Genomic DNA, 56,079 nt, shown 5'->3' on the forward strand with positions numbered 1-56,079 from the left:
CTACCACGCGCCAAGGGAGATCGAGAAAATCGCGGAAGCAGCTTAATAAAAGTGTCCGCTACGACTTGACCAGAACACACTACAGCTTAGCGTAGAAAAAAAACTGGGCGCTTAACGCGAGTTAAGCTTTAGGATGGGTTAACGGTCGATAGCAGCTCACAAAATAATTTATTACGTAGACAGCCTCACCACCTTATACAAGAATGGTACATAGAAAAACAATTGCAGCATTTATTTTTAACTGCGGCCGGGCGCGCCGATTTGAGAGTAGCCATGCGGTTTTCTTCCAAGGCCCCCTACTATTTGTTATCCAAGCGGCTATACAGCGCTGCAGAGTTACTACTCGGGGGGCTACTGTTACTGATAGTAGGCAGCGGGCTGCCTTCACTGATGGCTACTCCAATGCACTGGACAGTGGCCTATGGTTTGTACGCCTGCATCAGTGTATTAACGCTGCTTTTCTGGCCCTATGGGCAACTGGGGTGGGCAAACCGCGTCACCATGGCGAGAGCAACCTTTGTGGCCATTGTTGCAGGTGGACTGGTAGCGGATGCTTTCATCGCCGCACGCTGGCAGTGGTTGGCAGTTGCAGTTATCGCTCTAGTACTAGATGGCCTAGATGGCTGGATTGCTAGACGCACCCACAGCTATTCCTCATTTGGCGCACGCTTTGATATGGAGCTTGATGCTCTACTGATTACCTTGCTCTGCGTAGGGCTGCTAAGGCTCGAACCGTTAGGTGCATGGGTATTAATGATTGGTGGGATGCGCTACCTGTTTGTGGCGGCCAGTTGGCCTTTCCCATGGTTAAGCAGGCCTCTGTTTGCAAGTTTTCGCCGCAAAGCTGTGTGCGTTTGGCAAGTGGTTGCGTTGCTGCTCGCCTTAACACCTCTTTCTTCCCCTTTGACGGCCCACTTACTCGCGCTTAGTGCACTGCTGGCACTGGCCTACTCGTTTGGGTTTGATGTCTGGTGGCTTTACCAAAAAACAAAACAAAGCAAGACACCCTAGTACTCTAATCTTAAGGACTAGAATCTTAAGGACTAGAATCTTAAGGACTGGAATCTCAAGGACTGGAACCACTTAGCCAGGCTTTCTGGCGGGTATGCATCGGAGCTTTATTACGAAACTACCACCAACTGCCTCTGCGATGAGCTTTATAGCCCGTATGTTGCGAAAGTGTTAGGGCTCCTGTGCTCTGGTGAGAGCACAGGGTTGATGTGCCAAATCTTGGCTCATATTTGGATCACCACATCATCATAGTCAAACCGGACCTTCGGCAACTCTGAGCTTCTATCGCTTGGACTTCTATGCCCCAACGCCACAATAACTGAAGCCTCAAGCCCCTGCTCTGGCAACTGCAAAGCTTGGTCGTAGGCTCGGTGATCAAAACCTGTCATGGGGCAGCTATCGATTTTCAGCATGGCAGCTGCCGTCAGCAATGTACCCAATGCGATATAGCATTGCTGGTGGGCCCACTCCCGTTTCTGCGCCGCTGATTTAGTCGCCAATGCCTGCTGCATATGCTCGGCGTAGCCTGAAACATCCTCATAAGGCGTACCTCGGACCTTCATCAGCTGCTTCACATAACGCTCAACCGTTTGGTGGTCGATATTCGAATGAGCTGCAAATATGACCAGATGTGAGCAGTCCACTACTTTTTGCTGCCCAAATGAGTGCGGCAACAGCTCCTGTCGCACAGCTGTGGATTCAATGACAATCATTTTGTAGGGCTGCAAGCCATAGGAAGAAGCACTTTTACGCGCTGCATCAACCAGCGACTCCACAACTTGATTGCTCAGTTTTTCAGAAGAAAATTCACGGACGGCATAACGCCAATCCAAAGCGGCATGTATATCCATTGGTCAACTCCTCTAAGATGTTGAAAACGATTTAGGCTTCGTTTGGAGTGACCACTCTATGAAATTGCATAAGACGATTAAACGTACAGAATAGAACTATATAATTTCCCATTGAGAAACAATCAATACGCCTCTACTCCCAATACGGTCTGTCACCTAAATGTTGGTCGAGATGATCCAGCAACATCCTGACTTTCATTGGCTGCTTACGCCCTGGGGGGAAAAGCGCGTAAACGGTATAGTCTTTCGGTGGAAAACCCTGAAGTAAGGGAACCAGCGATCCATTTTCTATATCCGGTTGGACTAAAAAGCGCGGCAGCAAAGCTATTCCCATGCCCCGTAACACGCTTTGACGGATCGCCAGGCTACTATCGACTCGTAAATTACCGTTCACTACTACCTCCTCGCCACCCAGTTCCCAAACTTTGGGCCGATCATGAAGTGTGAACATCAGGCAGTTGTGGCGAGCAAGATCAACAGGGGTACGAATTTCTGGTGCACGCTCTAAATATTGCGGTGAGGCACAAACAATGTTTCTGGATTTTCTGAGAGGTCTAGCCATCAAGCTTGAGTCCGAGAGCGCGGCGCGCACTCGAATCGCGATATCAACGCCATGCTCCACAAGATCAATCATGCGATCACTGAGTTGCAGCTCAACATCGATTTCGGGGTAGCGATTCAGAAAGCTGTCGATGGCATCAGCAATATGAGTCACACCAAACGTCATCGGCACATTGACTCGAATCGTTCCTCGAGGCTCCGCTTGTACCCCTCGAGCTTCCAACTCAGCATCATCCAACTCATCCAGCAGTGCCTGAATTCGCTTTAAAAAACCTCGACCAGCATCAGTAAGGCTCATTCGGCGAGTCGTACGGTTAATTAAGCGGGTATCGATATCCCGCTCCAGAAAGGCAATGTGCTTACTGACCGTTGCGGCGGTAATGTCGAGATCATCTGCCGCCTTAGTGAAGCTGCCCAGTTCCGCGACACGTCGGAAAATCCTCATGGAAACTAGCTTGTCAGTGGCCACCCTGCCCCCCAAGATGTTTACCAATTTGGAATGAGTATTACGCGCCCCGCACCAGCTATCAATCGGGCTAACACCAGCAAACTAACGCTACGTCAGCTGGCCAGCGAAGTGGCGTCATTTATCTGGATGACGCACGATATACAGTGCCATGATCTGAGATAGTCCAGCCTACGAAACACCGGCTTATTTTATTGGCTCCGATCATAACTCTTCGTGCTGCACCCTAGAAACGTTGAGTTAATTGGCTGTGCCCGCCAGCAGTCACCTGAGACAGTTTAAATTCAGCGGTGCTCGACCTCGCTCAGGAAACTCTCCAAAATGGCACGGCTTTGGGCCAGTTTCACCATCTTCTGGTCAGCAATATCCATTTGTTCGCGTAAGACATTGCGTAGCTCATCACAGGGTTCGAAGACAGGAACCTCCCCCCTCACGCAGGGTAAGAACTGCTGGATAGTCGCAAGGGTCATGCCTGCCGAACCAAGCAGCTTGATCCGCTCTACAGTGCGCACCTCATCCAGAGCGTAATCACGATACCCATTCACGCCACGCTCCGGCTTCAGCAAGCCTACCTCTTCATAGTAACGCAGCATACGAATACTCACGCTGGTGCGCTTTGACAGTTCACCTATTTTCATTTCACCCTCTTGACTCTTACAGTGCTGTAAGGGCTTAGAGTAGTGACTCCTCAATGTGAATTCAATCAGGAGTCAATATCATGTCTACTAACGTCAGCAATGTTCAGGCCCGAATCAATGGGCAACCAGCCTCTCTTTCAGAGTTAACTCCCCTGGCCTTTGCTGGTTTTGCACATTTCACGGCAATGCAGGTACGAGACGGCAAAGTCAAAGGGTTAGACCTTCACTTAGACCGCCTACGAAACGCTTCAATGGACTTTTTTGGCAAAGCGCTTCCCGATGAAAAACTCTTGTCCTACATTAGAACAAGCATTGATGAAGGTCCAAAAAACCAGTCACTGACAGTCATAGTCTTTTCCCGCAATGGCGAGTTTTCGGCGGCCAGTATGAATGGGGAGCTAGCAGTGCTCGTCCGCACAGGCGCCCCCTCTCATGGACCCATGGGCCCATTGAGACTAGGCACGGTGGTGCACGAGAGGCCACTAGCCACCATCAAACATGTTGGTGAATCCGGTAAAACCTTCTATCTGCATCAAGCCGTACGCCAGGGCTTCGACGATGCAGCTTTTATAGACAGCCACGGGAATCTGAGCGAAGCAACGATATGGAACCTTGTCTTTTGGGACGGAGAAGCGGTTATCTGGCCACAGGCCGAGATACTACAGGGCACCATGATGAGCATCGTCCAACGTCAACTGGATCGCCTTGGGATTCCCCAGCGCCATGAGGCAATTACCATCGAGCGGCTTCGAGAACTGTCCGGCGCGGCAGTGATGAACTCATGGACACCGGGGATCTCCGTCACTGCCATTGGCTCAACGGATTTTGCAGAAGCAACACCGTTCATCAATTTGCTCCATAAAGCCTACCAGGCTGAACCCGCCAATTTCTTTTAAGGCCGCTCGTTTACTATTTGCGCAACGACGGATGGCAACTCTTCCATATGGTCGATCGCGTCTTTAACCGACCACAAGTTCCTCCGTCCTGCGTGAAACTAATGCTCGACACCAAGCCGCCGCTCCAAAAGCCCAGTAATTACCTGTTCATTCAATACTTTCGAACCCAACCATGATCCATAATGAAATCAAAACCGAGCATGCTACGGTAAGAAGCAACTGTTTTGGCAATGGGGGCGCTGCTATATTAGCGACTATCGATAGTCCATTTCACATTCATTTCAACGCCCCAATTAACATAGAGCCTTAGCACAGTGGCTCAGGCGTCAGCTAAAACGTCCGAGCCTGGTAATAAATGCCCGTACCTTCTTCACAGTATTGCTTAAGGCTCAGCAGGAAGATCGCCCAGTTATAGTTGCAGAAACGGTAGAACTCGGTCACTTCACGCCAATCGGTATGCTTGAGAGTGACCGCCGTTTTGTCTCCTCGTTGTTCGAGCTCGAAACTGACGCTGGTCCCAATCCACTCTGGGTCTGAATCGATACATTGCCAAGTCATCTTATTGTTAGGCACCAGCTCCACGATCGTCATCTTTGTCGGGTGCTCATCCCCAAACCGGAACTCGTTGACCGCATCCAGTTGAGCAATGAACGTTAAGTCTTGGGTCCACACATCAGCTAACCCACGAGCCGTGGTCAATACTTCGTAAACCTTTGATGGTAAAGTGTTGATGTATTGAATATGTTCAATGCGTGCCATCAGTATCACTCCTTAACAAAGGGCTGCCGCCTTCCAGCAAGCTTTTGAGGCTGGAAAGAATGACTGGCCAGCCGACGCTGATGCCTTGTAGTACCTTGCTGTTCTCCTCGAATTGATCGTGAATCAGCGTCAAGCGTACTTGGTCCATATACTCGGCGATTTCAAACGTCACCCGCGAAGGCTTTTCAGGTGTCGTCAGATCAACTTTTTCACCCTCGTATCCTGGCATTTCGTCATCGTTTTCGGGAATAAAGGTATAGGACAAGCGATGCGGCGGATCTGATTCCAGTACCTCGCCGCGCCAATCCAATGACCCATCGGCTTTGACGTGCCTAACCGAAGCTCCTACTGTCCACTCCGACGTAATCTGTCGCCCACCCCAGTATTGGCGGGTAAACTCCCCTTCCGTCAACGCTTTCCACAGCTGCTCGGGCGTGGTGTTAATGTAAATGACGTAGGAAAAATCGGGCTTACTCATTGTTATGGTCCTCAAGCCTCTGTTTGAGATTGTCCACGGCCTTGATCCGCTGATGGGTGAACTTACTGACCCACCGTTGGTGGATCTGCTGAATTGGTTCGGCGTTGAGATAGTGCAGTTTTTCCCTTCCTCGCCACGCCGTAACCACCAGCCCCGCTTCTTCAAGTAGCACCAAGTGCCTGGTAACCCCCTGACGACTCATAGAGAGGCGTTCGCACAGTTCATTGAGAGCCTGCCCATTATTCTCAAACAGGCTATCCAGAAGCTGGCGTCGCGAAGGGTCAGCGAGAGCCTTAAAAACAAGATTCAGATTAGTTGTCATAAAACCATTATGCAACAAAATAGTTGCATTTCAAATTTTAGTGCTCATGGTCGCCGATGACCCTCACATGTCGAAGACTAGCAACCGATAGAAACGCCAGAGCCATGATGGCTACCCCCCCCACCGTGGCCGCAGCATTCATTCCTTGAGTAAACGCAGACTGTGCCTGCTCAAGTAACTCTAAGGGGACTCGTTCAGCGATGGACGTTGTTGCCCACAAACTTTCTCCAAGGGCACGGGAGATGTCGTCAGGCACCCCGTCAGGAATCGCACTGGCAATTTGCACGCGATACAACAGGGTCGCCAAGCTGCCCAGAAGCGCTACGCCTAGTGCCACACCCAACTCTTGAACCATCTCAGACATTGATGACGCAGACCCCGCTTTTTCCGGCGGAGCAGTTCCTACCACCAAGTCTGTCCCAAGCGCGGCGATGGTGCCCAGCCCCAGGTACACCAGCGAAAAACCGATCACGACCTGGAGTACCTGAACGGAGAGCGGGTCTACTTGAGCCAGTAAACCGCAACCGATGCTTGAGAGCATAAGCGCTGCAGCAATAACAAATGCCGGCCGAATGCGTCGCGCAAACAGAGGGGCAAATATACCGGCAAGCACCATCATCAATGCTGGAGGCCCCATCCATAGCCCAGCTATCAGTGGCGTGTAGCCCGCCACTAGCTGAAGGTATTGGGTGACTAGGAGCATCATTCCCGCAACACCAACCAATCCTACCAAAAGGATGACAAGCGCGACGGTAAAGGTCTTACTGGAAAACAACTGAAGGTCGAGCAGAGGGTCAGGCAGTATTTTCTGTCGGTGAATAAAGCACATCGTTCCCGATATCCCGATACTCAACGTGAGCAGCACCAGTGGCGTCACCCCCGCCTTAGAGAACTCCTTGATGCCATAGATGCTTGGCAGAATCGCCATCAGCAACAATAGAACGCTCAAAAGATCCAAACGACCAGCGTGTGGATCGCGGTACTCTGGCAACAGCAACGGAGCTGCCACCAATAGAACAGCGACGATGGGGACAGCGATCAGAAAAGCGGCCCCCCACCAAAATGGTTCTAACAACAAACCACCAACCACCGGCCCCAAGGCCATGCCCAGAGCAAACATTGTCGCCCAGATACCAATTGCAAGAGCGCGCTGACGCAGGTCAAAAAACATATTGCTAATCAGGGCCAGCGTAGAAGGCATCAGGGTTGCCCCGGCAATACCCAGAGCAGCCCGCGCCACAATTAGCCACTCGGCATTCGGTGCATAGGCAGCAAATACCGAGGCGACGGCGAACGCAAAGGCCCCAATCATCAGCAGCCGACGTCGGCCAACCCGGTCACCTAACGTGCCCATCGTGATTAGAAAACCAGCTATCATGAAGCCGTAGGCATCCATGATCCATAGCGCCTGGGTACTACTCGGCTGCAGTTCTACTGCCAATGCTGGTAGCGCCAAGTAGAGAATAGTAACGTCGAGCCCTAGCAGTATGGTGGGCAGTGCCAATACAGCAAGCCCAGCCCACTCCTTGAGGCCAGCCTTGTTATCCGGCCGTTCAGAGCCTATATCAGGGCAAAAAGGGGTGTTCACATCGCATTGGTATGACATATCGCCTCCAACTTCATGGTGGAAGCAGGCATTCTCAGACACACTTTATAGGGTTACAATATAGCTAATTATCCTATTACTAAAGGTAATAGCATGGCGCAACATAGGCTTGAGCGAACACAGAGTGATCTCACTGAGTTCATTCTTCGGCATCGTCGTAAATTGACGCCAGCGGACGTTGATCTTCCAACTAGCGGTCGAAGACGTACACCAGGCCTAAGGCGAGAAGAAGTGGCAGCACTTGCCGGGGTAGGGCTGACTTGGTACACATGGTTTGAGCAAGGCCGTGACATTAAGGTCTCCGAACGTTTCCTTCTCAATATCGCCCGAGCCCTCAAGCTGGATGATGCCGAGTGCTGTCACCTCTTTCTTTTGGCACATCGGCGCGCACCACCTGTAGAGGCTTATCAAGAGCAGGCTATTTCTCCTCAGATCCAGTCTCTGATGGATGAACTCTCTCGCCCCAGCTACGTTATGAACCTGCGTTGGGATGTGGTTGGGTGGAACACTCAGGCCGATAAGCTACTTCAGTTCAGCACACGTGAAACGCCTGAGCGTAATTTGTTAAAGATGGTGTTTACTGCTCCCGACCTGCGCCGACGACTCCCCGCTTGGCAGCACGATGCATCCCACATGCTGGCATTATTCCGTTGTGATCTGGCTGTCGCCCCTGAAGATCCGGTCATGCAAGCTCTGATCGAGGAACTATGCCAGTTATCGCCGGACTTTAGGCGCTGGTGGGAAGCATCAAATATGGACGGGTACAAACGTGGAATTAGCAGCCTACTTGATATAGATGGCGTGCAACATACATACACCCATGAGGTACTTACCGTTGATGAGCACCGTCACCTGAGAATGGTCGTCTACTTCGACGCAGTCGAATGAGGCTCGCCACCTGCTGATTGGCAAGAAGAATTCGTTCGTTCGACGCTGATAAACCACTTAGGATGCATGTCTTCAAAATCCGTTCGAATATTAGATGGCAAGTAACTTGCTGAATCCAGCACAACGGCTTGTCCATCAACGCGCTTAAAAACCACCCAGTGCCAGAAGCTCTTGCCCTCTTCCTGGTAGTGTTTAATAGACAACAGGGCTAAATCAGGCAGTTCGCTCCACGACTCAAAAGCGATTTCCTCTACTGACGTCTCTGCCCCTGCGTTATTAAGCAGGCGCCTTACATACTGGGTATCCGACCAGAGCCCCTCATCTGCCGCATAGATTCCCATATCATTTGCAGTAGCTTTCATCTCTGAATAGGTCTTCCCCAGAATGTTCGCGACTGCAGCAATTCCACACCCTGTGGCTTCTTCCTGGATAACGGGCGTCAGCATCTGTTTACCTTCTGAGCAACAACAGTGTAAATATGCCACTGCCTGGACTTTCCAAGCAGTGGCTTACCTTCCATATCATGCGCAATCATATTTATTACTTTAAGCTCATCATTAAAAAATATGCTTGGATATCAAGGGTGGATAAGTATCAACATTCAGTGATTTTTCAAGATATGTTTGCTCACTCATTCTAAAGCCTCAATGCTTTCGCCACTCCAACCTACCACACTATTAACCGCCCCCTAAGCTGGCTTCCTCATCTAGAGGTAGGTGTTTTAACCTGCTCAATTTGCTGGCCAATATAGCTTAAGCCGCGCGGGGCAGAAATGCGGAAGAAACGCTCGACCACCTCTGCGTTGGTCGCGGGCGTTATCAAGGAAACCGCTATAAATATCGGTAGATTGATCATCAGCCCCCAGAAACCTGCGTGAATGCCCAACGGATGTGGCCACAGCGTGGTGAACACCACAGTGACTAGAAAGCCTGCCACGATACCTGCCATTACACCTAAGCGTGAAGCTCTCGGCCAGAAGAACATACCGATAAACGCAGGCAGTACCTGTGAAGCAAACCCCAACCCCACCAGTAGAATCATCACCAAACTTCCCGGCTCAGCAATAGCCAGCGGTGCCACCACTAAAAACATGACCGGTAGAATAAGCAACCGCGCTAACTTTCCGGTCACGCCATCTGAAAGCTTTAACACGGGTTGAAGAACATCTTTGCTAAGCGACAGTGATATCGAATGAATAAACGGCTCACTGGAGGACATTGACGCCGCCAGAGTACCCGCTCCCAGTAACCCGACCAGCACCACGGGTAAATGCTGCATGGCGTACTCAAGGGCAACTGTATCTGCTCGAGCCAATTCAGGTAGCGAGAAAATGCCGATAAAGCCCACCACCACCATGGGCAAAATTACGACGTAATAAGTAGGCAACCAAGTGGCACTGCGGCGAATAGTTCGCGCCGAGGATGCACTCATCCACTGGGTCCATACCGGCGGCATAAACGAAAACATTGAAACGATGATCGAAGTCGTCCAGAAGCTAAAGCTCATATCGCCACCCGCACCGGGCAAGGTAAGGAACTCGCCGTGATCGGCTTGAATACGCTCAAACACACCCGCAAAACTCAAACCACCGGTAGCGCTCTGGACTGCCCAAAGGCCAACGGCCCACGCGACGATCAGCATTAATACGCCCTGAAAGGCGTTGGTGCGGCCGATTGCTCGCTGGCCACTGGCATAGAGATAAACCGCAATACAGCCAAGCACCAGAAACACACCTAGCCAGATCGGGATAACCCCACCGCTCATTACAAACAAGATATACGCCGAGCCAATGGTTTGTAGCACCGCATAGGCTACCGAGCCGATCGCCATGACCAGAGCTGCCAAGGCGCCCAGCGTGGGGCTTTGATAGCGATCTGCAATGGCGCTTGCCTGGGTTACATGACCAAACTGCTCACCAAACTGCCATACCTTAGGCCCAAAGTACCACGCTACCAACGCTAAGTAAGCAAGATAGATCGCCACATAAAACACGGCCACCCCCTTGGAGTAAGCCCAACCGGGGGCGCCCATAAAGGTGTAAGCACTTACACTGCCAGCTGCAATCAGCAGGTAGAGCGTCACAGGCCCCATGCTACGCCCTGCTACCCCCCACTCTTCCAGGCTGTTCATTGAGCGGCCTGCCCTGGCGCGGAGGCCAATGACCATGGCAACGGCGACATAGGTCAACGTAATCAGCAGTGGCCAGGGGCTACTCATGGTCATCTCTCTCCACAATATGGTTACCGATTAACATCACCACCACGCAGGCAAAAATCACTAGATAGCTCCACACCACCATCAATGGCAGCCCCATTACCAAGGTTGTTCGGTTTACTAACCCAATTACCGGCCATGTGCCTGCTGCCACCAGCGCCACAAACGCAATCAACAACCTCCACCCTGCCCGAGAAGTAGGCAGCACCAATAAACGTCGCATATGTATGTCCCCCTTGGTATTTATCGATGATTGGTATTTATCGACGATTAGTATTTATCGACGACTGCTATTCCCCCCCTCTTTATGCAATGACGGCTTTATCACACGGGGGCGCTGGCCAGCGTATTGGCAACTCTAAACGTGCCTCTAGCTGTCGTGCTAGCTTCAGCACAAAATGATCCGCAAAGCGCGGGCCAATTAATTGCACGCCGATTGGCATATTGTCCTTGCTGAAACCCGCATTCAGCGAGATTGCAGGCTGCTCACCCATATTCCACGGCACTGTGTAGGCAATATGTTCAAACGGCTGACGAGGATCATTGATCGGTGATGGCCACTCCGCTGGAAAGGCGATATTCGGCGTAGTGGGCGAAATCACCGCATCGACCGTATCAAATACGGCTTCCGTGGCACGTCGCATATCCATGGTTTGTTGGAAACCTTGCACCACATCTACACCGCTTAAGCGCGCGCCGCCATCTGCCCAGGCCAAAATGGCAGGTAGTACCTGCTCGCGCTCTTTAGCAGAGAGCTTTAACAGCTCGCTCCACTGCCGGGCCTGCCAGAAGTGATCCATCCCATCCAACATTGCGCGGGTAAGCACTGGTGCCATCGGCACCAGCGTTGCCCCAGCGGCTTCTAACTGCTTTGCGGCCTGCTCAACGTGGCGGTGAATCTCATTATCCAGCGGTAATCCGCAGCCCGCCTCCATCATCACCCCCACTCGCAAACCTTTAATGTCTAGCGCTAGGTTCATCCAATCAATATCTTCTGGCGGCAGACGCATGGCATCGCGCCGGTCAGTGCGTGCAAGCGTAATCATCATTAGCGCGGCATCTTCGACACTCCGTGTCATTGGCCCTGCGCAACGCCCCACATAGTAAGGGTCAATAGGCACGCGGCCCAACGTTGGCTTGAAGCCGACAACTCCACACCACGCTGCTGGCAAACGTACTGAGCCACCAATATCGGTACCCACATGCAGTGGCCCAAACCCAGCCGCCGCTGCTGCACCAGCGCCGGAACTGGAACCACCGGTATTACAGGCTAGATTCCATGGGTTGCGGGTTAAACCATGAAACGACGAGAGCCCAGATGAGAGCATGCCAAAGTCAGGACAGGTGGTTTTCGCCAGTAGCAGGGCATTGTCTTCCGCTAAACGTGCCGCCGGAGGTGCATCTTCGGCAGCAGCCTGTGTGCCCAACCCAGTTCCCCGCGGTACCGGCATCCCTTTGGTGGCAATCAACTCTTTAAGGGTTATTGGAACACCATCCAAAGCACCGCGGGGCTCACCGTTTATCCAGCGCTGAGTAGATGCTTCAGCAGCCTGAATGAAAACATCAGGCTGATAGGCATACAGCGCGTTAATGTGTGGTTCCCACTTACCTATATGCTCAACCAGGGCGGTGGCTACCTCACTTGGCGAGAACGTATGGGCTCGGTAGCCTTCAAGTAGCTGGGTGGCAGTTAGTTGGTGTAGTTCAGGCATCACATCACCTTTAAGGCTGTTGTTATAAGGCTGAAGTAATCAGTGGCGCTATCAATAGCCTCAGCATGAACTCACACCGTGTCTTCCGCTATTGCAATATTGACCTCAGCGTGTCCACAATTTGTGTGCACCCCACTCACTCAAGATCCTTCAGGAGGATGGGAGCTACATTGTTTGTAGAGCACTCGCCAGTAGCGAAAGGCACGCCTCAGTCGCAAAACTGCGCTGGCGATGACGATAAACACAGAGATCAACCCGTGCTGCTTCAAGCTCTAAAGGAGATAAGGGAGTGCTAATTAATTCACCTAACTGACATTCACGGGTTACTGCCATCGGCGGTAATACCAGAACACCTGCACCGTTAATGGCGAGTGCTTTTTGGGTTTCTAGTGAAGCGGTTTTGAAGGTAGGTACCAGAACCACTCCGGCCCGGTGAGCGGCACGCTCCAGCGCTTGGCGCACGCCATAGGATTCATGAGGTAGGATCAGGCGATGCTGTGCCAAGGTGTAAAGACTCACCTCAGAGGCAGTTGCCAGTGGATGGCCTGGGGCCATCACGGCATGATGGTACAGCTCGGCACTGGCGAAAGGTACAATGTCATCATGGCGGGGCATAAAGAAGGACAGGCCAATATCCGCATCGCCACGGCGTAGCGCTTCCACCATTTGGCTTGCGCTAGCGATCTCAATATCAAAGCTCAAGAGGGGGTAGCGTTGCCCCATCTTAGCTAATGCAGGTGCTAGCAGGCCTGCAACAACGCCTTCCGCCACTTGCAAACTTACCCGGCCAGTGCGCAAACCTTTGAGGTCGGCAATATGCTCCTGTACTCGCTCCAGGTCACGTAGGGTCCGTTGAGCCTGGGCGGCCAATAGCTCCCCTGCCGCTGTCAGGCTAATACCGTTAGGGCCACGCTCAATTAGCGGTGCACCAAGCTGATGCTCCAGCAAGTCGATCTGGCGGCTAATCGCCGTGGGGGCAATATGTAGCTGGGCGGCGGCTTGGCGCAGCGAACGGCAGCGAGCAACCGTATCGAAGTAGCGTAAAGCACGACCACTGATCATAAGCTAGCCACCATATCTGTCGCAAAACCTCCACTCAAATGTGAGTTCACATTTGAGTAAATAAGAAGGCCCCAGCCCTCTAACGAGCCAGGGCGGCGAGACGGATAGATATCAGATGGACACAGGCTTCATTTGTTTGGCCAGTTCATCGTCCAACTCATTAGCCCGCTTGGCTGCAGGCCTGCTTTCCGTGCGCGCTATGTATTGCTTGAATACCTCGTTTGGCGGGATATTGTTCTGCATCGTTTCCCACCAGAGATAACTGCTAACCAAGATATCCGCAGCAGTAAACTGGTCGCCGCAGATATAAGCGTTTTCACTGAGCGCTTTTTCAAGTGTATTGATACTATCTTCCAACTGACCACAGCCAACAGCCTGCGCATTACTGCTATCTATTTTCCAGCCATAAGACTTTGCGCTGGTAGCCATTTCGAACGGGCCAGCCATAAAAAACAACCAACGGTAGTAGGCTCCGCGCTCGGGGGAGTGTGGAGGTGGTGACAGCTTTTTATCTGGAAACTGGTCGGCCAAGTACGCGCAGATAGCCGCAACTTCGGTCACTATAGTATTACCATGCTTGATGGCTGGTACCTTCCCCATGGGATTAATCGCCAAGTAGCCTGCTGTTTTCATCTCCGGGCCATACTCCATGGCTTCCACTGTGTAGGGAATGCCTACTTCTTCCAACAACCAGCGTACAACACGCCCGCGGGACATAGGGTGAGTGTAAAACGTTAATTCTGACATGCCGAGCTCCTTCTTCCGTCAAGTTTTCAGGTGATATTAAGCACTGCTATGTCAGGTTAGTTTGTTAATAGGTGAGAATCCGTCCTAAATAAACGCAACAATGCACTTTTTCTGCAAAACTTTAGAAACAACGTCTAAGGGAAGGTGGCAATGGCAAGTCCAACAACACGCGTGCTTGCTGTACTTGAGTTATTGCAAGCGAATGGACAAATGGGCGGCGCAGAACTGGCAGAGCGCCTGGGCGTAGATCGGCGTACGATACGGCGTTACATTACCGCGCTGGAAGATATAGGTGTTCCGATATTAACCGAACAGGGGCGCTACGGTGGCTATCGTTTGGTTGCGGGCTTCAAGCTACCACCGATGATGTTCACCGATGAAGAGACTCTCGCCGTCTCTTTGGGCTTATTGGCCGCCAGTCAACTGGGCTTAGCGAATGCCGCACCCGCGATTGCCAGCGTACAGTCAAAACTGGAACGGGTGATGCCAGAGAACCTGAAAAGACGTGTGCGTAGTGTCAGTGATACCACCCAGGTGATTTTACCCAGGCGTGAACCTAACCTTGATAATCGTGCGCTTGAAACGCTGACCACCGCGACACAAGCCGCGCGAACCGTGGGGCTGACCTACCACTCCCCACAGCATGACACCGTTGACCGTAAGGTCGACCCCTACGGGCTAGTATTCCAACAAGGCCGGTGGTACGTCGCTGGTTTTTGCCATCTGCGCGGCTCCATGCGCTCATTCCGATTGGACCGAATCAGCAGTGTTCATCTGTTAGATGACACTTTTATACGCCCCTCCAACTTCGATGCAGCGCTATTTTTAAGCGAAAGCCTTATGTCCTGGAGTACGACTTATGAAGTCTCTCTGATACTGCACACCGACCATGACGCGGTTGCGTACTTTGAGAACCAGTCGTTCTGTAAAAACCAGTTCCAACAGGTTGAAGGAGGGCTACTGCTAAATACCCGCACCGATAGCTTTGAGTGGTTTGCTTTTTGGCTGGTACAGCTCCCCTTTCGATTTACCATTCTCAAACCAGATGGCCTCAAAGAAGCACTACGCGAGCGCGCCAACCATTTACTCGCAAGTTGCGAGTGCTCTTCAGCACATCCAATAGCCCCCTCTGATAAACACAGCGTTAACTGCTAGCTAAACGGTTGCCCCCAAGTATCACGATGCAGCAACTCATCCAGCGGTAACCGGGCACGCCAGCCCTTGGCTTCCAGCTCCGGCTGGTCTAAAAACTCGCTGACATAGCCAAGACAGAGATACGCCAGCGGATAGACACCTTCAGGCAAGTTCAACACCGTGCTTAACTGAGCGGGATCGAGAATACTGACCCAGCCAACGCCAATACCTTCTGCTCTTGCCGCCAGCCAAAGGTTTTGCACCGCCAAACAAGTGCTGAATAGGTCGGTGTCCACCATGCTATTGCGCCCCAGCACATGGGGTCCACCTCGATTACGATCACAGGTAATACAGAGATTAAGAGGGCTCTCCAAAATCCCTTGCAGCTTAAGCCCTTGATAAAGGTCTTTCCGATCGCCTGTAAAACGCTCGGCAGCTTTATCATTTTCTTGATCGAACAGCGCTAAGACCGATGTTCGAACCTCTCTGCTTTCAATGACAATAAAATCCCACGGCTGCATAAACCCCACCGAAGGCGCGTGATGGGCCGCCTGTAAAAGGCGGGCAAGCACATCATGGGGAATCCGGTCGGGCAGAAATTGCGAGCGTACATCCCGCCGCTCGTGTATGGCGCGGTAAAGCCCACGCCGTTCGGCATCGGAAAAACAGTGGTTCGAGGTGGTCATTACGCTAATTGGGCCTTTTGTCGATCAGTTCTAGGGTTTGTGAAGAGTCTACATGCGATCAACCTAGCCGCCATCGCAGCGGGGCACTCTGGCACAGAACTCCCTCATCGTCCCAGTCGTCCCACCCCGTAAAGGGGATCGGTTGCTCAGTATTCAAGCTATGCAGGCGCACAGACCATGCCTCTTTACACCTCTCTAAGTGGCCCATGATCGCGGCTTCCTCTTGGTAGCGAATACCGCCACCTTGAATACCGTAGCTTACCTGAGGGGCCAGCACGTCAAAGCCCACGTAGTATAACGAAGAGTGAATCGGCCAAAGCCATTGGACCATATTGCCTGCTCGACCAAAGGGCTGAAACGTCTTTTCAGGTGAGCCTGTAGTTACTGACAATACTGCTCGCTTGCCGCGATAGTACCCCTTATCGTAACGCATGCGGCTTGAGTAACGCCCACCATACACGAGCACACGATCAAACCAGCCTTTCAGAATGGCGGGCTGGCCGTGCCACCACAAAGGGAACTGAAAGATCACTAAATCAGCCCACTCCAGCCTTGCCAACTCACGTTGAACATCCAGCGGTAATGAGCCTTGCTCATAATGCGCCCGCTGCTCGTTGAGAGGATAGAAGTAGTTCGCATCCATGGCTTGATGTACATAGCATTCAGGGCGCTCCACTGGGTCAAACTGCTCAGTATAGAGATCGTCCACCTCTACTGAGTGGCCTGCAGCCACTAGCTGATTGACCGCGACATCCACCAAGCCCCCATTAAACGACTTGCGTTCTGGATGGGCCAAGACGATTAACACATTCATGCTACGTCTCCCCTGTTGATAGGTTTAACGACAGACTAACCTGTTCATATACGATCAAACATTGACTAAAAATGAGAACCTAGCTTGCATGAATGAACAGCAGATAAGGTGGGATGACTTACAAATCGTGCTAGCAATTACCCAGGCTGGCTCTTTGTCCGGCGCCAGCCGAACGTTAAGTATCAGCCATGCCACCGTATTTAGGCGCTTAAGCGAGATGGAGCGGCGATTGGGCGTCACCCTTTTCGAGCGCAACCGCAGTGGTTATACGCCAACCCTGGCAGGCGAAGATCTGGCGGCAGTAGCTATGCGCGTACAGCGCGAAATTAACGGTGCTGAACGACGCATTATAGGCCAGGATTTAAAACTCACCGGTAGCCTTAGGATCACAACGACTGACACGCTTTTCGCGGGACTTCTCTCGCCACTGTTCATACAGTTTCGCCAGCAATATCCAGACATTACACTGGAGGTAGTTATTTCCAATCAGCTTCAAAGCCTATCGCGTCGGGAGGCCGACATCGCTATTCGGCCTACTCTCAAGCCTCCCGAAACCCTTGTAGGCCGAAAAATAATGGAGATTACTCAAGCGATTTATGGCGCAACGCAACATTGGAAAAACATGCCAGTGCTAATGGAACCAGCATCGCTACCAAGCAAAGACTGGGTAGGTCCAGATGCCCACATGGGCGACACACTGCTTGATAAGTGGATGATGGGTAAAAGTGCCGCTTACCGAGTAGACAGCATGCTAGGAATGCAGCAGGCAGTGCGCGATGGAGCAGGTATTGCAGTGCTACCGTGCTATCTCGGAGATGCTGATAAAGCATTAATAAGGTTAAGCGACCCGATTGAAGCGCTCACCACACAGCTATGGCTACTCACCCACCCTGACTTACGCTACGTAGCAAGAGTGCGAGCTTTTATGGAGGCGATAACGGAAGGGGTTCGTGGCCAAAGGCCCTAGCTCAATGCATGGAAAATGCCTCTCACCATTGCTATTTCACTGAATCGGAACCGTAATTGCTGACCGATCCATCAAGGCATTTGAAAATTTCTAATTTCTTCACTTAACCACTGCTTAAATGCCATAACGCGCGGATTTTCAACTTCAGCCGGATGCGATACTAGGTAGTAGGCAAATTCATGGCGACGCCAAGGCATAATCGCATGGACTTTTCTATCCAGCAGAAACTGGTTAGCAATGGAGCGTCGACCTATACAAAGCCCAAGCCCAGCAGCGCAAGCTGTTAAGGTCAGACTGCTGTCAGAGAACTGTACTTTCTGTAGTGATGTATGCGGTTCAACACCTGCTTCGCGAAACCAGGGCTGCCATGTATTCCATGGTTCTGACGGGTGAATACTGCTGTCTTCCAGTAACAGCTGAGTTTGCAATAAACTTTCAGGGCGAACATCGCTGAGGCTACTTATCAACATTGTAGGAGCAAGTACAGCCACGCTATCGCCCATCAGTTGCTCAGCATGAAGGCTTGGATAGTTACCTGTGCCAAAACGGATTCCAATATCAGCTTGGTTATCGCGAAAGCTCAATAACTCACTTTCACCACGTAGTTTTAGCTGCAGGCCAGGGTAAAGAGTTTTTAAATTAGCTAGCCGAGGGATCAGCCAATGGTGGATAAATGAGTGAGGGGCAGATAGCGTCAGAGGGCCGTCTATCCCCTGTTGCCTAAGCTCTTTAGTTGCTTGTTCGATTTGGGTAAAGATAGTAGATAACCGACCGTAGTAACGACGACCAGACTCCGTCAGGATTACGCCACGTGGCAGGCGTATAAACAACAAAATATCGAGCCTGCCCTCTAGCTCTTTTATACGATGGCTGACGGCTGCTGGTGTCAGGCTAAGCTCCTGGGCAGCAGATGCGAAGCTGCCTAATCGTGCAGCGGCCTCAAAGGCACGAAGGGTGTTTAAAGGAGGAAAAGTGATTCTACTCATGGCTAAATTCCAGTAACCCTATGGGTGACAATAAAGCAGTTTCCATTATTATTTCTAAGGTCACAATGATGCTTTCTGGTAAATAATTCCTTTAGGAGCAGAGCATCATGAGTGAGCAGTTATACCGACTAGCGGCGTTTTCGACAGATCCAACGAAAGGCAACCCAGCAGGCGTTTGGATTGGCGATGCACTGCCGGATAATAAGACAATGCAGAGTATCGCCGCAGAAGTGGGTTACTCGGAAACCGCATTTATCGCCCCAGCGAGCGGCGAAATTAGAACCATTCGTTACTATAGCCCGCTAGTAGAAATCAACTTTTGTGGTCATGCCACGATTGCTAGCGCCGTCATGCTGGGGCGCCTAAGTGGTATCGGCACTTATCAGTTGGATACATTAGTAGGCCGCGTACCAGTGAAAGTTCACTCGGTTGATGGCCAGATCCAGGCTGCACTCACCTCGGTTGAGCCTGCACATAAACCTATTACTGAACAACTTGTTGAAGAAGTGCTCGCGCTACTACAGTGGCCATCTGATGCACTGGATCTCACTATTCCTCCAGCCCTAGCCTACGGCGGAGTCTGGCATCTTATTTTGGCGGTCAACTCCCAGTATCGACTGAGCCAACTTGATTACGATTTTGAAAAACTGAAGTCGTGGATGTCGAGAGAGGGGGTAACAACACTCCAGCTTATATTCCGCGAAAGTGATGGCCTTTTTCACTCACGCAATCCTTTCCCAGTGGGCGGTGTTGTGGAAGATCCTGCCACGGGCGCTGCAGCGGCCGCGCTGGGCGGTTATTTACGCGATGCCAAGTTAATGGATATACCTGGGAAATTCCTGATCAAACAGGGTGAAACGATGGGACGAGTAAGTCTGCTCCAGGTTGAAGTACCCGAGCAAGGAGGAGTTATAGTAGCTGGCACAGCTGTAGAGATTATTTGATTGCCTACCATGTTGCTCAGAAGAGTTGCTCAGAAGAAATGATTTAAACTCTGCCTTGATGGGTTAAATAACCTTCTGAGCAACAACGGCGTAAACATGCCAATGCTTGGACTTCCCAAGCAGTGTCGTACCATCTGTATTGTGCTCAACAATATCTATGACCTTAAACTCATCATTAAACAGCGCTTGGATATCAGCATAGGAGTGTATCGTTAAATCTCCTCTTCCCATTTTTGCCCAGGTGTCATCTGGCCCCATAAAATGGCCACAAAATACACCACCCTTTTGCAGTGAATTTGTGAGGCGCTGCCAAGCGCCAGCAAATAGCGCCGGATCACAAAAAAACAGGCTGGAGCATGCATTCACTAGCGTAGTTTGAGGATATTCAAACTGCTCAAAGCTGCATGTTTTAGGAAATAGCGTGTTATCAATGTGGCGCCCACCTACCTCTTTTAAGCGTAATATCGCTGCATCACTTTTATCGTAGGCATGCACCGTATAACCATGCTCCACCATATACATTGCATCACGCCCAGCCCCACAGCCTGCATCAACGGCTACCTTAGGCAAAGAGTTTTCCACCAGTTCAAGTGCTCGCTTTAGTGGCGGGTACACATCCACGTTGAGCGATTTGTCGAGATACACTTGCTCACTCATTCTACCTCCTCAAGTCCCGCTAAGAACTGCTTAAGCAGATCATCGAGTTGCTCTCGCTGCTCTTTAGACAAGCCGCTTACCAGTTGCGCCTGGGTCTCTACATGGGCGGCCACTGCTTCGTCGATTAAATCGAACCCACGTTGTGAAAGAGAGATTAGAAAACCACGACCGTCATCGGGATTTTTGACCCGCTCAATCAAGCCCGCCTTTTCCAGCTGGTTAATACGGTGAGTCATGGTGCCTGAAGTCACCATGGTGGATGCCATCAAATCACCCGGCGATAGCGCATAGGGCTCCCCTTCTCGACGGAGGGTCGCCAGAACGTCAAAGCTCGCGTCCGTCAAACCGTATTTCGCCCAGGTCTTCTCCATGACGCGCATTAACGTGTGGTTCAGTCGTTTGACCCGCCCGATGGTACCCATCGGCGCAACATCGAGGTCGGGCCTCTCTAAGTGCCACTGTTTGAGTATCTTGTCTACATGATCCATAGGAATATTTTTCACCTAATTATCTTGACGTCAAGATTAATCAAACCTATCTTGATGTCAAGATAAACCCTGAGAATACTTCTAATGACACTATCAAGCACAGTCCACACACACCCACGTAAAAGAGCTTGGCTTGCCCCTCTGGTATATTTGCTATCAGGTGGAGCTCTGCTTGGTCTCTCGACTAACTTGGCTAAACTTGCCGGTGAAATCCAACTGACAGCGCTCTCTTTTCTGTTTTGGTCAATCTTGGGAGCGGCGCTTATTTTGTTGGTTATCTCGGCATTACGCCGTAATTTGCCACCTGTTAACGCTCGCACCATAGAGTATTATGCCGTTTCCGCACTATTAGGCGTGGCTGGCGCCAACCTAATCTTCTTCTCAGCTATCCCTCATGTAGGTGCTGGGTTCGTGGCATTAATCATCACCCTGCCGCCGCTGCTCACATACGTCGGCGCATTAACATTAAAAATGGAACGGTTTCGGGTTATGCGTGCGGCGGGAGTTCTCTCGGCACTAGCAGGTGCCATCACCTTAGCAGCCAATAAGCTCTCAGCGCCTGATGCCAACCACCTTTGGATACTCCTTGCTCTGATTGGCCCAGTATTGCTCGCCATTGGAAACATCTATCGAACGCTACGCTGGCCAGAAGGTGTATCAGGCGATGCGCTGGCACCGGGAATGCTAATCGCCGCCGCCATCACACTACTCGCTGTAGGCCTTCTGCCTGGCTTTTCTCTTAGCGTTCCCACTGACCGATACCTACCAACCCTCCTGATCGCGCTTCAAGCGGTAGTTTTCGCTGGCCAGTTCTTACTGCTCTTTTTGCTACAGAAAAGCGGTGGCCCAGTGCTGCTGAGCTTATTGGGTTCCGTAGGTGCTGTCGTGGGTGTTCCAGTCGCCGTATTGCTACAGGGAGAAACCGCACCCGAGGGCTTACTGCTAGGCATCCTGTTAATTGGCGCAGGTATCACCCTACTCAATATTGGCAAAGCTAGCCAGAGTACACGATGAGTTGCATAGCGCTATCCCATCACTCACTTTGCTGTTGAATTGCCTTATTAGCTTCCTCTATTTCATGCTGGCTAAACACTTGAACACCATGCTGGCGCAGCAGTGCGGCGGTTACCCCCATACCAGGCATTTTTTTACCGGAAAAGCTACCGTCATAGATAGCGGAGCTTCCGCATGAGGGGCTAAATTCAGCAAGCACTGCGACATCGATATTGAATTTATGGCATAGGTCCAAGGCAATAGAGGCGCCTGTTAAAAATTCATGGGTTACCCTGCCGCCGTCTCTTTCAATAACATCAGCATCGCCGCTTAATACGCTCTCACCACAGCCCTCGGAAATCTCCGCGGGTTTCCTAGGAATACTCATCCCCGCTTCCACCTCTGGGCACACAGAAACGATCCGGCCGTCAGCGCGCCACTGCTCAACAACCTGATTAGCTACGGCAAGGGAGCCACCATCGTAACGAACCTTTTTCCCCAACAAGCAGGCACTGATTAATATTTTTCTCAAAATACTGATCTCTAATATGGTGGCTGACACATAGCTAATACTACCACTGCACCTCTTATCAGTGGTTTTACCTTAACTATAACAGCAGCATTTTGAGGCTGTATCAAGCCACCTCCGCGGGTGCGCCGTAGGCTTACCCGCGCTACAAAACCAAGTAGTGCACATCTCATGCACGTGGTTAGCGCACATTTCGTAGCGCGGCGTAACGCGCCTTGTGAGAGGAACGAGCAAACGCAAGGCACCCGCAACAGACGCAGCCACCCAGCCACACCAAGCCACCTCCGCGGGTGCGCCGTAGGCTTACCCACGCTACAAAACCAAGTAGTGCACATCTCATACACGTGGTTAGCGCACATTTCGTAGCGCGGCGTAACGCGCCTTGTGAGAGGAACGAACAAACGCAAGGCACCCGCGATGGACTCAGCCACCCGGCCATACCAAACCACCTCCGCGGGTGCGCCGTAGGCTTACCCGCGCTACAAAACCAAGCAGTGCACATCTCATGCACGTGGTTAGCGCATATTTCGTAGCGCGGCGTAACGCGCCTTGTGAGAGGAACAAACAAACGCAAGGCACCCGCGATGGACTCAGCCACCCGGCCACACCAAGCCACCTCCGCGGGTGCGCCGTAGGCTTACCCGCGCTACAAAACCAAGTAGTGCACATCTCATGCACGTGGTTAGCGCATATTTCGTAGCGCGGCGTAACGCGCCTTGTGAGAGGAGCGAACAAACGCAAGGCACCCGCGACAGACGCAGCCACCCAGCCACACCAAGCCACCTCCGCGGGTCCGCCGTAGGCTCACCCGCGCTACAAAACCAAGTAGTGCACATCTCATACACGTGGTTAGCGCACATTTCGTAGCGCGGCGTAACGCGCCTTGTGAGAGGAACGAACAAACGCAAGGCACCCGCGATGGACTCAGCCACCCGGCCACACCATGCCACCTCCGCGGGTGCGCCGTAGGCTTACCCGCGCTACAAAACCAAGTAGCGCATATCTCATGCACGTGGTTAGCGCACATTTCGTAGCGCGGCGTAACGCGCCTTGTGAGAGGAACGAACAAACGCAAGGCACCCGCGACAGACGCAGCCACCCAGCCATACCAAGCCACCTCCGCGGGTGCGCCGTAGGCTTACCCGCGCTACATTAATACTGAATTCGATACACATAGCTCAATGTAAAACGCCAAGGCATGGCCTTGGCGTTTTGGTATCTTGCGCAGTTAAGCCTCTACCCCAACTGAAACGGGTAAACAGGCCCAATCTTTAACAACTGCGTTAGCTCATCCAGGGCGGCTAGTGATTCTTCCGCAAGCTGCGGGTCGGCAAGATCGTCTACAGCCAGCCGATCACGATAATGGCGGTTCACCCAAGCGGTTAAGTCATCATACAGTTCGTCATTGAGCAGTACACGGCCGGTAAGCGCTGCACACTCGACGTCTGACAGTGCCACGCGCAAGCGTAGGCAAGCAGGCCCACCACCATTGCGCATGCTCTGTTTAACATCTTTAACGATGACGTCACTGATGGGGTTGTTACCCGCTAGCAAGTGATCCTGAATAGTACGCCATACCGCTTCGCGCTCCTGGCACTCACTGGGAACCACTAGCGTCATGGTTCCGTCTGGATTGGAAAGCAGTTGGGAGTTGAACAGGTAAGATGCTACTGCATCTTCCATGCTTACCGCTTCCAATGGCACCCGCACTGGAATTAGCGGTGTGGTCATTTTGGCACGCAGCTCATTGAGGGTGCGCTCTTCATCCAAGAACGCCATTTCGTGATAGAGCAGTACGGGGCCATTGCCTACAGCAATCACGTCATTATGGAAAACGCCCGCATCGATGGCGTCCGGGTGCTGTTGAGCAAATACCGTTTGCGCCTCTGTTAACCCGTGCTGACGGGCCACCGCTTGGCTCGCTTCCAAGGTTTGCCGCGCAGGGTATCGTATGGGTTCGCGCCCTTCGCCAAATGCCTGACGGCCATATACAAACAGGTGAACGCCGGGCTCACCATGTTCGCCGCAAAGGCGGGTATGGTTAGCCGCCCCTTCGTCGGAGAATGCAGGTGTTGCAGGCAGCACCGGATGGTGCGCGAAATGCTGCTCGTCACGGAAGATCGCCTGCAGCACGCGCCCGGTAGTTTGTGGTTCTAAGTAGCGATGAAAGCTGGATTGCAGGTTGGCAGGCGTAAAGTGTACCCGGCCATCCGGTGCATCAATGCTAGGGGTAATGGTGCCCGCATTGGCGGTCCACATACTCGAAGCAGAGCAAACCGCCCGCAGCAGCTGCGGGGCTTCTTTAGCGGCACGGGCCAGCACTTCGCTATTGCGGCCACTAAACCCTAAATCCCTCAGCGCGCCAACATCCGGGCGCTGCTGGGGCGGCAGTACGCCTTGGGCATAGCCTGCGTCCATCAGCGACTTCATTTTGAGCAGTCCCTGAAGTGCCCCTTCCCTAGGATTAGAGACTAAGCCGCCATGGCTCATAGATGCTACGTTGCCGTGGGCCAATCCTGAGTAGTTATGGGTCGGGCCTACCAAGCCGTCGAAGTTGACTTCCCTTACGCTGCTAATTGAGGCATTACTCATAAATTGACTCCTGCTGGTAAGGTGTCAGGCATTTCCAGGGTGTCAGCCTCCATCGAGGCAACAGGGTAGGCGCAATAGTCCGCTGCATAGTAGGCGCTAGGGCGATGATTACCGCTGTCACCAACGCCACCAAACGGTGCATCACCGGATGCGCCGGTGGTTTGGCGGTTCCAGTTCACGATGCCTGCACGGATGCGCAACAAGAAGTCATCCCAGTCAGCTTTATCGCCACCAATGAGACCGGCGGAAAGGCCATAGCGCGTATTGTTGGCAAGTGCCAGAGCTTCATCCCAGTCACGATAGCGGTGGATTTTAAGCAGCGGCCCGAAATGCTCCTCATCAGGTACGTCAAGCCCCGTTACGTCGATCAGTGCCGGACTTAGCAGACTGGTCCCTTCCTCAAGGCGCTGCATGCGGTTGATCACTGTCCCCCCCATGGCTTCAAGCTCATCTTGTGCTTTAAGTAAGCCATCAGCAGCGGCGACACTCACCAAGCCACCATAAAAAGGCGCTGGCGCTTCTTCAAACTGCCCAGCCACATGCAGCTTGGCGATCGCGTCAGAAAGTGCTTCAACCAGACGGTCGCCTACTTCTCCCTGGGGTACCATTAAACGGCGGGCGCAGGTGCAGCGCTGGCCACCAGATAAAAATGCCGACTGCAAAATAGCCAGCACCGCCGCGCGCTGATCATCGACATCTTTCACCACCAGCGGGTTATTACCCCCTAGCTCCAACGCCAGAATTTTGTCTAGCTGACCAGCAAACTGCTGCTGCAACATACCACCTACTTTCGCGCTGCCGGTAAACAATAAACCATCAATTCCTGGGTGCGCAGCAAGCGCTTGGCCCACGGCGACACCGCCCTGTACCACGTTAATCACCCCAGCGGGCAGCCCAGCTTCTAACCAACACTGCAGGGTTAAGTCAGCGGTTAGCGGTGTTTGATCACTAGGTTTAAACACCACGGTGTTACCCGCTAACAACGCAGGCACCATGTGGCCGTTAGGCAGATGGCCTGGGAAGTTGTAAGGCCCAAAGACTGCCATCACTCCGTGAGGCCGATGGCGCAGCACTGCTTTAGCGCTACCTACCTCTTTTTCACGCTCGCCAGTACGCTCCAAGTAGGCCTTAATCGAAAGCGCCACTTTACCCACCATTGCACCTGCCTCGGTGCGCGCTTCCCAGAGCGGTTTGCCAGTTTCACTAGCAATCGCCGTAGCAAGCTCTTCACTCCGCGCTTTGACAATACTGGCAAAGCGCTCAACAAGCGCTTGGCGTTCTGCAAACGACGTGCGCGCCCACGCAGGAAAAGCGGCCCTTGCGGCATCAATAGCAGCGCTAACCTGCCCGCTTGAGGCGGAGCCTCCCTGCCATAACAATTTGCCTGCGACAGGGTCATACTTAGTGAAGTGGTCTGCTTCGCCTGCTACCCAGGCGCCATTGATCAGTTGCTGCTGTTGGGCGTGCATCGTTCTCTCCTTCCCTCATGCGTGCTTGTTATACGTACTTGTGAAGAGCTAGGTTTCCAGTAAACGCAGGTGGTCACCTGTGGTGACGCCCAGCCGCTTGGCTTCTTGCTGGTTCAGCACAATAATGTTGTCATCGCTGGGCGCACGGCCTATCCAGCCAGCGGTGAAGCCCAGCATCTGGGTAGTCGCGGCCAGCCATCGACTGACGCTTTCGTCACGTGCGCTTGGGGATATTTCAACCTGGCATAGCCGTGAGTTGCGAATTGCCCGTACATCGTCGATGTAAGCCTCTACCGTGGGACCACCATCAAAAATGTCGATATATCCCTCCCAACGCAGCCCCTCTTTTTTGAGCATTTCCAGCGCTGGGCGAGTATGACGGTGTACCTGGCCAATACAGGAACGTGCCTCTTCCGACATAAAAGTGGTGTATATCGGAAACTTGGGCATTAACTCGCCAATAAAGCTTTTCTGCCCCAAACCAGTGAGCCGGTCGGCTTCGTTGAAATCCATCGGGAAGAAATGCTTACCTAAGCTCTCCCAGAAGGGGCTTTTATTGTTTTCATCAAATACCCCCCGCATTTCCGCCAATACTTTTTGCGGGAAACGATCGCGAAATTGAGCAATAAACAACCAACGTGCCTTGGAAAGCAGTGCACCATTACGCAGGTGCTTGTTAGCTTCGCCGCGATACTCCGGGCGTAGAAATAACGAACATACTTCCGCGTCGCCGGTATGATCAGAGCTTAAAAACAGCGTATCGATGGTGCGGTGCAGATCGAGTTGGATGGATGAGTGGGCCAGGGTGCCTAATCGGTAGTTATAGAATGGCACTTCCCGCCCTACTTGACCTTCAATGGCACAACAGCCAGCCAATTCACCGTTTTCTTCATCTTCTAGCACAAAGAAATAAAGTCGGTCATCTATCGCGGTGCGCTCTTCAAATGCACGGGCGGCTGCTTCAATTTTACCGGCCAAGAACTCGCGATTATCTGGCAACGAGGTGAAGCCAACGCCTGCCTGCTGCGCAAGCGCCTGGAGCCCATCTAGATCATCACGGGCAATGGGTCGAATGCGCATTACATCTCTCCTTCATCGAGCGCATCTACCGCGCTAGGCAGGGTTAGTGGTGCTGCCAAAACCGCACGTCCCTCTTCAACTCCCAAACGCTCGGCGTGTTCGGGGGAAAGCATTAACTGACCGGTGGGCGAGAGCGCATAGCGCGCCACGATGCAGCGGAAATCGCCGAGAGTTTGGTTGGCAATCATCGCCGGCTCCGCATCGGGCAAGGCATGCTCCGGCCGTATCCTAACCGGGTGCCACGCAGCACGACGGAAAGTTTCCAGCCGCTCTCGTTCAGCTTTAACAATTGGCCCGGCATCGAAAATATCTACATGGCGAGAGCGTACAAATCCCTCGGCCAGCATTTCAGCCAAGGCTTCTTCATGGGCGGGATGTTCACGGCCAATGGCCGCCCGCGCCTGGGGTGTTAGAAGCGGTAGATAGAGCGGAAACTGAGGCATCACTTCGGCAATAAAGCTTTTCGAGCGCACCCCGGCAATGTGATTCATTTCGTGAAAGCTGCGAGCAAAAAAGTGGCGGCCCACGCTCTCCCAAAAAGGTGATTCATTACTACTATCCAGATAGCCTGGAAACGCCACCGTCAGAATGCGCGAAAAACGCTCCGGATATTGAGCAATAAACATTAGCCGCGCCCGGCGTAGCAGGCTTTCAGCACTGGTGCCTTTATAACGCGGATTCAGCGACAAAGCGCAGAGTAGTGTGGCGTCAGACGCCTCGTGAGAGAGCGCTAACGTCTGTACTTCCCGGCGCACATTAAGCTGCTGGGAAGCATGAATCAGCGTCTCTTGGCGGTAGGTGTAATAAGCTTCCGCAGCCCCCGCCTGGGCACGGATGGTAGCCGTACCCAACACTTCGTCTCGGCTATCATCTGCCAATACGAACATATAGTGCTCGTGGCCGGGAAACTCTACTTGGCTATTGAAGGCTTCCTGGGAGCGCACTATGCGCTCCTCAAGCCGGTCACGGTTAGCGGGCAGATTGGTGAGCCGTGGCACTGCGTGCTCGGCCAACTGCTCCAGGGCTGGAAGGTCAGCCATTGTTACCGGTCGGATTACCAACATCCTTAGCGCCCCCTCTTGTGTAGCTTGTTGCCTACTCATGCGCTGGCAACAAGCCGCTCAATGGCACGTTCCAAACGCGCCATACCTTCAGCAATATCCGCCTCAGGAATCACTAACGACGGCGCCATGCGCAATACATTGGGGCCCGCGATCAGCGCCATGACACCCTCTTCAATGGCCAGCGGTAGAATATCTTTGGCACGGCCTTCGAAGGCATCAGACATTTGCGCGCCGATTAGCAGTCCCATGCCACGGATCTCTTTAAACACGCCGTGCTTGCGGTTGATAGTTTCCAGGTGTTCGCGAAATAGGTCGTGACGATGCTTAACACCTTCGAGCACTTTGGGGGTATCAATAAACTCTACCACTGCAAGCGCCACCGCAGATGCCAAAGCATTACCGCCGTAAGTCGATCCGTGGGTACCAATTGCCAAGGACTTGGCAATGGCTTCGGTGGTTAACGTAGCGCCAACGGGGAAGCCGCCGCCCAAGGATTTAGCGCTGGTTAAGATGTCTGGAGTGATGCCGAAGTTCTTGTACGCGTAGAGCTCGCCGCTGCGGCCAACACCGGTCTGAACTTCATCAAAAATCAGTAGCGCATTGTGCTCATCACACAGATCACGCAGCCCCTGGAGGAACTCTTGCGTCGCGGGAACAATACCGCCTTCGCCCTGCATGGGTTCAACCATAATCGCGCAGGTATCCTCGCCCACCAGCTGGCGGACACTTTCAAGGTCATTGAAATTGGCGTGCAAAATACCGCCGGGCACTGGTCCAAAACCTTGAGAGTACTTGGGCTGGCCACCTACGCTCACGGTGAAGAAAGTACGACCATGGAAAGATTGATAAAACGAGATGATTTTATCTTTATGCTCACCATGGTGGTCAACCGCCCAACGACGAGCTAGCTTCAGTGCGGCTTCATTGGCTTCGCCGCCGGAAGAGCATAAAAATACTTTATCGGCAAAGGTGCGCTCAGTGAGCGTCTTGGCAAGCTTAAGCGCAGGCTCATTGGTAAATACGTTAGACAGGTGCCAAAGTTTTTCGCCCTGCTCTTTTAGTGCATTTACCAGCACTGGATGGCAATGGCCAAGAGAGTTCACCGCGATACCGCCCGCGAAGTCGATATATTCACGCCCTTGCTGATCCCACAGGCGGCTACCTTCCCCGCGCACTGGGATAATCTGCTGTGGCGAGTAGTTGGGCGCCATGTAGTGATCGAAATCCTGACGGTTTGGGGTGTAACTCATGGGACGATACCTCCAGTGGGGTAGACAATAGATTTAGTATACGGGTGGCGGTGGACACCGTGCTTACAGTATTGGGACGGTAAATTATGAAAAGCCGCGCTTAACCAAGCCGCTCTTCTCGTGGCGTGATGCCAAAGTGGTTTCGATAAGCAGTGGAAAAGTGCGCACCAGAGGAGAATCCTGTGATCAGTGCGATATCTCCTACAGGACGATCACTCTCTCTTAGCTGTTTGCGAGCTTCCTGAAGACGTAAATCTAGGTAGTAACGGCTAGGCACTGCCTGTAAATATTTTTTAAACAGCCGCTCCAACTGCCGCCGAGAAATACCCAAATGCTCTGCTAGCTCCAATGTTGAAAGCGGCTCCTCAATATTGGCCTCCATTAGCGTAACGGCATCTACCAAGCTTTGTGGCGCATGGCCCAAGCGGTTACGCAGAGGTACGTGCTGGCGCTCGTCAGCAAGGCGGATACGATCGCAGACAAACTGCTCAGATACTTGCTCAGCTAATCGCTGGCCGTGATGCTGACTAATCAGTGTGAGCATCATATCCATCGCTGCCGTACCGCCCGCACAGGTCAGCCTATCGCGGTCAATTTCGAACAGCTGTTGAGATAGTGTGACCTGAGGATACGCCTGAACAAACGCATCAAAGCGCTGCCAGGGTAACGTGGCCCGATAACCTTCTAATAACCCGCAACGAGCCAGCACCTCGGTACCGCCGGCAAGCCCACCGATGGCCACGCCTCTCCCCTGGTGGCTACGCAACCATTCATTTAGTTTGGCGGGCAGTGCATAGGGCAGTGGTGTGGGCGCACATATCAATAACATGTCCAGAGGACCAAGAGGCGCATCTAAAGTGTGCTGTGCTAGGAGGGAAAGTTGCGCACTGCTGCGCACGGGCTCTTCACTCAGGCTCAGAGTGACCGTGTGATACAGCATTTGCCCACTCAGTTGATTAGCCATTTGCAGCGGTTCAATGGCGCTAGCATGGGCCAGTAATGAAAACCCCGGCAGCAGCACAAAGGCCACTCGCTTACGGCTGCTGGCAGGAGGTGTTAATGCGCTTGAATACATGATAAGTGGCTGTGCTGCATGAAAATCGCCTTCAACTAGAGGAAGCATCGGGGTAACAACGCCATCTTACCCAATTGTGTACCCGAAGGCAGCGCTATGGCCTTTCAAACAAAAATAGGGCGTAAAAATGCAAATTGCCGGGCATTGGCCCGGCAATTTGTTTGGCGAGAGAACCTTAGCCTCCGCTATTGCCTGCGCCAAGAATTAGAAACCCAGCCACTACTATCCCTAGGACTATAATTACCAAAGGAAGCAACTTGTACATTCCACTGGGTGGTTTCTTAGCTTCAGGCTGGCGCTGAGGCGCAGCGCTTTCAAAGTCCTCTGGTATGCGCTGATTCAATACGTGCTCTTTCTCTTCTTCCCGAGTTTTACTTTCCCTGGTATCCATAAACGCCTCCTGTTACTCCGGCAGAAAAAGCGAGTGCGACGACCTCTAGCTAGCGCAACCGCATCACCGCTTATAAGCTAATGACATCGAACTCGACATTAGGGTTCACATCCGCGTCGTAGTCCACATCATCACGTTCAAAGCCAAATAGCTTCAAAAACTCATGCTTATAACCAGCATAGTCGGTAATTTCGAATAAGTTTTCTGTTGTAACGTCTGCCCACAAGTCTTGGCAGGCTTTTTGAACGTCGTCACGCAGTTCCCAGTCATCCAGGCGCACACGACCTTGCTCGTCGGTTGCCATTTCTTCTTGCTGGCCTGAGTACAGACGCTCGCCGAACAGGCGATTCAGTTGGTCTATAGTTCCTTCATGCAGGCCCTGTTCTTTCATAATGCGATATACCATCGCAATATATAGCGGCATGACGGGAATCGCTGCGCTGGCTTGGGTCACCACCGATTTGAGCACCGCCACATTGGCACCACCACCGCTCGTTTGCAGTTTGGCATCAATAGCGGCCGCTGCGCGGTCCAGGTCTTCTTTGGCTTTGCCCAACGCACCATGCCAGTAAATAGGCCAGGTGATTTCAGTACCAATGTAACTAAACGCCACACTGCGCGCGCCTTTTGCTAACACGCCAGCTTGGTCAAGAGCATTCATCCACAGTTCCCAATCTTCGCCACCCATTACGGTGATGGTGTCGTCGATCTCTTGCTGTGTAGCAGGCTCTACTTGCGCTTCGATGATGACATCTTTATTGGTATCAATCGCCGTGGCACGGTAGGTTTCACCAATCGGTTTCAGGCTTGAGCGCTTTACTTCACCAGTATCTGGCAGCTTACGCACAGGCGAGGCTAGTGAGTAAACCACTAGATCAACTTCGCCCATGTCCTGCTTGATTAACTCAATGGCTTTTTCTCGCGCTTCATGCGAGAAAGCATCGCCGTTGATCGACTTGCTATACAGGCCTTCCTGCTTGGCAAACTTGTCGAACGCAGCGCTGTTGTACCAGCCAGCAGTACCAGTCTTTGTATCGCTGCTGGGCTTTTCAAAAAATACGCCCAGAGTGTCGGCACCGTAACCAAACGCAGCGGTAATACGCGCAGCTAATCCGTAGCCACTGGAAGCGCCAATCACCAATACTTTTTTAGGGCCAGCGTTTTTATCTAAGCCGCGGGCACGAGTCGCTTCGATCTGTTCGAGAACGTTCTGCTCGCAGCCTACAGGGTGAGTCGTTGTACAGATAAAGCCACGCACTTTAGGTTTAATAATCACGTTGGACCTCTTCATCAAATTGATTTCGTTATCAACATGGCCATGCCATTGGTTAGTGGGGCTATTCTAGCCGTCTCAGCGCGCCCTGTCCGCTCTTGAGCTTATCCATCATTCACGGCAGGATAGCGACCTGCCCACTACCGGCCAAAGAGACGACCCTATGAATGCACAGCAGTTAGTCGATGAGCGTGGCGACCTATGGCTTGCCCTGGCACCACTCTGGCTAGACCGTGAACCGAGTGAACGCGACTACGCCAAGATGATTGATGTCATTCAACAGCATGACATGTCGCTTAAGGAGCTTGAATGGATGTTTCGCTTAGAAATGGCGCCGGTGATGACACGGCACCAACTCTCTGTAGCCAGCGAGTGGCGTAGATTTGACGACTATAAACTTATGAAACAGCTAGTTAACCATAATCTGCGTTTAAATGGTTGGCGACGCAAAAGCTGGGCTTTATTTTCAGGTTTAACGACAATGATGGTGCGCCACCGCTGGAACGCACTAATGAATCGTTTAATGGTTGCACGCGGTGAGGTTTAAGCAAGCTCCGTATTCAGTTACTTTTTATCAAGTTCGGCTTCCAACGCTAAGCGCAGCGGAAGGCCATGATCTTTAGGGCCAAAGCGGGCAATCACTTGACCATCACGCCCGACTAAAAACTTGGTGAAGTTCCATTTGATTGCCTTTGTACCCATGACGCCTGGCGCTTCCCGTTTGAGCATGACAAACAAGGGGTGAGCTGCGTGACCATTAACACGCACTTTTTCCATCAATGGAAAGCTAACGCCAAACTGCTGCTCACCAAAGGCACAAAACGCCTCGGCGCTCTCTGGTGACTGTCTGCCAAACTGATTACAGGGAAAACCAAGCACCGTAAAGCCACGGTCACGGTAGCGCTTATACAGTGTTTCCAACTCTTTTAATTGTGGTGTAAAACCACATTGGCTAGCCACATTGACCACGAGCAATACTTGGCCGCGAAGCGCCCGTAAATTAAATGGCTCGCCTGTATGGGTATAACAGTCTTGATCATAAATCATCATTGCAAGGCCCCTTACATGCCTTCGCTAGCGTGTTATCACCATGCCACGACGCATGCCGTTAGGCTAGAGCCGGTTAACTGATTGGTCCTAGCACTACTCGCAGTGCCAGAGCGATCAGCAGCACGCCAGTGACTCGATTAATCCAGTGAGCATAACGATGTAGCCAAGGTAATACGCTCGAGTGAGAGAGCCCCACTGCCACTAGTACATACCAGCCACCATCAATCACCATAGCTGTGGCCACAATAATTGCTTTGGCAAAGATGCTCATCTCAGGAGTGACAAACTGGCTAAGCAAAGCGACAAAAAAGATGATCAACTTGGGGTTGCCTAGCGCCACTAGTACTCCCTCTTTGGCAGCTTGGCGCGTGGTGGTCATCACTGCTCCTGGCGCGATCCCCCCTGCTCTACCTGCTCGCAGCGCTTTGATACCTAACCAAGCTAAATAGGCAGCGCCAAGCCACGTGACCACTTGAAACAGCTGGGGATGGCGAACAATCAAGGCCCCCAACCCCCATACAGTTAACAGCGCATAAAACCCCACTCCAAGCGCGTGAAATACAGCGGCCGTTACGCCGGGCAAACGCCCGCCCCCTAATGTATGGCGCAATACCAGTGCCAAACTTGGCCCCGGTGACATAGCTCCCATAGCGCAAATCGCGACCAACGACAGCCAGAGTGACAGCGGCATTTTTCTCTCCATGAAAAAAGTAAGAAAGGACAAGCTAGTATACTCCAGCCGTCGAAGCATCTAGGGAATAAATGTAAGCGCTTAAATAACGCTGTTAGCATGGTACGCTGTTGGGTAAAATTTTCCCCTTTTTGATCAAGATGACGCCTGCCACGCAGGCGGTTCATGGCTTATAAAGGACTTCAACATGGGTAGGGCGTTTCAAAACCGTAAGGAATCCATGGCCAAAACGGCCGCTGCGAAAACCAAGGTTTATAGTAAGTACGGGCGTGAAATTTACGTCTGCGCTAAAGCCGGCGGCACAGACCCTAACGGCAACCTAGCGCTACGCGGTTTAATGGAGCGTGCAAAAAAAGATCAAGTGCCTTCACACGTGATCGATAAAGCACTGGATAAAGCCAGTGGCGCTGGCGGTGAAGATTTTTCAACGGCGCGCTATGAGGGTTTTGGCCCAGGCAATGCCATGGTGATTGTTGACTGCTTAACTGACAATCCTAACCGTACCTTCGGCGACGTACGTGGTTGCTTCACTAAAACCAAAAGTAAGATTGGTACGCCCGGTAGCGTTAGCCATATGTTTGACCACTGCGCTATTTTCTCGTTTACCGGTAGTGACGAAGAAGCCGTGCTTGAAGCGCTAATGGAAGCCGATGTCGACGTTACCGATATCGAGCAGGAAGAGGGCCGTATTACCGTCTTCGCCCCGCATACCGACTACGCCAAAGCCAAACAGGCACTGCTGGATGCCTTTGGTGAGATCGATTTTGAAGTGGATGAAATTCAGTTTTTGCCGCAAAACACCACGCCGGTTGAAGGTGACGACGTGGTCATGTTCGAAAAACTGCTTGGCATGCTGAACGACCTGGATGACGTGCAAAACGTATTCCATAGTGCCGAGCTTCCCGCAGAGAGCGAGTAAACCGTTAGCCTCGACTTAGCCCATCGCGGCTGGAAGAAGTGTTACCACTGTTCCAGCCGCTGCCATCTGCAATACGAATCACTGGGTTCGTATTCACTCTGTTACCGCGTTACGCGCGTAAAAGGCCGTATCGGGCAACAACAGCGCTGGCTTAACCCCTGAGTCGCTAAGCACCTGCTTACCCCGTACGGTCAGATCGGTAACAAATAAAAACTGTTGGCGTGGGTCGACGGGATAAGCGCGGATACGATAGTGAGTGCCCCAGGGTTTCTCTTCTGCTACGACAATAACGGGTCGGTCAAACTTGAGATATGCGCTGGTAAGTGCTACATCCCTCAAGATTTTACGTACCTTTTCTGCCTCATGCTCGGGATGCAGATAAAAACTTGCCACGCACTGTAAGCTGGAGCCACCGTTATTGGCATTGTGGATTGCCGAATCCCACAGTTTGAGATGTGGCACTGCTACCAAATCATCATCTGGGGTTTGAATTTCTACGGTACGCATTCCAACGTGTTTCACCTCACCGTAAGTGCCCTCAATTTCAATCCAGTCACCTGGGCGATACGGCAGTTCAACGGCTGAGACCACTCCTGCAATCAGGCTGCTTACGTAATCTTTGAGGGCAAAGCCAATAGCTAAGCCAATTGCACCCAACAGCGTTATCATATTGCGTAATGAAGGTTCGATTACAATAGGCACAGCAATTGCCAGCGTGGTGATTAAAACAAGCAGTCGTGTGAGAGGCACGAGGGCAAAAACCCGGAAACGCATAGGCCCGTGTAATCGATTAGCTAGCCAGTTCAATCCCCGCTGGCTGGCAATAATCAGCAAAACGCTGATAACTAAAATCACTCCAAGGGTAATCAGCGCTTCGCTATCGATATCGTTAAACAGTCTGGCATACTGCTCTTTATCGTCCATCTGTACTCCTAAAGCGCATCCACAAGGTAGTTCCGAGAGGCCAGCAACTGTCGCACGCTAGCGTAGCTTAATGGCGATACTTGCCAGCACCCCTGATGGCAGCAGAGTAGCCCCTGTCGGGCCAACGATAACCGTGCGTTTAACACTTCGTGGCGGGAAAATGGGAGTACGTCCCCTAGCGCCTGCTCCTCCAGCCCACCATGAATTAGCAGCGTATGTAGCAGCAGCGTGGCCACATCCCCCGTTTCCGCAGGCAACTCTGCCTCTGCTAAAGCATCCAGTAACCACAGCTCCTGCGGGGGCTCTTGAGACAGTTCCTGGGATCGACCTTGAAAGTGTTTTGAACCATCACTTTCAGCAGGCTCACGTAGCCGTTCCCGCCAATAGTGCCATGCAATACCTAAGTGCCCACGGCAATGGGCTGCTAATTGCTGTAACTCTTTATAAGCCAATTTACTATGGCGACTTCTCACCAGGACTTGGTTTCCCGTACGCGTGCTATATACAACCGGGGCATCCTGACGGGTGCGAACAATACTGGCAAAGTAATGTGCTAACTGCTCCCCTTCCATAGCTTGCAAGGTAAATACTGGAGCACTATCAAGGCCAACTACCTGCTGTAAGTATGCGTATGTCCAGCTGTCACAGCCAATCACCCCCCTCCCCATACGGCCACTAAGCACGCGTTCCAATAGTTCACGCACCCCTTGTAAGCCTTGTGTATGGCGTAGAAAGCACCGTTCTAATGTAGGTAATGCCCAGACAGGCTGCGCTTCGCAACACGCTATCCACTCAAGATTTCCATCAGAAATCTCTTGATAAGTAGGCATGGTCAAGCAGCTAACCCCCTGCTGCTGCGCCCAGTGGCGAACCACGGAGCCATGCCCACCATGAGGTGGAGTAATAAAAAACACCACCGGATGCTCTTCTAAACCCTGCTGGTAAAGTACCTGGGAAAAAGCCATAGCCACAGGTGACCAATCCACTTCAGGCACCAAGTGCGCAAGTTTCAACTCAGGTAACTGTCGAAGTTCGCTCTCTTGCTTCGCTTTACGCTCTGCGGGCTCTCTACCGGCTATCCAGCGGGTTACTGCTCGCCAACTACGCCGCCACTGGCTAGCCTGAGTCTGCTCCGGTGTGCAAAACTGCGTTAGTTCGATCACTTCCCACAGCGATGTAGCATCTTTGGTTGAACACTTCGCCATAAGGCTACCTTAGGCTGGAAATAATTAAGATTAGCACGTCTCTGCCTAAATACGTGGCGGAGCAAGCCGAACTTATCGCCAAAAATGAAGTCGCTAGTAATAGGAGCTTTATTAATAGCTGTTCTATACAAACGCGACACACTGGGGGCACAGATGAGCGTGGTAAACGTCACCATGGGAGAGCTACATGAGAAGCTTGCAAAGTGCATTGCCGGGGAGCGAGTGCTCATTGAACACGACGGCAATCGCTTTAGTGCACGTATTCAACATGTCGGCATGACAGGCGTAAAAGTAATCCCTGAAACACAGATTAAAAATAGCACCGGCGACCCAGGCGATGTGGAGGGCGTCACGGTACCCTACGACGAGATATGGGAGCTTGAAGTAAAAGGCGTGGTATATAGCCGCTTACCCAACTAGTGCTAGCACTAGTAAGCGATAGCGCTTTTGTGCCTAGCAACCCAATGCAGCGGCTACACGTTCTAGCACTAGTGTTTCGCGGTGAATTGAAAAGCCCATTGTGGCAGGCTTACTAGCCATTACACTACGGTTATGGCGCAGTGCATCTTCAAGCGAAACCCACTGCGCTGCCATGCCGTTAGCTGCCTCGTAATCTTCCAGCTTTGCCTCGCCTAACGTATTGCCAATTTGGCAATTAAACCAATGGGAGGTTTGAAACATCACATCCCACTCCTTTTTCCAGGTCGGGGTATATTCTGTCACGTAGCCAAAATGTGATGTTACTTGAATATCTTGAGCCCCCGTCTCTTCATACAGCTCGCGATGCAAGCCAACTTCAGGGCTTTCGCCAGCATCTATACCACCGCCGGGAAAGCTAAAGTCGTCATAACGCTCGGTGTAGAGCAACAAAATATTGTCATTACGGGTAACGATGGCACGTGAGGCTTCACGCTTTAGCACTCGCATTTTCTCTAAAGCAGGCGAGGCGGATAGTGCCTCGTGAACAAGGTGAGCAATGTGCTGCATGGGTAACCCTGGAAAATAAAAGCGGCCATTCTACGCAAATGGCCGCTTTAGTTCACTCGCTCAATTAATTACTTCATGAGCAGGTTTGAGCACTTAAAATGTTAAGCAGATTTTGCCAAAGTGCTTACCCGACTCTTGATGGCGGAATGCATTAGCAATCTCTTGCAATGCAAACTCTCGGTCGATCACGGGCCGAAGGTTAGACGCTTCAATGGCACGAATCATCTCGATTTGATGACGACGGCTGCCCACAATTAGCCCCTGCAGCCTAGCCTGTTTGGCCATTAGCTTAGCGGTGGGGATCTCTCCTTCACGCCCAGTGAGTATGCCAATTAACGAAATATGTCCGCCAATTTTCACTGCATCAATCGACTGCGGTAGCGTGCCAGAGCCACCTACTTCAACCACGTGGTCCACGCCTTCACCATTGGTTAATGCCTTAACCGCCTTACCCCAGTTCGGCGTCTCTTTATAGTTGATGGTGTGCTCAGCTCCCAGCTCTCGCAGGCGGGCCAGTTTTTCATTGGAAGACGACGTAGCAATCACCCTTGCTCCCATCATCTTGGCAAACTGCAGCGCAAAGATGGAGACGCCACCAGTGCCTAACACCAGCACGGTATCACCGGCTTTAATACCGCCATCTACCACCAACGCACGCCAAGCGGTCAAGCCTGCTGTGGTTAGTGTTGCGGACTCCGCATGGCTGTACCCCTTGGGCTGGTGGGTAAACCAAGTGGCCGGGCGGATAATCTGTTCCCGGGCGTAGCCATCAACGCCATCCCCAGGCGTGGTGGTGAAGTCACCTATTCGCGCCAGGCCTTCAAGCCAGTCAGGGAAGAAGGTAGACACCACGGCATCTCCTACCGCGAACTCACTAACGCCCTCACCAACGGCTTCAACAACCCCAGCCCCGTCAGACATAGGAATACGGCCATCGTCAGTGGGGATCATCCCCGCTACCACAGCATAGTCGTGAAAATTAAGCGAACTAGCGTGCAGGCGTACTTTGATCTCGCCAGGACCAGGCTCACCCGGTGCGGCTAACTCAACCAGGCTCAGTTTATCTAAACCGCCAGGCTGCTGAAGCTGAATGGCGTACATCGTTACCTCCTGTAAAACGGGCTATGTTAAACATGCGCTATAAGCGACCGGTCTAATTCTACATGGAGGCATTGTAGTCAAGATCAAGGTCGTGCAGCTCACTCTCTTCAAGATCATGTCCTAAAAAACCACCCGACTGGCGCTTCCATAAGCCAGCGTAAATACCATTTTGCGCTAACAGTTCCTGATGGGTGCCGCTCTCTACCATGCGCCCCTCATCCACCACAATCAAACGGTCAAGCATGGCAATGGTAGAAAGTCGGTGGGCTATCGCGATCACTGTCTTGCCCTCCATCAGTGCATCCAACTGCTCTTGGATGGCAGCCTCAACTTCAGAATCCAACGCGGAAGTAGCTTCATCCAGTACAAGAATAGGCGCGTTTTTAAGCAGCACACGGGCAATGGCAATGCGCTGACGCTGGCCACCGGAGAGCTTAACGCCACGCTCGCCCACGTGAGCATCCAGGCCACGCCGCCCTTTGGGGTCGACCAAATCATTGATAAAGCTATCGGCATGGGCACGGCAAACGGCCTGCCACACCTCGTCGTCACTAGCGTGTGGGGTACCATAGCGAATATTATCCCGCAGCGAGCGGTGCAGTAACGAAGTATCCTGAGTCACCATCCCTATCTGATGGCGCAGCGAGGTCTGAGTGACTTCGGCAATATTCTGCCCGTCGATTAAAATCCGCCCACCTTGTAGGTCATAAAAGCGCAGTAGCAGGTTTGCCAGGGTCGACTTGCCCGCCCCAGAACGGCCAATCAGGCCAATTTTCTCACCGGGCTTAATGGTCAAACTTAGCCCATCAAAGACGTTCTTACTTTCACCTTTTGCTTGAGCATACTGAAAACGCAGCGCCTCAAACACAATCTCACCGCTAGGCACGACAAGCGCTTTGGCATTAGGCGCATCTTTGATCGTTGGCTCCTGAGCAATGGTATTCATGCCATCCTGTACCGTACCAATATTTTCAAACAGCCCGGCCACTTCCCATAAAATCCAGTCAGACATAAAACGAATACGCATCACCAGCGCTATGGCAATTGCCAGCACGCCTAAAGAGATGACGTCCATGTACCAAGCGCTAATCGCCATACCCGCAGTACCCACCAGCAGCAGGGTGTTGAGCAGCGTTAAGCACACGCTCATCACTGTGACCAGACGCATCTGGCGGTGTACAGTAACCATAAAGCCTTCCATGGCATCTTTGGCATAGCCCTGTTCACGTTCGGTATCTGCGAAAAGCTTAATGGTTTGGATATTGCTGTAACTATCCACCACACGGCCGGTCATCTGCGCACGGGCGTCAGCTTGTGCCATGGAGACATCTCGCAGTCGTGGAACAAAAAAGCGCATAATGCTCAAATAGCCAACTAGCCATAGACCAAGGGGCAACAGCAGCCATGGGTCGGCACGGCCCAGCAAAATTGCCGCTCCAGTAAAGTAGACGATGGCATAGACCATCAAATCCATCACCTTAGTGACGGTTTCACGGATCGCCAGCGCCGTTTGCATGACTTTTTGCGACACCCGGCCAGCGAACTCATCCTGATAAAATGCCAAACTTTGACTGAGCATGTGGCGGTGGGACAGCCAGCGGCCAATCATCGGGTAGTTGCCAAAAATAGTCTGGTGGTTCACCAACGATTGCATGAGCACCAACAGCGGTAAGCCAAGGATAACCGCAAGGCCAATGCCCGCCAGCCAGAGGCCGTTGTCTCCCCAGAAGTCAGTTCGATCAACGCTGCTCAACCAGTCGACCAGCTCTCCCATATAGCCGAAAAATACTACTTCCGCAGTGGAAACCAGCGCTGTCAACAGTGACATAACCAGCAGCCACGGCCATACGGGCCGTGAAAAGTGCCAAATAAAGGGCAGTAACCCGTTCGGCGGCGTTGAGATTTCGCCTTCAGGGTAAGGGCTTACTCGCTCCTCAAAATAACGGAACAGTGGCGTGAGCAGACGTGACAGCATAAGAGGTCCTTACGTTACTCGTGAGACAGAAGTAGAGATTAGCAGAAGCGGGAAGGACTAGCGGCGTAGCAGCCAGCGCGCCCAAAATGGGGCCACAATCATCAGCGTTATCATGCGTAGCAGGTGGTGAAAGGCTACAAATACCGGATCAATATTCAATGCCACAGCCAGAATGGCCATTTCACCAATCCCACCAGGTGCCAGTGCTAGTAGCGCGACATCACGCCCCACACCTAGTGCTTGGTGGATTAACTCAGCGAAAAATGCCAGTACCATCAATGCCAGCAATGTGGCAAACCCAGATTGCCACAAATAGCGCCCCAATAACCGCCGAGTCATCCCTTGAAAGCGTGAACCAATGGCACTGCCCAATACCCACAGCATCAGGTTCATCCCCCAGCTAGGGAGCGTTAGGCTGGCAAGGTTAAATCCCGACAGCAGCGCTGCCATAAGGAGTGGTGTTAGTAGCGCTGCGCTAGGAATACGCAGCCAACGACCCAATGGTAGGAGTAAAGGGATCGTCAGCAGCATCCAGCCGTGTGCTAACACAGTATCCGCAGGGCCAAGCTGCCCTTCACCGCCTTCAAACGCCCAGAAGAGCGGGGGTAAAAAAAGAATGACTAAAACAATCCGCAGCGACTGAGCAATAGCGATACGCTGGGGGTCACCGCCACACTTATCGCCCAGCATGATCATTGCTGTCATGGCGCCAGGTGCGGCTCCAAACCAAGCGCTTACAGGGTCAAAACCACAGCGCCGATACCAGGCTGCGGCCACGGCCGTAGAGGCCGCTACACCTAACAGTAAAAGCACGGATGAAACAGGCCAGTCCAATACCCGCTGGGCCAGCTCCGGCGTAACCTGACTACCAAGTACTAACCCCATCACCGCCAAAAACACGTTGCGCAGTGGTTCGGGCACGCCAACGTTAACGCCTCTCGCTGACAGTAGTAGATTGGCAATTAGCGGACCTAGCATCCAAGCCAGCGGCAAGCCCATGAGCTGAAACAACACACCACCGACGGCGCCTACACCAAGCGATGCGACAAGCGCTTTTGCACTCCCTGCTTTGAAACGTATGCCCTTCACACGCCCCCCGCTGATTAACTCTGGTCATGCCACAGGATAGTTACCCTGCTAAGCGTCCCGGTTAGCTTACCAGTTTTGGGCTAGCTTGGGGTTAGAAAGGCACCAAAGGCCCTAATATGGCCTTAATCTTCATCATCATCGTCACGCAGACGCGCCTGGCGCTCAGCTTCTTCCTCTTTGGCGTCATCAATCACTTCCATCAGCTCATCTACGTTAGCAATGTGGCTGTCGAACTCAAAATGACCGGTCAGTTTGCTATCAGGGTGCAGCTTGCCTGCCTCGTACAGCGCCCACATCTCTTTGCCGTAGTGGGTGGTTAGCAACTCAGGGGCAAAGCGGCCAAAGTAGGCACGCATATTGTCCACATCGCGCTCCAGCATAGCAGCGGCGCTATTATTGCCAGCGGCATCTACGGCTTGGGGAAGGTCGATAATCACCGGGCCTTCAGCATCTACCAGCACGTTGAATTCCGATAAATCACCATGAATCAAACCAGCGCAAAGCATTCGCACCACGTCTTGAATCACTTTGGCGTGATAGCGTAGAGCCTGCTCTTGCGTTAGGGTCACTTCGTCCAGACGCGGCGCCACATTGCCATCAGCATCACTGATCATTTCCATCAGCAACACACCATCGACAAACCCATGAGGCTCAGGCACGCGTACATCAGCGGCAGCAAGACGGTATAGCGCATCTACTTCTGCATTGAGCCATGCCTGCTCTTGCTCTTTTTGGCCATAGCGGGTTTTTTTAGCCATCGCTCTTGAACGACGGCTATTACGCTCCTTACGCCCCTCTTGATATTGAACCGCCTGCTTAAAACTACGCTGTTTAGCTTCTTTGAAAACTTTGGCACAGCGCACTTCATCACCACAGCGCACTACATAGACCTGCGCTTCCTTACCACTCATCAGTTGCACCAGCACCTCATCGATCATTCCATCATCGACCAAGGGCTGTAATCGTTTGGGGGTTTTCATGGTTAGCTGCGTCGGCTCCTCTTTACTATCTGAGCTCAATCATTAGGAGCTCAATAACGAATACGGCGAACGCGGAAAGCGCGCCCTTTTAGTTTGTCACGTTCAAGCTTGGCCTGAGCTTTTTGAACAACACTGCACTCCACTGCCACATAGGCGCTACGCGCCAACACTTTAATTTTTCCAACCTGATCGCCACGCAGGCCACCTTCGCTGGTTAAAGCACCCAGGATATCACCAGGACGCAACTTATCTTTTTTACCACCCGCAAGTTGTAGCGTAGCCATGGGGGGCTCAAATGGCACTAAGCTCTGGGGTTTAGGCAAAGATTCTGTGGCAATCGGTTGCTCCAGAAGTCCTTCTAGCCGTTCTAGCCGGTAATGCTCTTTAGGAGTCACCAATGTACAGGCAACACCGCTAGCCCCTGCGCGACCAGTGCGCCCTACCCGATGCACATGGACATCAAGCTCACGGGCTATTTGGTAGTTAAACACGGCATCTAGTTGGGCAATATCCAAACCACGAGCAGCGACATCAGTAGCCACCAGAATAGATGCACTCTGGTTAGCAAACAGGATCAACCGTCGGTCACGATCTTTTTGCTCTAGATCGCCGTTGAGCGCTACAGCGCTAAATCCAGCATCGACCAGTTGCTCTGCCACCGCCTGAGTTTCGCGTTTGGTATTACAGAACACCACACTAGTCGCCGGCCGATAGACCAGCAGCAGTTGTTGAAGGGCAGCAAAACGCGCCTCTTCATTGTCGACTTCGTAGAAGTGCTGATCAATTGTAGTGGCATCGTGAAGCTCCGCTACTTTAACCGTGACCGGATCACGCATGACGCCGCGGGTCATAGTGGCAAGGCCACCAGAGGTCTGCTCGTCTGGGAATGTCGCACTAAACAGCAACGTTTGGCGGTCAGCGGGAGTATCAGCAATGATGTCATCTATCGTCGCTTGGAAGCCCATATCCAGCATACGGTCAGCTTCATCCAGTACCAGCGTCGTCAGCGACCCCAGCGTTAGCGAGCCTTTACGTAGATGCTCGTCAATGCGCCCTGGCGTACCCACTACAATGTGCGCACCGTGCTCTAACGAGCCGAGCTGAGGGCCAAACGGTGCACCACCACATAGGGTTAGCACCTTGACGTTGGGCATCCCCCGCGCCAAACGTCGCAGCTCATCAGCTACCTGGTCAGCTAGTTCCCGAGTGGGGCATAGCACCAAGCCCTGCACAGCGAATGCCTCGACGCGCAGTTCTGCCAGCAGCGCCAGGCCAAATGCAGCGGTCTTCCCCGAGCCGGTTTTGGCCTGTGCCAGCACATCGCGACCCGCCAGCATAGGTGGCAGACTTTGCGCCTGAACCGGCGTCATTTCGTGATAGCCAAGGGAGTCTAGATTAGTCAGCAGCGCAGGTGAGAGCGCAAGCGATGCAAAAGAGGTGTCGGACACAAAAAATTCCTGAAGGGGCTATATCGCCCAGCAAACCGATAATGTGAAGCACCATACCAGAAAGTGCCACTCCCTGCTTTGCTGCTGACATGCTGTAAGGCTCAGCTCAAAGCTGTACCTACGCCGACAGTGTAGCAAAGCGCCCCTGGCTTAAGGCAGCCAAGTCGTTTGGTGAAAGTTCAATCTCCAACCCACGGCGCCCAGCACTAACGTACAGTGTCGGAAACGCCTGTGCCGATGCATCTATAAAGGTAAGCAGGCGCTTCTTTTGCCCCAGTGGGCTGACGCCACCCAGTACATATCCGGTGCTGCGTTCCACTTCCTCGGGCACTGCCATCGTCGCCTTCTTTGCTCCAGCGACTTTGGCGATCTGTTTTAAGCTTAGCTGACCGGTGACCGGCACAATGCCTACCGCCAGTTGCTTTCCATCCAGCTTGACTACCAAGGTTTTAAATACCTGTTCGGCGGAAACACCTAGCTTTTCTGCTGCTTCTAGCCCGTAGGACTGAGCAGCAGCATCGTGATGGTACTCATGGAGTTGAAATATAATACCTGCCTGCTTCGCACTATTAATCGCCGGTGTCATGGAGTTTCTCGCCAGTTAACGTCGTTAGCTTATGTGGTTAGTTCATATGGTTAGTTTATGTGACTAGCTTATGTGAAAAGTATATTACCCACTGCTAAGCTTCATAACGTGACCGATTAAGGGAAGTCAACTGACAGGAGTCTAACCAGCCATGAGAGCAACCTCTAAAGTACAGCAGAAAGCGGCCGGGGCCGCACTTTCTGCCAAGCGCGGCGATACCCAACCAAATGAGCTAACCGGAGCATCCAAGGAGATGTATCACTCAATGAGCGAAGCGGAGCTTGAGGAAATGGCAGGTACCCAACGTAAAGGCAAGCCGAAAAGGAAAGAGAACGAATGAAAGAGAACGAATGTTGTGCCAAAGGCCACGCCAGCTTATCAAGCTGCCGCAGCCATCGTACGTACAGTAGTTGAACTGATTACTGGCAAGGCACCACGCGACGCAAGGTATCTTTCGCCCAAAGCGTTTGACCATCCGGTGTACGGCCATGCTCATTCCAGCGCTCGGTGGTCTCAAGACAAAAAGAACCAGCATCTTCAGTGCGCGGATTAGCGCCAACAGGGCGCTCCCCACCGATACGCATTACATCAGGGTTTTCAGTTGTATAGCGTGGGGCAACGGTAGAACTTGCACAACCAGCAACCAGAACGGTGACCAGCAGCGCGGGCAAACAGCGGCGCAATGGCATGTTTTAAAACCCTCAGAATAGCAATAGTAAGCCGACACCATTTGTCGGTAGCGCTTGATATCACTGCTTCCGCGCTCACGTCAATACTTATTCATGCTGGCAATTTAAGTGACGAGAGTGATACTGGTAACTGGGCGTAAATGGCGCAGTTTACAGTGCTGTTCGATGCTTTCCAGGATTTCTTCAGCGGATTCGATCTGCCGCTTATCCAGTTGAATATCAACCACTAAAAAGCTACCGATCTGTGCCAAACGTACGTCTTCATCGACGATATCGAAACCTGATACCTCTTGCATCACTTCCTGGCGAATGCCACATACAGGCTCACCAAACATCAACTCACGCAGTGCACCCCGTACCATACGTATCGGCATTGGAAGGAAATAGCCTGCGATAATTAGCACCATTACTGGGTCAGCAAAGCGTGCTAAGCCTGCCCAGGGTGTAAGGGTCAGCCCCCAGGTTAGCGCAAAGCCCAGTAAGACCGCAGCGCTTAGCCAAGTATCCATTTGCCATTGACGCAGCTCCGCTTCCAATAATGATGAGCGGCTAATTTTGGCGTAACGGTACAGCAACCACCAGATCACCAAACAGCCAATGACGTTAACAACGCCAAACATCAGAGCCAGATCAAGTGTCACTAACCGTCCGCCCTGAATAAGGATCCATAAGGCAGACACCATCGAAAAAAGGCACACCAAAGCAATCATCACTCCTTTGAGTAGTACAGCCAGTGGCTCTACCGTTAGCCGTCCAAAGGGGTAGTGATCATCTGCTGGTTTACGTGCCTGCTTCAATGCTAAAAGGGAAAGCGACACCAGCACTAAACTCAATAGCGAATACCCACTATCAAATAAAATGGTAACTGAGCTGCTTGCTAGCCCAAGCACTAGGCCAGTAAAGGCCAACAAGCTGGCAAAAACAGCAGAAAGTCTGAGCGCTCGGCGCTCTGCTACGAAGGGGGTCACGCGAATTACTCCAGATAAGTGTATTCAACGCTGGCGATCATAGTGAGTAAACTGGTATTTCACCAATCGCTCAGCGCCAAATATTTTGGCACTCAACCAGGGGCTATCTATGCGAGCAGAACAGGTACAAGCGTTTATCGATGTTACTGAACACCGCTCATTTGCCGCTGCCGCCCGGCACACGGGCATAAAGCGCAGTACCCTAAGCGCCGCCGTCAATGCGCTGGAAGATAGCCTGGGTGTCGAGCTATTCGAGCGCTCAGGCAATAGCCTACAACTTACGGCTGTTGGCGAAAGTGTACTGCCGGATTGCTACCGCCTGCTAACCAGCGCCAGCCGGATCAAAAAGCATTGCCAACAGCACATACAGGGAGTGGAAAACCAGCTATGTGTTGCCAGAGACGACACACTACCTGAAGCATTTTGGCGCCAAGCAATGCACGACCTGAAGCAACGGTATCCGCTAACGGCGATTTCAGTGTATCTATTACCCCCACAGGAGCACCTGCAGTTCGTGCTACGTCAAACGGTCGATATTGCCTTTGGGTTATATACCGCCGAAGGCACGACGGTGAATGCCAACAGCCTAGCCCCAGTCAGCATGTGCCTGGTGGCAGCACCTACTCACCCACTTAGCCGCCTGCCCAGCGTTACTCGCGATGACCTCGCCCAATATACCCAAGTGTGCTTGACCTACGACCGAGACGATAAACTGGTCAGCGAGGCGCTGTTTTCAACCAACTATCTTGGCCTCACCATGTTTGAGGTCATCCGAGATGCAGCGATCAACGTCACCGGATGGGCGTTATTGCCCTACCCGCTAGTTAAAGAAGCACTAGAAACACATCAGCTTTGCGCACTCAACCACGACCTAACGCTAGACAGCCACTACTACCGCTACGTGGAAGGTGAAAACCTCGGCGTAGTCGCTACGGCACTGTTGAACAACGTGGCAAAATTTTTAGGCACTACCCGCTAATACCTGTTGATAAAGGCTGTCCAAAGTGAAACGTTGAAATTTGTGAGTGGCAAAAACCATCAATGCCTTCCACTCTGTTAAAAAGTGCTAAATAAGGATTCCCAGGACACGCTAGAGAACCGGCATAGGGCAGTGTCATCTAAGCGTAAAGTGTATCTGCCAGTGTCGATGATGCCGTCAACTAAGGAGTAGTTTCCGATGGTAAGACTCGATAAGAAAGCGACTAGGCTTTATGTCCTAGACACAAACGTCCTTATTCATGACCCCACTGCGCTCTACCATTTTGATGAGCACGATGTGGTTATACCCATGACGGTACTTGAGGAGCTTGATAAGCATAAAAATGGAGTTCGTGAAATTGCCCGTACTGCGCGGCAAATCAGCCGCACACTTTCCGACCTAACCAGCCAAGTAACCTTTGATGAGATACAAAAAGGCATTCCAATTCCGCGCATTAGCGGTGAGTCTGGCCGCTTGCATTTTCTTTGTTACAACGACCTAAAGCCTTTTGATTCGCTAGATGATACCCCTGACAACCGTATTTTGGCGGAGACTTGCCGGCTGCGAGATGAGCGTCCAGACGCCTCCGTCATTCTAATTACCAAAGACATCAACTTAAGAGTAAAAGCCGCCGCGCTAAAAGTGCCGGTGGAAGACTATTTGAATGACCGCGCCTTCTCAGATAGCGATGCCATGATTGAAGGAGCGCAAATTTACGCATCCGCCGGTCAGGATGGCGCATCGCTTTGGGAAGCTCTCAATGTGGAGGTCACCGTAGAGCGTGTAGGACACCACACGTTCTATCAATTAAGCGGCAACATGCCCCGCCATTGGCACGTTGGCATGCTGGTGTCTGATAGCGAAAACGGCGCCGAGTTTGAAGCTATTGTGCGCGAACTTTCTCCTTTAACAGCACGCTTACAGCTGCTCACTAACTATCGCCACCACGCCGGAGTTTGGGGCGTGCACGCTCACGATAGCCGCCAGAATTTCACCCTCAATCTACTAATGGACCCAGACATTGACCTCGTTACCATTGCCGGTAATGCAGGCACCGGCAAAACCTTTATGACGCTGGCCGCCGCTTTCCAGCAAACCCTAGACGCCAAGCAGTTTGAGCGTATCGTTTTCACCCGCGCCCCAATTCCCATGGGAGAAGATATTGGCTTTCTACCGGGCACTGAAGAGGAGAAAATGTCACCGTGGATGGGTGCCTTCCACGACAACATGGATAACCTACTACGTAACGAGGAAGGAGAGTCCAGTTGGGACAATGGCGCAACCCGGCAACTAATCGGCTCGCGGGTACAAATCCGCTCTCCCAGCTTTATGCGCGGGCGCACTCTAAACGACACCTTTTTGATTATCGATGAGGCGCAAAACTTCACCCCCAAACAGCTCAAATCGCTAGTTACCCGGGCTGGCCGTAATACCAAAATTGTTTGCCTGGGCAACGTTGGGCAAATCGACACCCCCTACCTGACAGCCAATACCTGTGGCATGGCCGCCGTGGTGGAACGCTTTAGAGACTGGCCTCATGCAGGGCATATCACCCTGAAAAGCGTTGAGCGCTCTCGCTTAGCGCTGGCCGCAGAAGAGCTACTATAGCCCCCTGCAGAGGGCGTACTAATTAAGAGAACTTGCTGAACCCTGGCGCCGCCAGCACCCTGTACCACGCAACAGTTTGCTGGCGGCGCTTTTTACTTAACTTTCAATGGCGAGGAGTATCAGACGAGTCTTCCTTCCAAGGGTTTTCGACCCCCACCGTATCGGCTGCAAACGCCTCGCGCTCACCCAATGGCCGTGCTTCTCCGACGGTTGTATCGCGATACGTTTGGCGCTCCATTTCACAGTTTACTTCCGCACCAAACAGCACCACAAAGGCTGAGAGCCAAAACCACAGCATTAACGCCACCACGGCACCAAGGGAGCCGTAGAGCTCGCTAAACGTAGAGAAGTAACGCACATAAAGCGATAAACCACCCGACCCCAACAACCACATTCCGGTGGCAAACAGCGTACCGTAGCTTAACCACTGCCACTTGGCAGAGCGGCGATAAGGGGCAAAGCGGTATAACAGCGCTATTAAAGCACTCATGATGACTAATAATGCAGGCCAGCGCAGCCACTGCAGCACTCTATCCAGCGGAGGCTCTACCGCCAATACATCCACAACCATAGGAACAACTGCAATAAAGCCGAGTGAAATCAGCGTCATTCCAATCAGGCCTAATGTCAGCGATATCAGCACAGCAATACGCCATAGTGGCGGTCGTTTTTCCTGCTCGCCATAAACCACGTTTAGGCCAACAACCAGGGTAGATACACCTTTAGAAGCGATATACATAGCCGTTACCAACCCAGCAAGTGCAGCCATTACGTTGCCTGATTGGGCGTTTTCAACCACATCTTGAGCTTGCTGGTCGATAAGATTTGCTGCATCTGGCGGCATGAAGCGACCAATTTCATACAGTTGGCGCCCTGCTTCAACTGGGTCAAACAGTAACCCCCATAGCGAGATCACCGCCGCGATGGTAGGGAAAAGTGCTAACAGTGCATAAAAGGCGACACTGGCAGCATACATAGTAATGCGGTCACGGCGCGCTGCACGCATCACCCGCCAAATAATGTCATACCAACCTAAGCGCGGAATATCATCCGGGGTCGTTGCTTGGCGACCACGAGGCCGAGTTTCCCCAGGCTGTTTTTGCGCAGGTTGGCGGTGCTGGCCATGCTCTTCGCTCATCGCATACCTTCCCAGATCAGCAATAACGCAACGACGACCGCAAATGCCATCATTAAACCGCTACCATGATGGCGCATCCACGCCTCACTGGATAACAGGCGTGTTAACTGCCCCATTGAATGCTGCTCAACCGCTAGCGCAACACTAACGCACGCCCCCTTCACTGCTTTACACCTCGTTCCTATCGCTTGCGCCAGCTTCACACCGTGAGCCGCCAACGGGCTATATAGCCACCATAAATCGCCCGCCGGTGGTGCCTTACCGCCTACCTTGCGAAGCCAATAAGCGACCGACACAAAGAGCAGAACACCTACCGGAAATGGCCATACAATCCCCAGCCACTCAGTCAACGGCGGCGGCACAATGCTGCCTTCTGGGAGCGGTAACCACAACGGGGTGATAAGTGCCGCTATTAACGCAACCAGCCATGCTCCCCATTGAAAAGCATTACTGCCGCCTTGCTGACGCTGCTGCCACTGTCGCCATACACACACACTGACCAGCGCAGCTGTACCTATTGCCGCCCAGGTTAGCAGCATAATTAAGTAAGTATGATCCATCTCGTAAAGAGCATGTTTAACCCCCCACTTGCTGATCATACCCGCTGCCAGCGCACCGGTAAGCGATACCCCCGGCAGGGCAATAAGCGCAAACAACAGTGGTTTTGGCCAACGGGGCATATGGTCACTAATGGTGGTTCCCATAAACAGCGCTCCCTTCGCCAGCGCATGGTGGGCTGCAAACAGTATCACCCCGGGAAGCAGTAGTGGCCATACAGCAGGCGCAGCCAGCCCCGTGGCCACCATGGCAGTTAACATGCCCATTTGACTAATACTAGAGTACGCGAGCACTGCTTTAGGGTGGCGTTGCCATACACCAAGAAGTGCTGCGCCAAACGCTGCTGCGATACCCGCTATTAGCATTACATTACCAAGGAGGGTTAATCCCGGTGAAAGCTCTTCTGCCCCCAGCGGCAACACATACAGCCAACCTAGCAGCCCAGCCTTAATCATAGCGCCACTAAGTACCGCACTCGCTGGGGCTGGTGCTACCGGATGAGCTAGCGGCAGCCAAACATGCAGGCCTATCACCCCAGCTTTGACGCCAAACCCAAGCCATAGCAGTAACGCCATCATGGCTCCATGATCAGCAGCGGCAATACCCTCACGCACACCCTCTAGCATAAACGTCTCTGCCGTACCTGCTGCCCATAGCAAACCACCCAGAATCAACCCTTCACCTATTACAGCTAGGATTAAATATGCCCTGGCCCCCAAACGGGCCTGCTGGCTGCCGCTATGCACGACAAGGGCATACGCCGCAAACGTCATTAGCGCGAAGCCTAAATAAAAGCTGGCAATATCTTGGGCAATAATGAGCAGAACATTACCCACAAAGGTAAGTGGCCAGAACAGCGCAAGACGCAGTAAGCGGCGCTCGGCATTCTGGTCTCCCGCCTGAGCCTTTGCCTGTTCAGCAACAAAATATCCCCGCCCATGGACGGCGGCCACACTCCATAGCAGAGCGGTAAAAGCAAGCCACGGACGACTAATGGCATTGAGTCCCCACTCTCCCCCCAGCATCCAGGCCGCTATACTCCAGTGCGCTTCACCGCCGTAGGCCAGCAGCAGTGCAGGCCAAGAAGCGGTTAGCCACACCAGGGGAAAGTAATTGCGCCTAGCCGATGGGGTTTGATAAGCCTGCCAGACAACATTACCCGCTGCACATAGTGGCCAGAGCAACGCAGCTAGCAAAAGCAGCGTCATCATGGCAGATACTCCCCAATCGCAACTCGCGTTGCCCAATCTAGCGGACTAAACGGCAACCCTGCCAGCAGCCCTGCCCCAATGCTTACCATGGCAGTAAAAACCGCAGGCCATAACAGCCAGCCGTGAGTTTCGAGTCGCCCAAGCCGCTGCTCCTTTGGCCATTCCCCGAAGCCATGAGCAGGCCCCTGGCGGAACCATAGCCGGTGCACGATGGGTAGAAAATAAAGGGCATTTAAGGTGCTGCTCGCCACTAGTACGACCACCACCCAGTACATATCCGCCTGTATGGCACCGATACCCAGGTACCACTTAGTAATAAATCCAGCAACAGGCGGCAGTCCAATCATCCCTAGCGCCCCCACGGTAAACGCGATGCTGGTAAGCGGCATACGCTTGCCGGCGCCGTCCATTTCGTCAATCCGATGAATACCCAGCTCTTCGGCGTAATTACCCGCACAAAAAAACAGCGTTACTTTCATCAACCCCTGGTGCAACAGATGGACAAGCGCCCCGATGGTACCGAACGGGCCAAACAAACTGACCCCAAGCACGACGTAGGAGACCTGACTGATAGTGGAAAACGCCAATCGGGGCTTAAGCTCATGCTGAGCAATTGCTCTTAGCGAGCCATAGATAATGGTGATGGAAGCGGCAATAGCCAATGCTGTGGTAACGCCTAGCTCAACGCTCAGCTCAATTCCATACAGATCATAGATAATCCGCATAATGCCAAACGCACCGGCTTTCACGACCGCAACAGCATGTAGCAGCGCACTGACGGGCGCAGGCGCCACCATCGCTCGGGGCAGCCAACCATGGAGTGGCACCATGGCAGCTTTCACAGCCAGCCCTCCCACCAGCAGCACAAAGATCAGCGTCAACAGGCCACGGTGATCATTTAAATAGGGCGCCAAGCCCCGCTCGGATGCAAATGAGTGGTCGCCGGTTAGGCTATACAGCATCACTGTGCCCAGTAGTAACACCACCCCACCCGTCAACGTGTAGCGTAAGTAAACCCGCCCTGCCGCCAAGGCTTTGGCAGTACCTGCATGAACCACTAATGGGTAAGTGGACAGCGTCAACATTTCGTAGAAAATCAGGAAAGTAAACAGATTGCCTGCTAACGCGATACCTAACGTACTGGCCACACACAAGCTAAAGAAGCCAAAAAAGCGCTTACGGTTAGCCGCTCCCTCCAAGTAACCAATGGCGTAAATCGTGGTGCATAGCCATAACAGTGACGATAGGCCGGCAAACATTACTCCCAACGCATCAGCTCGCAGCACAAAGTCTATACCGCCGACAATCTGGAAACTAAAGGTATCTTGGTAGCCTTGGGAAACACGCCCGACCATTAGCGCCACAAGGATAATTTTACTGACCGCCGCTGCTAAATTGATGCCGGTCCGCAGTCGGCGTGACTCCTCTGGCAGCAGAAAAATAACCACCGCTGCCAAAATAGAGGTTGCCAGCGTTGCGAGTGGTAACCATGCCGCGTTCATACTCCCCCTCCTTGCAGCAAGGCTAAGGGCAGATGTGCCAGCAAACCAAGCGCAAACGCCGCCAGTGCAAGCGCTAGCGCCACTAAGTCCATACTTGGTGCCAACGGCTGATAGTGGTGCCTCGGCGCCGTTTCATCAAATGAGTAGCGGAACACCCTAAATACATAGGCCGCTGTTAATAACGTACCCATCAATAGTGCCACCACAGCAACCCACTGCTGGGTCATCACCATGGCCTGTAGAAGCAGCCACTTCGCTGTGAAGCCCGAGCTGGGCGGTAAGCCCATGAGCGTCACTGAGGCAAGACCAAAAATCAGCAATGAAAGCGGCAAACGACGGCTAGTACCTGCAAGTCCCTTCAAAGAGCTTTCCCCCGTCGCAAGAATCAAATTACCCGCTGCCATGAACATTGCGGCTTTGGCTAGCGCGTGACCTATCAGTTGCAACCAAAAGCCCTCCCAGGCCAGGGCCTTCGGCAAAGGGGGGATGTCTGGCCCTATTATCAGCGGGAAAGCCACCATCAAGTACCCCAGTTGTGCCACTGTGGACGAAGCAACTAGGGTCTTGAGAGAGTCAGACCGCCATGCCACAAGACCGCCCCAAACAATCGCCAACATGCCTAGCCAAGCAACAAAGCGAGGTGCAAATAGCGAACTGGGGAGCAAAATGTTCCACAACATAAGCAAGATAAATAGCGAAGCTTTAACCACCAATGCGGCGTGTAGCGCACTTACAGGTGTCCAGGCACTTTCATGCACCGGAGTTAACCAGCCATGCAACGGGAATAGAGCCGCTTTTAGCGCTAAGCCTGCTCCTATAAGCGCGGCAGCTATCCAAGCGACTGGGCCAGGCTCAACCACCTCGGCCAGCGCCTGTAAATTCAGTTGTCCCCAGTAACCCAGTATTAAGGCAACGCCAAGTAGATAGGCCAACGACCCTACCAACGCCAGCAATAAATAGCGCATGCCGGCCTGTAGCGCTGCAGGCTTACCCGACAGCAGTAGCATGCCTACCGCTGCCAATCCCATCAGCTCAAGGGCGGCATAGAGCGTTAACAAATCCGCCGCGAGCCAAATCAAAGAAAGTGCGCTTATCAACACGCCCATTAGCGGCCACAACCAGCGCGCCTGCTTGCCTGGGTTCGTCAACCGCAAATGCCCCGGCGTATACAGTGCAGCAGCAGCACCTACCCACTGGGTAACCAGTAACATCAGGATACTAACCCCACCCAGACGAAGTGATACTGTTACTCCCGCTACTTGCCACTGCCAGCGCAATAGCCCTGCCTGCTGGTACTCCATCAGTAACAGCACACCAGTCAGTAAAATGGGTACACAGACAAGCGCAACAGGCAGCGTCCGTCGAGGAGAGAACAGCGCTCCTAATAGGCCAAATAGAATCGGCAGTGCTAGCGTTGCAGCTAATACCCAGTGGGTTAACCAAAGCGGCTCGAAAGTGGCTTCCGTCAGACCAAACCGCCAAGTCATTGGGGCTGCTCCTTGGTCTGACTATCGAGGCTTAGGGCGTTCTTACCTTCGAGTAGAAACAGGTGTCGGATCAGTAGCGCTCCCAGTAGAGAACCCAACCATGCAATCGCCAAACCAACACTAATTAATGCTTGAGCTCCCTCCTCAGTGCCTGCCATACCAGCAAGTAACAGAAACACGCCCGAGCCAAGAATATTAAAGGCGAGCAAACGACGCAGTAGATGGTGATGGAGCGCAAACGCCCCCATAGCCGTGGCCGCAATGACAACCGCCGCCATTACAAGAGGGTGTTCTGCAGGGGAGTAGACCATCTCGGGCATTACAAAACGGATTGCTCCCCACATCATAAAGCACCACGCCAGCGCCAACAGGGCTCGTGTA

Annotated in this window: 58 protein-coding genes (1 of these 58 only partly in view); 13 read left to right on the forward strand and 45 right to left on the reverse strand. The window is 52.5% G+C overall.

Features of this window, described 5'->3' with window-relative positions:
* The first annotated feature begins 273 nt into the window (after window positions 1-273).
* On the forward strand, window positions 274-1,011 hold the full coding sequence (locus CPA45_RS16975; RefSeq protein WP_096653548.1) for a CDP-alcohol phosphatidyltransferase family protein: 738 nt from the start codon (window positions 274-276) through the stop codon (window positions 1,009-1,011).
* Window positions 1,012-1,235: 224 nt separating this feature from the next.
* Here CPA45_RS16975 and CPA45_RS16980 read toward each other — a convergent pair whose 3' ends face one another.
* From CPA45_RS16980 to CPA45_RS16990, 3 genes are all read right to left on the reverse strand, one after another.
* Window positions 1,236-1,862, reverse strand: coding sequence for an NAD(P)H-dependent oxidoreductase (locus CPA45_RS16980; RefSeq protein ID WP_096653550.1), 627 nt, complete (start codon window positions 1,860-1,862; stop codon window positions 1,236-1,238).
* A gap of 133 nt (window positions 1,863-1,995) precedes the next feature.
* On the reverse strand, window positions 1,996-2,868 hold the full coding sequence (locus tag CPA45_RS16985) for a LysR family transcriptional regulator (RefSeq protein ID WP_208858542.1): 873 nt from the start codon (window positions 2,866-2,868) through the stop codon (window positions 1,996-1,998).
* 305 nt (window positions 2,869-3,173) lie between these two features.
* Complete coding sequence (locus CPA45_RS16990; RefSeq protein WP_096653555.1) at window positions 3,174-3,527, reverse strand: MerR family transcriptional regulator; 354 nt, start codon at window positions 3,525-3,527, stop codon at window positions 3,174-3,176.
* A gap of 80 nt (window positions 3,528-3,607) precedes the next feature.
* Between CPA45_RS16990 and CPA45_RS16995 the strand changes: the two genes are divergently transcribed.
* Entirely contained in the window at window positions 3,608-4,423 is an 816-nt protein-coding gene (locus tag CPA45_RS16995; protein ID WP_096653557.1) for an aminotransferase class IV family protein, read from the forward strand.
* Window positions 4,424-4,753: 330 nt separating this feature from the next.
* Here CPA45_RS16995 and CPA45_RS17000 read toward each other — a convergent pair whose 3' ends face one another.
* From CPA45_RS17000 to CPA45_RS17015, 4 genes are read right to left on the reverse strand one after another with little or no spacing between them, the layout of a single operon-like run.
* Entirely contained in the window at window positions 4,754-5,182 is a 429-nt protein-coding gene (locus CPA45_RS17000; protein ID WP_096653559.1) for an SRPBCC family protein, read from the reverse strand.
* Window positions 5,169-5,660 carry an SRPBCC family protein gene (locus CPA45_RS17005; RefSeq protein WP_096653561.1) on the reverse strand — a complete coding sequence of 164 codons (492 nt, stop codon included), beginning with the start codon at window positions 5,658-5,660 and terminating at the stop codon, window positions 5,169-5,171. Before CPA45_RS17005 ends, CPA45_RS17000 begins: the two co-directional genes overlap by 14 nt.
* Window positions 5,653-5,982: an ArsR/SmtB family transcription factor gene (locus CPA45_RS17010; protein WP_096653563.1), complete on the reverse strand. Its 330-nt coding sequence runs from the start codon at window positions 5,980-5,982 to the stop codon at window positions 5,653-5,655. The genes CPA45_RS17005 and CPA45_RS17010 overlap by 8 nt, the downstream gene beginning before the upstream one ends.
* Before the next feature lie 37 nt (window positions 5,983-6,019).
* Window positions 6,020-7,588: an MFS transporter gene (locus tag CPA45_RS17015; protein WP_096653565.1), complete on the reverse strand. Its 1,569-nt coding sequence runs from the start codon at window positions 7,586-7,588 to the stop codon at window positions 6,020-6,022.
* Window positions 7,589-7,681: 93 nt separating this feature from the next.
* On the opposite strand from CPA45_RS17015, the gene CPA45_RS17020 reads away from it, so the two are divergent.
* Window positions 7,682-8,476, forward strand: a complete 795-nt coding sequence (locus tag CPA45_RS17020) for a helix-turn-helix transcriptional regulator (protein ID WP_096653566.1) — start codon at window positions 7,682-7,684, stop codon at window positions 8,474-8,476.
* Here the strand turns inward: CPA45_RS17020 and CPA45_RS17025 are convergent.
* The 6 genes from CPA45_RS17025 to CPA45_RS17050 all read right to left on the reverse strand — a co-directional run bounded on the left by CPA45_RS17025 (window position 8,455) and on the right by CPA45_RS17050 (window position 14,211).
* Window positions 8,455-8,922 (reverse strand): hypothetical protein, encoded by a 468-nt coding sequence (locus CPA45_RS17025; protein WP_096653568.1) that lies wholly within the window; start codon window positions 8,920-8,922, stop codon window positions 8,455-8,457. The genes CPA45_RS17020 and CPA45_RS17025 overlap by 22 nt on opposite strands.
* 256 nt (window positions 8,923-9,178) lie before the next feature.
* Window positions 9,179-10,693, reverse strand: coding sequence for a sodium:solute symporter family protein (locus CPA45_RS17030; protein WP_096653571.1), 1,515 nt, complete (start codon window positions 10,691-10,693; stop codon window positions 9,179-9,181).
* Entirely contained in the window at window positions 10,686-10,913 is a 228-nt protein-coding gene (locus CPA45_RS17035) for a hypothetical protein (protein ID WP_096653573.1), read from the reverse strand. Before CPA45_RS17035 ends, CPA45_RS17030 begins: the two co-directional genes overlap by 8 nt.
* Window positions 10,914-10,995: 82 nt before the next feature.
* A complete protein-coding gene (locus tag CPA45_RS17040; protein ID WP_096653575.1) occupies window positions 10,996-12,402 on the reverse strand; it encodes an amidase in 1,407 nt (468 codons plus the stop codon).
* A gap of 165 nt (window positions 12,403-12,567) precedes the next feature.
* Window positions 12,568-13,464, reverse strand: a complete 897-nt coding sequence (locus CPA45_RS17045; RefSeq protein ID WP_096653577.1) for a LysR family transcriptional regulator — start codon at window positions 13,462-13,464, stop codon at window positions 12,568-12,570.
* 111 nt (window positions 13,465-13,575) lie between these two features.
* On the reverse strand, window positions 13,576-14,211 hold the full coding sequence (locus CPA45_RS17050; protein ID WP_096653579.1) for a glutathione S-transferase family protein: 636 nt from the start codon (window positions 14,209-14,211) through the stop codon (window positions 13,576-13,578).
* A 150-nt stretch (window positions 14,212-14,361) separates the two neighbouring features.
* On the opposite strand from CPA45_RS17050, the gene CPA45_RS17055 reads away from it, so the two are divergent.
* Window positions 14,362-15,366 carry a helix-turn-helix transcriptional regulator gene (locus CPA45_RS17055; RefSeq protein ID WP_096653581.1) on the forward strand — a complete coding sequence of 335 codons (1,005 nt, stop codon included), beginning with the start codon at window positions 14,362-14,364 and terminating at the stop codon, window positions 15,364-15,366.
* On the opposite strand, the gene bluB is transcribed toward CPA45_RS17055, so the two are convergent.
* Both bluB and CPA45_RS17065 read right to left on the reverse strand, forming a co-directional pair.
* Entirely contained in the window at window positions 15,363-16,031 is a 669-nt protein-coding gene (gene bluB / locus CPA45_RS17060; protein ID WP_096653583.1) for a 5,6-dimethylbenzimidazole synthase, read from the reverse strand. The genes CPA45_RS17055 and bluB overlap by 4 nt on opposite strands.
* A gap of 58 nt (window positions 16,032-16,089) precedes the next feature.
* A complete protein-coding gene (locus CPA45_RS17065) occupies window positions 16,090-16,845 on the reverse strand; it encodes an NAD(P)H-dependent oxidoreductase (protein WP_096653585.1) in 756 nt (251 codons plus the stop codon).
* 88 nt (window positions 16,846-16,933) lie between these two features.
* On the opposite strand from CPA45_RS17065, the gene CPA45_RS17070 reads away from it, so the two are divergent.
* Window positions 16,934-17,812, forward strand: coding sequence for a LysR family transcriptional regulator (locus CPA45_RS17070; protein ID WP_096653587.1), 879 nt, complete (start codon window positions 16,934-16,936; stop codon window positions 17,810-17,812).
* A 71-nt stretch (window positions 17,813-17,883) separates the two neighbouring features.
* On the opposite strand, the gene CPA45_RS17075 is transcribed toward CPA45_RS17070, so the two are convergent.
* Window positions 17,884-18,798 carry a LysR substrate-binding domain-containing protein gene (locus CPA45_RS17075; RefSeq protein ID WP_096653589.1) on the reverse strand — a complete coding sequence of 305 codons (915 nt, stop codon included), beginning with the start codon at window positions 18,796-18,798 and terminating at the stop codon, window positions 17,884-17,886.
* 107 nt (window positions 18,799-18,905) lie between these two features.
* Here CPA45_RS17075 and CPA45_RS17080 point away from each other — a divergent pair, with 107 nt between their 5' ends.
* Complete coding sequence (locus tag CPA45_RS17080) at window positions 18,906-19,742, forward strand: PhzF family phenazine biosynthesis protein (protein WP_096653591.1); 837 nt, start codon at window positions 18,906-18,908, stop codon at window positions 19,740-19,742.
* A 63-nt stretch (window positions 19,743-19,805) separates the two neighbouring features.
* Here the strand turns inward: CPA45_RS17080 and CPA45_RS17085 are convergent, their stop codons facing one another.
* Window positions 19,806-20,399: a class I SAM-dependent methyltransferase gene (locus CPA45_RS17085; protein ID WP_096653593.1), complete on the reverse strand. Its 594-nt coding sequence runs from the start codon at window positions 20,397-20,399 to the stop codon at window positions 19,806-19,808.
* Window positions 20,396-20,902 carry a MarR family winged helix-turn-helix transcriptional regulator gene (locus CPA45_RS17090; RefSeq protein ID WP_244287640.1) on the reverse strand — a complete coding sequence of 169 codons (507 nt, stop codon included), beginning with the start codon at window positions 20,900-20,902 and terminating at the stop codon, window positions 20,396-20,398. Before CPA45_RS17090 ends, CPA45_RS17085 begins: the two co-directional genes overlap by 4 nt.
* Window positions 20,903-20,971: 69 nt before the next feature.
* On the opposite strand from CPA45_RS17090, the gene CPA45_RS17095 reads away from it, so the two are divergent.
* Complete coding sequence (locus tag CPA45_RS17095; RefSeq protein ID WP_096653597.1) at window positions 20,972-21,901, forward strand: DMT family transporter; 930 nt, start codon at window positions 20,972-20,974, stop codon at window positions 21,899-21,901.
* A gap of 19 nt (window positions 21,902-21,920) precedes the next feature.
* Here the strand turns inward: CPA45_RS17095 and CPA45_RS17100 are convergent, their stop codons facing one another.
* From CPA45_RS17100 to fabV, 9 genes are all read right to left on the reverse strand, one after another.
* Window positions 21,921-22,412, reverse strand: coding sequence for a 2-thiouracil desulfurase family protein (locus CPA45_RS17100; protein ID WP_208858543.1), 492 nt, complete (start codon window positions 22,410-22,412; stop codon window positions 21,921-21,923).
* A gap of 1,233 nt (window positions 22,413-23,645) precedes the next feature.
* Window positions 23,646-25,001: an N-succinylarginine dihydrolase gene (astB, locus tag CPA45_RS17105; RefSeq protein WP_096653599.1), complete on the reverse strand. Its 1,356-nt coding sequence runs from the start codon at window positions 24,999-25,001 to the stop codon at window positions 23,646-23,648.
* A complete protein-coding gene (gene astD / locus CPA45_RS17110; RefSeq protein ID WP_096653601.1) occupies window positions 24,998-26,470 on the reverse strand; it encodes a succinylglutamate-semialdehyde dehydrogenase in 1,473 nt (490 codons plus the stop codon). The genes astB and astD overlap by 4 nt, the downstream gene beginning before the upstream one ends.
* Window positions 26,471-26,518: 48 nt before the next feature.
* Window positions 26,519-27,550: an arginine N-succinyltransferase gene (gene astA, locus CPA45_RS17115; protein WP_096653603.1), complete on the reverse strand. Its 1,032-nt coding sequence runs from the start codon at window positions 27,548-27,550 to the stop codon at window positions 26,519-26,521.
* Window positions 27,550-28,614, reverse strand: coding sequence for an arginine N-succinyltransferase (locus tag CPA45_RS17120; RefSeq protein ID WP_096653605.1), 1,065 nt, complete (start codon window positions 28,612-28,614; stop codon window positions 27,550-27,552). The genes astA and CPA45_RS17120 overlap by 1 nt, the downstream gene beginning before the upstream one ends.
* A gap of 35 nt (window positions 28,615-28,649) precedes the next feature.
* On the reverse strand, window positions 28,650-29,864 hold the full coding sequence (locus CPA45_RS17125; protein WP_096653607.1) for an aspartate aminotransferase family protein: 1,215 nt from the start codon (window positions 29,862-29,864) through the stop codon (window positions 28,650-28,652).
* 100 nt (window positions 29,865-29,964) lie between these two features.
* Complete coding sequence (locus CPA45_RS17130; protein WP_208858544.1) at window positions 29,965-30,939, reverse strand: GlxA family transcriptional regulator; 975 nt, start codon at window positions 30,937-30,939, stop codon at window positions 29,965-29,967.
* Between the two features lie 175 nt (window positions 30,940-31,114).
* Window positions 31,115-31,330: a hypothetical protein gene (locus CPA45_RS17135; protein WP_096653609.1), complete on the reverse strand. Its 216-nt coding sequence runs from the start codon at window positions 31,328-31,330 to the stop codon at window positions 31,115-31,117.
* 70 nt (window positions 31,331-31,400) lie between these two features.
* On the reverse strand, window positions 31,401-32,606 hold the full coding sequence (fabV, locus tag CPA45_RS17140; protein WP_096653611.1) for an enoyl-ACP reductase FabV: 1,206 nt from the start codon (window positions 32,604-32,606) through the stop codon (window positions 31,401-31,403).
* Between the two features lie 160 nt (window positions 32,607-32,766).
* On the opposite strand from fabV, the gene CPA45_RS17145 reads away from it, so the two are divergent.
* Window positions 32,767-33,150 (forward strand): DUF7079 family protein, encoded by a 384-nt coding sequence (locus CPA45_RS17145; protein ID WP_096653613.1) that lies wholly within the window; start codon window positions 32,767-32,769, stop codon window positions 33,148-33,150.
* A 17-nt stretch (window positions 33,151-33,167) separates the two neighbouring features.
* Here CPA45_RS17145 and CPA45_RS17150 read toward each other — a convergent pair whose 3' ends face one another.
* Together CPA45_RS17150 and CPA45_RS17155 are read right to left on the reverse strand one after the other, a co-directional pair.
* Window positions 33,168-33,653, reverse strand: coding sequence for a glutathione peroxidase (locus CPA45_RS17150; RefSeq protein ID WP_096653615.1), 486 nt, complete (start codon window positions 33,651-33,653; stop codon window positions 33,168-33,170).
* A 73-nt stretch (window positions 33,654-33,726) separates the two neighbouring features.
* Window positions 33,727-34,344 (reverse strand): LysE family translocator, encoded by a 618-nt coding sequence (locus CPA45_RS17155; RefSeq protein ID WP_096653617.1) that lies wholly within the window; start codon window positions 34,342-34,344, stop codon window positions 33,727-33,729.
* 187 nt (window positions 34,345-34,531) lie between these two features.
* On the opposite strand from CPA45_RS17155, the gene CPA45_RS17160 reads away from it, so the two are divergent.
* Entirely contained in the window at window positions 34,532-35,263 is a 732-nt protein-coding gene (locus tag CPA45_RS17160) for a YebC/PmpR family DNA-binding transcriptional regulator (protein ID WP_078086749.1), read from the forward strand.
* 93 nt (window positions 35,264-35,356) lie between these two features.
* On the opposite strand, the gene CPA45_RS17165 is transcribed toward CPA45_RS17160, so the two are convergent.
* Window positions 35,357-36,187 (reverse strand): mechanosensitive ion channel family protein, encoded by an 831-nt coding sequence (locus CPA45_RS17165; RefSeq protein WP_096653619.1) that lies wholly within the window; start codon window positions 36,185-36,187, stop codon window positions 35,357-35,359.
* A gap of 8 nt (window positions 36,188-36,195) precedes the next feature.
* Window positions 36,196-37,392: a hypothetical protein gene (locus tag CPA45_RS17170; RefSeq protein WP_096653621.1), complete on the reverse strand. Its 1,197-nt coding sequence runs from the start codon at window positions 37,390-37,392 to the stop codon at window positions 36,196-36,198.
* Between the two features lie 153 nt (window positions 37,393-37,545).
* On the opposite strand from CPA45_RS17170, the gene CPA45_RS17175 reads away from it, so the two are divergent.
* Window positions 37,546-37,812 carry a hypothetical protein gene (locus CPA45_RS17175; protein WP_096653623.1) on the forward strand — a complete coding sequence of 89 codons (267 nt, stop codon included), beginning with the start codon at window positions 37,546-37,548 and terminating at the stop codon, window positions 37,810-37,812.
* A gap of 33 nt (window positions 37,813-37,845) precedes the next feature.
* Here the strand turns inward: CPA45_RS17175 and CPA45_RS17180 are convergent, their stop codons facing one another.
* The 7 genes from CPA45_RS17180 to ybaK form a co-directional block, all read right to left on the reverse strand.
* A complete protein-coding gene (locus CPA45_RS17180) occupies window positions 37,846-38,379 on the reverse strand; it encodes an NUDIX hydrolase (protein ID WP_096653625.1) in 534 nt (177 codons plus the stop codon).
* A 93-nt stretch (window positions 38,380-38,472) separates the two neighbouring features.
* Window positions 38,473-39,480, reverse strand: a complete 1,008-nt coding sequence (locus CPA45_RS17185) for a zinc-dependent alcohol dehydrogenase family protein (RefSeq protein ID WP_096653627.1) — start codon at window positions 39,478-39,480, stop codon at window positions 38,473-38,475.
* Between the two features lie 58 nt (window positions 39,481-39,538).
* Entirely contained in the window at window positions 39,539-41,455 is a 1,917-nt protein-coding gene (locus CPA45_RS17190; RefSeq protein ID WP_096653629.1) for an ABC transporter ATP-binding protein, read from the reverse strand.
* A gap of 57 nt (window positions 41,456-41,512) precedes the next feature.
* Window positions 41,513-42,544 (reverse strand): AbrB family transcriptional regulator, encoded by a 1,032-nt coding sequence (locus tag CPA45_RS17195; RefSeq protein ID WP_096653631.1) that lies wholly within the window; start codon window positions 42,542-42,544, stop codon window positions 41,513-41,515.
* Window positions 42,545-42,666: 122 nt separating this feature from the next.
* The gene (locus CPA45_RS17200) at window positions 42,667-43,524 is read right to left on the reverse strand and encodes a PA4780 family RIO1-like protein kinase (RefSeq protein ID WP_096653633.1); all 858 of its coding nucleotides are present in this window, start codon (window positions 43,522-43,524) and stop codon (window positions 42,667-42,669) included.
* Between the two features lie 50 nt (window positions 43,525-43,574).
* Window positions 43,575-44,972, reverse strand: coding sequence for an ATP-dependent RNA helicase DbpA (gene dbpA, locus CPA45_RS17205; protein ID WP_096653635.1), 1,398 nt, complete (start codon window positions 44,970-44,972; stop codon window positions 43,575-43,577).
* A 118-nt stretch (window positions 44,973-45,090) separates the two neighbouring features.
* Window positions 45,091-45,558: a Cys-tRNA(Pro) deacylase gene (gene ybaK, locus CPA45_RS17210; RefSeq protein WP_096653637.1), complete on the reverse strand. Its 468-nt coding sequence runs from the start codon at window positions 45,556-45,558 to the stop codon at window positions 45,091-45,093.
* Window positions 45,559-45,709: 151 nt separating this feature from the next.
* Here ybaK and CPA45_RS17215 point away from each other — a divergent pair, with 151 nt between their 5' ends.
* Window positions 45,710-45,898: a DUF3008 family protein gene (locus CPA45_RS17215; RefSeq protein WP_096653639.1), complete on the forward strand. Its 189-nt coding sequence runs from the start codon at window positions 45,710-45,712 to the stop codon at window positions 45,896-45,898.
* 79 nt (window positions 45,899-45,977) lie between these two features.
* Here CPA45_RS17215 and CPA45_RS17220 read toward each other — a convergent pair whose 3' ends face one another.
* Window positions 45,978-46,247: a hypothetical protein gene (locus tag CPA45_RS17220; RefSeq protein WP_078086738.1), complete on the reverse strand. Its 270-nt coding sequence runs from the start codon at window positions 46,245-46,247 to the stop codon at window positions 45,978-45,980.
* 104 nt (window positions 46,248-46,351) lie between these two features.
* Entirely contained in the window at window positions 46,352-47,215 is an 864-nt protein-coding gene (locus CPA45_RS17225) for a cation diffusion facilitator family transporter (RefSeq protein ID WP_096653641.1), read from the reverse strand.
* A 109-nt stretch (window positions 47,216-47,324) separates the two neighbouring features.
* Between CPA45_RS17225 and CPA45_RS17230 the strand changes: the two genes are divergently transcribed.
* Window positions 47,325-48,194 (forward strand): LysR family transcriptional regulator, encoded by an 870-nt coding sequence (locus CPA45_RS17230; RefSeq protein WP_096653643.1) that lies wholly within the window; start codon window positions 47,325-47,327, stop codon window positions 48,192-48,194.
* Window positions 48,195-48,392: 198 nt separating this feature from the next.
* A complete protein-coding gene (locus tag CPA45_RS17235; RefSeq protein WP_096653645.1) occupies window positions 48,393-49,802 on the forward strand; it encodes a PhoH family protein in 1,410 nt (469 codons plus the stop codon).
* 103 nt (window positions 49,803-49,905) lie between these two features.
* On the opposite strand, the gene CPA45_RS17240 is transcribed toward CPA45_RS17235, so the two are convergent.
* The 5 genes in view from CPA45_RS17240 to CPA45_RS17260 are tightly spaced (each overlapping or abutting the next) and all read right to left on the reverse strand, a layout consistent with a single transcriptional unit that may run on beyond the window.
* Window positions 49,906-50,940: a YihY/virulence factor BrkB family protein gene (locus tag CPA45_RS17240; protein WP_096653647.1), complete on the reverse strand. Its 1,035-nt coding sequence runs from the start codon at window positions 50,938-50,940 to the stop codon at window positions 49,906-49,908.
* The gene (locus CPA45_RS17245; protein ID WP_096653649.1) at window positions 50,937-52,709 is read right to left on the reverse strand and encodes a proton-conducting transporter transmembrane domain-containing protein; all 1,773 of its coding nucleotides are present in this window, start codon (window positions 52,707-52,709) and stop codon (window positions 50,937-50,939) included. Before CPA45_RS17245 ends, CPA45_RS17240 begins: the two co-directional genes overlap by 4 nt.
* Window positions 52,706-54,211: a complex I subunit 5 family protein gene (locus tag CPA45_RS17250; RefSeq protein WP_096653651.1), complete on the reverse strand. Its 1,506-nt coding sequence runs from the start codon at window positions 54,209-54,211 to the stop codon at window positions 52,706-52,708. The genes CPA45_RS17245 and CPA45_RS17250 overlap by 4 nt, the downstream gene beginning before the upstream one ends.
* Window positions 54,208-55,698: a complex I subunit 5 family protein gene (locus tag CPA45_RS17255; protein WP_096653653.1), complete on the reverse strand. Its 1,491-nt coding sequence runs from the start codon at window positions 55,696-55,698 to the stop codon at window positions 54,208-54,210. Before CPA45_RS17255 ends, CPA45_RS17250 begins: the two co-directional genes overlap by 4 nt.
* Window positions 55,695-56,079: the 3' portion of a hydrogenase subunit MbhD domain-containing protein gene (locus CPA45_RS17260; RefSeq protein ID WP_096653655.1), read on the reverse strand. The gene runs 317 nt beyond the window's last position; only the last 385 of its 702 coding nucleotides appear in the window; the start codon falls outside the window, past its right edge; the stop codon is at window positions 55,695-55,697. Before CPA45_RS17260 ends, CPA45_RS17255 begins: the two co-directional genes overlap by 4 nt.

It is taken from the genome of Vreelandella nigrificans (genome assembly GCF_002374315.1).
GTDB lineage: Bacteria > Pseudomonadota > Gammaproteobacteria > Pseudomonadales > Halomonadaceae > Vreelandella > Vreelandella nigrificans.

What these genes read in the sequence shown, in the direction of transcription:
- CPA45_RS17135 (WP_096653609.1), bottom strand. Translation starts at nt 31,330, where the DNA reads ATGGATACCAGGGAAAGTAAAACTCGGGAAGAAGAGAAAGAGCACGTA.
- CPA45_RS17180 (WP_096653625.1), bottom strand. Translation starts at nt 38,379, where the DNA reads ATGCAGCACATTGCTCACCTTGTTCACGAGGCACTATCCGCCTCGCCT.
- CPA45_RS17070 (WP_096653587.1), top strand. Translation starts at nt 16,934, where the DNA reads ATGAATGAACAGCAGATAAGGTGGGATGACTTACAAATCGTGCTAGCA.
- CPA45_RS17185 (WP_096653627.1), bottom strand. Translation starts at nt 39,480, where the DNA reads ATGTACGCCATTCAGCTTCAGCAGCCTGGCGGTTTAGATAAACTGAGC.
- CPA45_RS17040 (WP_096653575.1), bottom strand. Translation starts at nt 12,402, where the DNA reads ATGCCTGAACTACACCAACTAACTGCCACCCAGCTACTTGAAGGCTAC.
- CPA45_RS17190 (WP_096653629.1), bottom strand. Translation starts at nt 41,455, where the DNA reads ATGCTGTCACGTCTGCTCACGCCACTGTTCCGTTATTTTGAGGAGCGA.
- CPA45_RS17215 (WP_096653639.1), top strand. Translation starts at nt 45,710, where the DNA reads ATGAGAGCAACCTCTAAAGTACAGCAGAAAGCGGCCGGGGCCGCACTT.
- CPA45_RS17015 (WP_096653565.1), bottom strand. Translation starts at nt 7,588, where the DNA reads ATGTCATACCAATGCGATGTGAACACCCCTTTTTGCCCTGATATAGGC.
- CPA45_RS17080 (WP_096653591.1), top strand. Translation starts at nt 18,906, where the DNA reads ATGAGTGAGCAGTTATACCGACTAGCGGCGTTTTCGACAGATCCAACG.
- CPA45_RS17020 (WP_096653566.1), top strand. Translation starts at nt 7,682, where the DNA reads ATGGCGCAACATAGGCTTGAGCGAACACAGAGTGATCTCACTGAGTTC.
- CPA45_RS17065 (WP_096653585.1), bottom strand. Translation starts at nt 16,845, where the DNA reads ATGAATGTGTTAATCGTCTTGGCCCATCCAGAACGCAAGTCGTTTAAT.
- CPA45_RS17230 (WP_096653643.1), top strand. Translation starts at nt 47,325, where the DNA reads ATGCGAGCAGAACAGGTACAAGCGTTTATCGATGTTACTGAACACCGC.
- CPA45_RS17050 (WP_096653579.1), bottom strand. Translation starts at nt 14,211, where the DNA reads ATGTCAGAATTAACGTTTTACACTCACCCTATGTCCCGCGGGCGTGTT.
- CPA45_RS17250 (WP_096653651.1), bottom strand. Translation starts at nt 54,211, where the DNA reads ATGAACGCGGCATGGTTACCACTCGCAACGCTGGCAACCTCTATTTTG.
- CPA45_RS17240 (WP_096653647.1), bottom strand. Translation starts at nt 50,940, where the DNA reads ATGAGCGAAGAGCATGGCCAGCACCGCCAACCTGCGCAAAAACAGCCT.
- ybaK (WP_096653637.1), bottom strand. Translation starts at nt 45,558, where the DNA reads ATGACACCGGCGATTAATAGTGCGAAGCAGGCAGGTATTATATTTCAA.
- CPA45_RS16975 (WP_096653548.1), top strand. Translation starts at nt 274, where the DNA reads ATGCGGTTTTCTTCCAAGGCCCCCTACTATTTGTTATCCAAGCGGCTA.
- CPA45_RS17005 (WP_096653561.1), bottom strand. Translation starts at nt 5,660, where the DNA reads ATGAGTAAGCCCGATTTTTCCTACGTCATTTACATTAACACCACGCCC.
- CPA45_RS17235 (WP_096653645.1), top strand. Translation starts at nt 48,393, where the DNA reads ATGGTAAGACTCGATAAGAAAGCGACTAGGCTTTATGTCCTAGACACA.
- CPA45_RS17045 (WP_096653577.1), bottom strand. Translation starts at nt 13,464, where the DNA reads ATGATCAGTGGTCGTGCTTTACGCTACTTCGATACGGTTGCTCGCTGC.
- CPA45_RS17000 (WP_096653559.1), bottom strand. Translation starts at nt 5,182, where the DNA reads ATGGCACGCATTGAACATATTCAATACATCAACACTTTACCATCAAAG.
- CPA45_RS17010 (WP_096653563.1), bottom strand. Translation starts at nt 5,982, where the DNA reads ATGACAACTAATCTGAATCTTGTTTTTAAGGCTCTCGCTGACCCTTCG.
- CPA45_RS17220 (WP_078086738.1), bottom strand. Translation starts at nt 46,247, where the DNA reads ATGCCATTGCGCCGCTGTTTGCCCGCGCTGCTGGTCACCGTTCTGGTT.
- CPA45_RS17125 (WP_096653607.1), bottom strand. Translation starts at nt 29,864, where the DNA reads ATGAGTTACACCCCAAACCGTCAGGATTTCGATCACTACATGGCGCCC.
- CPA45_RS17075 (WP_096653589.1), bottom strand. Translation starts at nt 18,798, where the DNA reads ATGAGTAGAATCACTTTTCCTCCTTTAAACACCCTTCGTGCCTTTGAG.
- CPA45_RS17055 (WP_096653581.1), top strand. Translation starts at nt 14,362, where the DNA reads ATGGCAAGTCCAACAACACGCGTGCTTGCTGTACTTGAGTTATTGCAA.
- CPA45_RS17200 (WP_096653633.1), bottom strand. Translation starts at nt 43,524, where the DNA reads ATGAAAACCCCCAAACGATTACAGCCCTTGGTCGATGATGGAATGATC.
- CPA45_RS17245 (WP_096653649.1), bottom strand. Translation starts at nt 52,709, where the DNA reads ATGATGACGCTGCTTTTGCTAGCTGCGTTGCTCTGGCCACTATGTGCA.
- astA (WP_096653603.1), bottom strand. Translation starts at nt 27,550, where the DNA reads ATGCGCATTCGACCCATTGCCCGTGATGATCTAGATGGGCTCCAGGCG.
- bluB (WP_096653583.1), bottom strand. Translation starts at nt 16,031, where the DNA reads ATGACCACCTCGAACCACTGTTTTTCCGATGCCGAACGGCGTGGGCTT.
- CPA45_RS17085 (WP_096653593.1), bottom strand. Translation starts at nt 20,399, where the DNA reads ATGAGTGAGCAAGTGTATCTCGACAAATCGCTCAACGTGGATGTGTAC.
- CPA45_RS17130 (WP_208858544.1), bottom strand. Translation starts at nt 30,939, where the DNA reads ATGTATTCAAGCGCATTAACACCTCCTGCCAGCAGCCGTAAGCGAGTG.
- CPA45_RS17155 (WP_096653617.1), bottom strand. Translation starts at nt 34,344, where the DNA reads ATGCCGCTGTCACTCTGGCTGTCGTTGGTCGCGATTTGCGCTATGGGA.
- CPA45_RS17175 (WP_096653623.1), top strand. Translation starts at nt 37,546, where the DNA reads ATGAGCGTGGTAAACGTCACCATGGGAGAGCTACATGAGAAGCTTGCA.
- CPA45_RS17120 (WP_096653605.1), bottom strand. Translation starts at nt 28,614, where the DNA reads ATGTTGGTAATCCGACCGGTAACAATGGCTGACCTTCCAGCCCTGGAG.
- CPA45_RS17170 (WP_096653621.1), bottom strand. Translation starts at nt 37,392, where the DNA reads ATGGCGAAGTGTTCAACCAAAGATGCTACATCGCTGTGGGAAGTGATC.
- astB (WP_096653599.1), bottom strand. Translation starts at nt 25,001, where the DNA reads ATGAGTAATGCCTCAATTAGCAGCGTAAGGGAAGTCAACTTCGACGGC.
- CPA45_RS17150 (WP_096653615.1), bottom strand. Translation starts at nt 33,653, where the DNA reads ATGATGATTTATGATCAAGACTGTTATACCCATACAGGCGAGCCATTT.
- CPA45_RS17145 (WP_096653613.1), top strand. Translation starts at nt 32,767, where the DNA reads ATGAATGCACAGCAGTTAGTCGATGAGCGTGGCGACCTATGGCTTGCC.
- CPA45_RS16990 (WP_096653555.1), bottom strand. Translation starts at nt 3,527, where the DNA reads ATGAAAATAGGTGAACTGTCAAAGCGCACCAGCGTGAGTATTCGTATG.
- CPA45_RS16985 (WP_208858542.1), bottom strand. Translation starts at nt 2,868, where the DNA reads ATGAGGATTTTCCGACGTGTCGCGGAACTGGGCAGCTTCACTAAGGCG.
- CPA45_RS17160 (WP_078086749.1), top strand. Translation starts at nt 34,532, where the DNA reads ATGGGTAGGGCGTTTCAAAACCGTAAGGAATCCATGGCCAAAACGGCC.
- CPA45_RS17035 (WP_096653573.1), bottom strand. Translation starts at nt 10,913, where the DNA reads ATGCGACGTTTATTGGTGCTGCCTACTTCTCGGGCAGGGTGGAGGTTG.
- CPA45_RS17095 (WP_096653597.1), top strand. Translation starts at nt 20,972, where the DNA reads ATGACACTATCAAGCACAGTCCACACACACCCACGTAAAAGAGCTTGG.
- CPA45_RS17030 (WP_096653571.1), bottom strand. Translation starts at nt 10,693, where the DNA reads ATGAGTAGCCCCTGGCCACTGCTGATTACGTTGACCTATGTCGCCGTT.
- CPA45_RS17255 (WP_096653653.1), bottom strand. Translation starts at nt 55,698, where the DNA reads ATGACTTGGCGGTTTGGTCTGACGGAAGCCACTTTCGAGCCGCTTTGG.
- CPA45_RS16995 (WP_096653557.1), top strand. Translation starts at nt 3,608, where the DNA reads ATGTCTACTAACGTCAGCAATGTTCAGGCCCGAATCAATGGGCAACCA.
- CPA45_RS17025 (WP_096653568.1), bottom strand. Translation starts at nt 8,922, where the DNA reads ATGCTGACGCCCGTTATCCAGGAAGAAGCCACAGGGTGTGGAATTGCT.
- CPA45_RS16980 (WP_096653550.1), bottom strand. Translation starts at nt 1,862, where the DNA reads ATGGATATACATGCCGCTTTGGATTGGCGTTATGCCGTCCGTGAATTT.
- astD (WP_096653601.1), bottom strand. Translation starts at nt 26,470, where the DNA reads ATGCACGCCCAACAGCAGCAACTGATCAATGGCGCCTGGGTAGCAGGC.
- CPA45_RS17165 (WP_096653619.1), bottom strand. Translation starts at nt 36,187, where the DNA reads ATGGACGATAAAGAGCAGTATGCCAGACTGTTTAACGATATCGATAGC.